General features: G+C 68.3%; 41 protein-coding genes and 1 riboswitch. Of the genes, 26 read left to right on the forward strand and 15 right to left on the reverse strand.

Annotated features, from left to right (window positions below):
- Positions 1-63: 63 nt before the first annotated feature.
- The 5 genes from corA to BLT03_RS09770 all read right to left on the reverse strand — a co-directional run bounded on the left by corA (position 64) and on the right by BLT03_RS09770 (position 3,748).
- The gene (corA, locus tag BLT03_RS09750; RefSeq protein ID WP_092742874.1) at positions 64-1,050 is read right to left on the reverse strand and encodes a magnesium/cobalt transporter CorA; all 987 of its coding nucleotides are present in this window, start codon (positions 1,048-1,050) and stop codon (positions 64-66) included.
- 221 nt (positions 1,051-1,271) lie between these two features.
- Positions 1,272-2,096 carry a uracil-DNA glycosylase family protein gene (locus tag BLT03_RS09755; RefSeq protein WP_092742877.1) on the reverse strand — a complete coding sequence of 275 codons (825 nt, stop codon included), beginning with the start codon at positions 2,094-2,096 and terminating at the stop codon, positions 1,272-1,274.
- On the reverse strand, positions 2,093-2,563 hold the full coding sequence (gene rimI, locus BLT03_RS09760) for a ribosomal protein S18-alanine N-acetyltransferase (protein WP_092742880.1): 471 nt from the start codon (positions 2,561-2,563) through the stop codon (positions 2,093-2,095). The genes BLT03_RS09755 and rimI overlap by 4 nt, the downstream gene beginning before the upstream one ends.
- Positions 2,560-3,288: a tRNA (adenosine(37)-N6)-threonylcarbamoyltransferase complex dimerization subunit type 1 TsaB gene (gene tsaB / locus BLT03_RS09765; protein ID WP_092742883.1), complete on the reverse strand. Its 729-nt coding sequence runs from the start codon at positions 3,286-3,288 to the stop codon at positions 2,560-2,562. Before tsaB ends, rimI begins: the two co-directional genes overlap by 4 nt.
- A gap of 151 nt (positions 3,289-3,439) precedes the next feature.
- Entirely contained in the window at positions 3,440-3,748 is a 309-nt protein-coding gene (locus BLT03_RS09770) for a hypothetical protein (RefSeq protein ID WP_092742886.1), read from the reverse strand.
- Positions 3,749-3,922: 174 nt separating this feature from the next.
- On the opposite strand from BLT03_RS09770, the gene dacB reads away from it, so the two are divergent.
- A complete protein-coding gene (gene dacB, locus BLT03_RS09775; protein ID WP_092742889.1) occupies positions 3,923-5,395 on the forward strand; it encodes a D-alanyl-D-alanine carboxypeptidase/D-alanyl-D-alanine endopeptidase in 1,473 nt (490 codons plus the stop codon).
- 44 nt (positions 5,396-5,439) lie between these two features.
- Here the strand turns inward: dacB and BLT03_RS24450 are convergent, their stop codons facing one another.
- Positions 5,440-5,673 (reverse strand): hypothetical protein, encoded by a 234-nt coding sequence (locus tag BLT03_RS24450; protein ID WP_175537715.1) that lies wholly within the window; start codon positions 5,671-5,673, stop codon positions 5,440-5,442.
- Here BLT03_RS24450 and BLT03_RS09780 point away from each other — a divergent pair.
- Together BLT03_RS09780 and BLT03_RS09785 are read left to right on the forward strand one after the other, a co-directional pair.
- Complete coding sequence (locus BLT03_RS09780; RefSeq protein WP_245711308.1) at positions 5,648-6,697, forward strand: SGNH/GDSL hydrolase family protein; 1,050 nt, start codon at positions 5,648-5,650, stop codon at positions 6,695-6,697. The two genes, BLT03_RS24450 and BLT03_RS09780, sit on opposite strands and share 26 nt — an antisense overlap.
- A 32-nt stretch (positions 6,698-6,729) precedes the next feature.
- Positions 6,730-7,401 carry an OmpW/AlkL family protein gene (locus BLT03_RS09785; protein ID WP_092742895.1) on the forward strand — a complete coding sequence of 224 codons (672 nt, stop codon included), beginning with the start codon at positions 6,730-6,732 and terminating at the stop codon, positions 7,399-7,401.
- A gap of 96 nt (positions 7,402-7,497) precedes the next feature.
- Here BLT03_RS09785 and BLT03_RS09790 read toward each other — a convergent pair whose 3' ends face one another.
- The 4 genes from BLT03_RS09790 to purE all read right to left on the reverse strand — a co-directional run bounded on the left by BLT03_RS09790 (position 7,498) and on the right by purE (position 11,243).
- A complete protein-coding gene (locus BLT03_RS09790; protein ID WP_092742898.1) occupies positions 7,498-8,451 on the reverse strand; it encodes an SGNH/GDSL hydrolase family protein in 954 nt (317 codons plus the stop codon).
- A gap of 89 nt (positions 8,452-8,540) precedes the next feature.
- Positions 8,541-9,551 carry an L-threonylcarbamoyladenylate synthase gene (locus tag BLT03_RS09795; protein ID WP_092742901.1) on the reverse strand — a complete coding sequence of 337 codons (1,011 nt, stop codon included), beginning with the start codon at positions 9,549-9,551 and terminating at the stop codon, positions 8,541-8,543.
- A 19-nt stretch (positions 9,552-9,570) separates the two neighbouring features.
- Positions 9,571-10,749: a 5-(carboxyamino)imidazole ribonucleotide synthase gene (locus BLT03_RS09800; protein ID WP_092742904.1), complete on the reverse strand. Its 1,179-nt coding sequence runs from the start codon at positions 10,747-10,749 to the stop codon at positions 9,571-9,573.
- Positions 10,746-11,243, reverse strand: coding sequence for a 5-(carboxyamino)imidazole ribonucleotide mutase (gene purE / locus BLT03_RS09805; RefSeq protein WP_092742907.1), 498 nt, complete (start codon positions 11,241-11,243; stop codon positions 10,746-10,748). The genes BLT03_RS09800 and purE overlap by 4 nt, the downstream gene beginning before the upstream one ends.
- 92 nt (positions 11,244-11,335) lie before the next feature.
- Between purE and trxA the strand changes: the two genes are divergently transcribed.
- Both trxA and BLT03_RS09815 read left to right on the forward strand, forming a co-directional pair.
- Entirely contained in the window at positions 11,336-12,244 is a 909-nt protein-coding gene (trxA, locus tag BLT03_RS09810; RefSeq protein ID WP_092742910.1) for a thioredoxin, read from the forward strand.
- A gap of 68 nt (positions 12,245-12,312) precedes the next feature.
- The gene (locus BLT03_RS09815) at positions 12,313-13,083 is read left to right on the forward strand and encodes an META domain-containing protein (RefSeq protein ID WP_092742913.1); all 771 of its coding nucleotides are present in this window, start codon (positions 12,313-12,315) and stop codon (positions 13,081-13,083) included.
- Between the two features lie 64 nt (positions 13,084-13,147).
- Here BLT03_RS09815 and BLT03_RS09820 read toward each other — a convergent pair whose 3' ends face one another.
- Positions 13,148-14,068 carry a phosphoribosylaminoimidazolesuccinocarboxamide synthase gene (locus BLT03_RS09820; protein WP_092742917.1) on the reverse strand — a complete coding sequence of 307 codons (921 nt, stop codon included), beginning with the start codon at positions 14,066-14,068 and terminating at the stop codon, positions 13,148-13,150.
- A gap of 421 nt (positions 14,069-14,489) precedes the next feature.
- Here BLT03_RS09820 and hpf point away from each other — a divergent pair, with 421 nt between their 5' ends.
- The 3 genes from hpf to hprK all read left to right on the forward strand — a co-directional run bounded on the left by hpf (position 14,490) and on the right by hprK (position 16,410).
- Positions 14,490-14,825, forward strand: a complete 336-nt coding sequence (gene hpf, locus BLT03_RS09825) for a ribosome hibernation-promoting factor, HPF/YfiA family (RefSeq protein ID WP_092742920.1) — start codon at positions 14,490-14,492, stop codon at positions 14,823-14,825.
- A gap of 123 nt (positions 14,826-14,948) precedes the next feature.
- Positions 14,949-15,419, forward strand: coding sequence for a PTS sugar transporter subunit IIA (locus tag BLT03_RS09830; protein WP_092742923.1), 471 nt, complete (start codon positions 14,949-14,951; stop codon positions 15,417-15,419).
- A 37-nt stretch (positions 15,420-15,456) separates the two neighbouring features.
- Entirely contained in the window at positions 15,457-16,410 is a 954-nt protein-coding gene (hprK, locus tag BLT03_RS09835; RefSeq protein ID WP_092742926.1) for an HPr(Ser) kinase/phosphatase, read from the forward strand.
- Between the two features lie 51 nt (positions 16,411-16,461).
- On the opposite strand, the gene fur is transcribed toward hprK, so the two are convergent.
- Positions 16,462-16,899, reverse strand: a complete 438-nt coding sequence (fur, locus tag BLT03_RS09840; RefSeq protein WP_092742929.1) for a ferric iron uptake transcriptional regulator — start codon at positions 16,897-16,899, stop codon at positions 16,462-16,464.
- Positions 16,900-16,991: 92 nt separating this feature from the next.
- Here fur and BLT03_RS09845 point away from each other — a divergent pair, with 92 nt between their 5' ends.
- From BLT03_RS09845 to BLT03_RS09880, 8 genes are all read left to right on the forward strand, one after another.
- Complete coding sequence (locus BLT03_RS09845) at positions 16,992-17,540, forward strand: outer membrane protein assembly factor BamE (RefSeq protein ID WP_092742932.1); 549 nt, start codon at positions 16,992-16,994, stop codon at positions 17,538-17,540.
- Between the two features lie 56 nt (positions 17,541-17,596).
- A complete protein-coding gene (gene dapB / locus BLT03_RS09850; RefSeq protein ID WP_092742935.1) occupies positions 17,597-18,445 on the forward strand; it encodes a 4-hydroxy-tetrahydrodipicolinate reductase in 849 nt (282 codons plus the stop codon).
- A gap of 17 nt (positions 18,446-18,462) precedes the next feature.
- On the forward strand, positions 18,463-19,152 hold the full coding sequence (locus BLT03_RS09855; protein ID WP_092742938.1) for a MotA/TolQ/ExbB proton channel family protein: 690 nt from the start codon (positions 18,463-18,465) through the stop codon (positions 19,150-19,152).
- Positions 19,153-19,171: 19 nt separating this feature from the next.
- Positions 19,172-19,621, forward strand: a complete 450-nt coding sequence (locus BLT03_RS09860; RefSeq protein WP_092742941.1) for an ExbD/TolR family protein — start codon at positions 19,172-19,174, stop codon at positions 19,619-19,621.
- A gap of 162 nt (positions 19,622-19,783) precedes the next feature.
- On the forward strand, positions 19,784-22,465 hold the full coding sequence (gene leuS / locus BLT03_RS09865; RefSeq protein WP_092742944.1) for a leucine--tRNA ligase: 2,682 nt from the start codon (positions 19,784-19,786) through the stop codon (positions 22,463-22,465).
- A gap of 2 nt (positions 22,466-22,467) precedes the next feature.
- Positions 22,468-22,968, forward strand: coding sequence for an LPS-assembly lipoprotein LptE (locus BLT03_RS09870; protein ID WP_092742947.1), 501 nt, complete (start codon positions 22,468-22,470; stop codon positions 22,966-22,968).
- Between the two features lie 100 nt (positions 22,969-23,068).
- Positions 23,069-24,121 carry a DNA polymerase III subunit delta gene (holA, locus tag BLT03_RS09875; RefSeq protein ID WP_092742950.1) on the forward strand — a complete coding sequence of 351 codons (1,053 nt, stop codon included), beginning with the start codon at positions 23,069-23,071 and terminating at the stop codon, positions 24,119-24,121.
- Complete coding sequence (locus tag BLT03_RS09880) at positions 24,097-25,497, forward strand: NAD(P)/FAD-dependent oxidoreductase (RefSeq protein WP_245711309.1); 1,401 nt, start codon at positions 24,097-24,099, stop codon at positions 25,495-25,497. The genes holA and BLT03_RS09880 overlap by 25 nt, the downstream gene beginning before the upstream one ends.
- Here the strand turns inward: BLT03_RS09880 and BLT03_RS09885 are convergent, their stop codons facing one another.
- The 3 genes from BLT03_RS09885 to BLT03_RS09895 form a co-directional block, all read right to left on the reverse strand.
- Positions 25,498-25,809, reverse strand: a complete 312-nt coding sequence (locus tag BLT03_RS09885) for a hypothetical protein (protein ID WP_092742953.1) — start codon at positions 25,807-25,809, stop codon at positions 25,498-25,500.
- Between the two features lie 27 nt (positions 25,810-25,836).
- On the reverse strand, positions 25,837-26,406 hold the full coding sequence (gene mntP / locus BLT03_RS09890) for a manganese efflux pump MntP (RefSeq protein WP_092743112.1): 570 nt from the start codon (positions 26,404-26,406) through the stop codon (positions 25,837-25,839).
- Between the two features lie 15 nt (positions 26,407-26,421).
- A riboswitch (yybP-ykoY riboswitch) is annotated at positions 26,422-26,604 on the reverse strand.
- 248 nt (positions 26,605-26,852) lie between these two features.
- The gene (locus BLT03_RS09895; RefSeq protein ID WP_092742955.1) at positions 26,853-27,242 is read right to left on the reverse strand and encodes a nuclear transport factor 2 family protein; all 390 of its coding nucleotides are present in this window, start codon (positions 27,240-27,242) and stop codon (positions 26,853-26,855) included.
- Between the two features lie 263 nt (positions 27,243-27,505).
- Here BLT03_RS09895 and BLT03_RS09900 point away from each other — a divergent pair, with 263 nt between their 5' ends.
- The 10 genes from BLT03_RS09900 (at position 27,506) to BLT03_RS09945 (ending at position 40,834) form a co-directional block, all read left to right on the forward strand.
- Positions 27,506-28,735 carry an ABC transporter substrate-binding protein gene (locus BLT03_RS09900; RefSeq protein ID WP_092742958.1) on the forward strand — a complete coding sequence of 410 codons (1,230 nt, stop codon included), beginning with the start codon at positions 27,506-27,508 and terminating at the stop codon, positions 28,733-28,735.
- A gap of 12 nt (positions 28,736-28,747) precedes the next feature.
- Positions 28,748-30,682 (forward strand): ABC transporter permease, encoded by a 1,935-nt coding sequence (locus tag BLT03_RS09905; protein ID WP_092742961.1) that lies wholly within the window; start codon positions 28,748-28,750, stop codon positions 30,680-30,682.
- On the forward strand, positions 30,679-31,473 hold the full coding sequence (locus BLT03_RS09910) for an ABC transporter ATP-binding protein (RefSeq protein ID WP_092742965.1): 795 nt from the start codon (positions 30,679-30,681) through the stop codon (positions 31,471-31,473). The genes BLT03_RS09905 and BLT03_RS09910 overlap by 4 nt, the downstream gene beginning before the upstream one ends.
- Positions 31,470-32,222, forward strand: a complete 753-nt coding sequence (locus BLT03_RS09915; RefSeq protein WP_092742968.1) for an ABC transporter ATP-binding protein — start codon at positions 31,470-31,472, stop codon at positions 32,220-32,222. The genes BLT03_RS09910 and BLT03_RS09915 overlap by 4 nt, the downstream gene beginning before the upstream one ends.
- A 13-nt stretch (positions 32,223-32,235) precedes the next feature.
- Positions 32,236-32,847: an NTP transferase domain-containing protein gene (locus BLT03_RS09920; protein ID WP_175537716.1), complete on the forward strand. Its 612-nt coding sequence runs from the start codon at positions 32,236-32,238 to the stop codon at positions 32,845-32,847.
- 216 nt (positions 32,848-33,063) lie between these two features.
- Positions 33,064-34,344: a glutamate-5-semialdehyde dehydrogenase gene (locus BLT03_RS09925; RefSeq protein WP_092742974.1), complete on the forward strand. Its 1,281-nt coding sequence runs from the start codon at positions 33,064-33,066 to the stop codon at positions 34,342-34,344.
- Positions 34,345-34,389: 45 nt separating this feature from the next.
- The gene (gene trkA / locus BLT03_RS09930) at positions 34,390-35,862 is read left to right on the forward strand and encodes a Trk system potassium transporter TrkA (RefSeq protein WP_092742977.1); all 1,473 of its coding nucleotides are present in this window, start codon (positions 34,390-34,392) and stop codon (positions 35,860-35,862) included.
- Between the two features lie 98 nt (positions 35,863-35,960).
- Entirely contained in the window at positions 35,961-37,427 is a 1,467-nt protein-coding gene (locus tag BLT03_RS09935) for a TrkH family potassium uptake protein (protein WP_092742981.1), read from the forward strand.
- A gap of 101 nt (positions 37,428-37,528) precedes the next feature.
- The gene (gene gshA, locus BLT03_RS09940; protein ID WP_092742984.1) at positions 37,529-38,824 is read left to right on the forward strand and encodes a glutamate--cysteine ligase; all 1,296 of its coding nucleotides are present in this window, start codon (positions 37,529-37,531) and stop codon (positions 38,822-38,824) included.
- 141 nt (positions 38,825-38,965) lie between these two features.
- Positions 38,966-40,834 carry a potassium transporter Kup gene (locus BLT03_RS09945; protein ID WP_092742987.1) on the forward strand — a complete coding sequence of 623 codons (1,869 nt, stop codon included), beginning with the start codon at positions 38,966-38,968 and terminating at the stop codon, positions 40,832-40,834.
- Positions 40,835-40,943 lie beyond the last annotated feature (109 nt).

Consider the following 40,943-nt stretch of genomic DNA (forward strand, 5'->3'; position numbering starts at 1 on the left):
GCTCTGCCCGGCCACTGGCTTCGTCCCCCTGGGGGGGCGGCCGCGCAGCGGCTCAGGGAGGGGTTACTTCAACCAGCCGCGCTTGCGGAAGTACCACATGGGGCCGAGCGCGCTCGCCACCATGAGCGCCAGCGCATAGGGGTAGCCAAGCGACCAGTCCAGTTCGGGCATGAACTTGAAGTTCATGCCGTACACGCTGGCGATCAGCGTCGGCGGCAGAAGGGCGACGCTGGCCACCGAGAAAATCTTGATGATCTTGTTCTGGTTGATGTTGATGAAACCGACCGTGGCGTCCATCAGGAAGTTGATCTTGTCGAACAGGAACGCCGTGTGGTTATCCAGCGATTCGATGTCGCGCAGGATCTGGCGCGCTTCCTCGAACTGCTCGGCGTTGAGCATCTTGCTGCGCATCATGAAGCTCACGGCGCGGCGGGTGTCCATGACGTTGCGGCGGATGCGGCCGTTCAGGTCTTCCTGGCGGGCGATGGCGGCCAGCACTTCGCCGGCGCGGGCGTCGGTCACGTCGCCGGCCAGCACCTGCACGCTGACCTTCTTCAGGTCGTCGTAGATGCCTTCGAGCGTGTCGGCGGAGTATTCGGCGTCGGCGTCGAAGAGCTTGAGCAGCACTTCCTTGGCGTCTTCGATCAGGCCGGGCGCCCGGCGCGCGCGCATGCGCAGCAGGCGGAACACGGGCACGTCTTCGTCGTGGATGGAAAAGAGCACGCCCTTGCTCTTGAGCGTGTCGTTCACGAGGTTCAGGATGAAGGCCACGCGCACCGAGCGCGGGTCGTCTTCGTCGTCGATGAGAAAGTCGCTGCGGATGTGCAGCTCGCCGTTGTCTTCTTCATAGAAGCGGGCGGATTCCTCGATGTCCTCGTCCATGGCGTCTTCGGGGATGAAGAGGCCGTAATGCTGCTTGACCCAGCGTTTTTCTTCGAGGGTGGGCGACTCCAGGTCGACCCAGATGGGCTGGAACTGCGCCAGCTCTTCCAGGGATTCGATTTCTTCCTGGACCAGCCGGCCGTTGGCGAGCGTGAAAATGTTGAGCATGTGGGCTCACTCCCGGTGTGTGATGGGCGTCTGCGAGGGGGGCGGGGGCCGCTTTCAGCCCTCGGCAGGCCGGGAGCTGAAAGCTACCAACTGGGGTAGGTTTCCACGGAGGAATCTCCAAAATTGCAAGCCGCGGATTATGGCATTGCGCTGCGTCAAATCAGTGACACAGACAGGGTTTACGGGCCTTGCCAGCCCATGCGGAGCGAGCCGCGAGGGGCTCAGTTGACGCCGGAGGCCGGCCCGCCCGCGCCGGGTGCCGAAGCGCCCGCAGCGCGCACCACGGCCAGCGCGCGGCACAGGTCCGCCCAGGCGGCGGCCTTGGCTTCCGGGGCGCGCAGCAGGTAGGCCGGGTCGTAGGTGACGATGGCCGGCGTGCCGTCGGCCAGCGCGTGCGCATTGGCACGCAGCCGTCCCAGGGGCTCGCGGCTTTCCAGCACGGCGCGGGCCGCGCCCAGGCCGAGCACCAGCACCATGGCCGGGCGCAGGGTGGACAGCGCCTCCTGCAGGGCCGGCGCGATGCCCGCCTCGCCGGGGGCGCCCGCGCCGGTGCGCTGTACCGCCGCAAAGAAAACCCGCGGATGGCGGTGCAGGCGCATGGCGCGCAGCATGTTGTCCAGCAGCTTGCCGGCGTCGCCGGTCAGCGGGGCGTCGGGCGTGGCGCTCTCGGCCAGCACCAGCCAGCCGGAGCCTAGGTCCGCCGGCGCCATGGCCGGGTCGGCCTGCGGGTAGAGCGGCTGGGGGGCCTGCAGGGCTGCCGTGGGGGCGGCGCTTTCGTCCCTGGCCATCGGCGCGGCCACCGGTGCGGCAGCCGCAGCCGGGCGGGCCGCGGCGGGCGGTGCGACGACGGAGCGCGGCTCTGCCGGCGCTGCTGTTGCGGGCTGGTGGGGTGGGTGAGTTGGTGGCCTGCTGTCCGCCTGTGGTGAGTCCGCCGGGCTGGGTGGTGCCGGTTCTGCAGCAGGGGCCGGCGTTGCCACCGGTGCCCACACCGTGATGCCCATCTCCGCCAGCATCGCGCGCTGGCGTGCGTCGAGGTCGAGGCTCATAGCGCCAGGCTCATCACGACGGCATCTTCGCGCTCGCCGTTGTGGGCAGGGTAGTAGCGTTTGCGTTCGCCCACGAAGCGAAAGCCCCGTGCTTCGTAGATTTCACGCGCCCGAACGTTGCTCACACGCACTTCCAGCCACAGCCATTGCGCGTTGCATCCGCGGGCCCACAGGGCCAGCGCGTCCAGCAGCAGGCGGGCCCAGCCCTGGCGCTGGTGTTCCGGGGCTACGGTGAGGTTGAGCAGGTGCACTTCGTCCACGCCTTTCATGGCCACGAAGTAGCCGATGAGTGTTTCGCCGGCCAGCAGCAATTGGGTTTCGTAGCCGGCCGCCATGGCATCGATGAAGTTGCCACGCGTCCAGGGGTGCGAGTACGCGGCCTGCTCGATCACCAGCAGAGCGTCCAGGCGCGCCAGCGTGAGCGGCTCGAAACGGGCCTCGTCGGGGGTGTGCGGAACAGCGCTCATGGGGCGGTGGAGGGTTGGGTCAGCGCAGCCGCTGCGGCCTGCTTGGCCGCCAGGCGCTCCGCCGTGGTCTGCGCCACTTTATCGCGCACGTACAGCGGCAGGGCTTCGCTCGCCGGCTGGGCACCGCCTGCTGCCAGGCGGGCAGGCGCCAGGCGCAGCAGCGCCGCAGCGGTGGGCAGGGCGGGGACGTGGGGGGCTTCGGGCGCCAGCCGCTCGCCATAGGCGGCGCGCGCGTTGCCGGCCACGGTGTAGCCGGATGGGGCCTGCACGGCCTCAGGCGCGCAAAGGCCGAAATCGCCTTCGCCCAGCCAGTGGCCGTCATCTTGAAATTCAAACCGCGCGGTGTAGACCTCGTCCATCCGGGCGTCCAGCACCGCCACCACGCGCGTGCAGCCATGGGCTTGGCGGGCGGCTTCGGCCAGGGCCAGCAAGGTATCGATGGGGAGCACTGGAACGCCGGCACCGCCGCGCGCCCCGAAGGCCAGTCCCTGGGCCACCGAGCAGGCGGTGCGCAGCCCGGTGAACGAGCCCGGCCCGCGCCCGAAAACCACGGCATCGAGCGCATCGAACGACAGGCCCGCGTCGGCGAGCAAGGCACGGATCGCCGGCAGCAATGTGGCGGAGGCTTGCGCACCGCCAGGCCCGCTGTGCTCCCAGGTCGCATCCCCGCGCTGGACGGCGATGGAGAGGGTGTCGGTACTGGTGTCGAAGGCGAGCAGGTTCATGGCGTGGGATGCGGCTGGCTCCCTGAAGCGCCGTGTCTGCGAAAACGCAGGGGGTGCGCCGCACCCGGTGCAAGGAGGCCGGTGCGCATTATCGGCGCCCCGGCCACGATGCTGCAGGCAGGTATCGGCGCAGACCCCGCGCGCCGGCCGGTCAGGCGGTTGCGGCTTCCAGCGTGGCTTGCTGCGCCAGGGCGTCGCCCTCGCCGGCCAGCAGGCCCAACGGGGCATCGGGGGCCGGCTTGTCGCAAGGCTGGGCGCCCACGCGGGTCGCGATATCGCGGGCCGCGGGTGAGAAATACAGCCAGAGGTTGTCGCTGGCAAGGTCGTAGCTGGAGAAAAGGGCGCGCCCGGAGCCCGGGGGCGTCATCAGGAACTTCGCCATGAAGATCTGCTGGATCTGGCGCGCGGGCTCGAACGCGTCCTGGTCGTTGCCGAGAGCCAATTTGTACCAAGTGCTCACAGTTGCCTTTCTCCCCGGTGGCCGGGACTTCATGATGGAGGCCATCCTAGGGTGAACCCCAACGCCTTCGGCCCTCCGCCCTGGCGCGTCGGTTTGTAGGACGAATGCCGGTTCTCGGCCATATGGCCGGCCGCAAACCAGCGCAGCGGAACCCCGTCGGTAGACTCGCCGCCCATGTTGCAAGTCTTTTCATCCCGCAGGCGGACGGTCCTGCGCGCTGCCACGTTCGTGGCGCTCGCCGGCATGGCGCTGCAGGCCCCGGCCCAGCCCCCTGTTTCATCTCCTGACCCCGCTGCCCTGGGAGCGTTGCCCCCGGCCGTGGAGGCCGCCCTGCAGCGCGCCAAGCTGCCGCGGGAGGCGCTTTCGATCCTGGTGGTCGATGCGGAGGGCCGGCAGGCGCCCCGGCTGGCCTATCGCGCCCAGGTGCCGGTCAATCCGGCGTCGGTCATGAAGCTGGTCACCACCTACGCCGCGCTGGACCAGCTGGGCCCGGCGTTCACCTGGGACACGCCGGTGTACCTGGATGCCCGGCCGCAGTCCGGCAGCCTGCAGGGCAACGTGTACATCAAGGGGCAGGGCGATCCCAAGCTGGTGGTCGAGCGGCTGTGGCTGCTGATGCGCCGGCTGCGGGCGCAGGGCATCCAGGTGATCGTGGGCGACATCGTGCTGGATCGCAGCGCGTTCGACGTGCCCGAACACGATGCCGCGCGTTTCGACGGCGAGCCGCTGCGCCCCTACAACGCCGCGCCGGACGCGCTGCTGGTCAACTACAAGTCGATTGCGATGAACTTCGTGCCCGACCCTGCGGCCGGCGTGGCGCGCGTGCAGTACGAGCCCCCGCTGGCGGGGGTGCAGTGGCCCGCCACCGTGCCGCTCGCCGCCCCGGGCGCGGACTGCGGCGACTGGCGCACCGCCCTGAAGGCCGAGCTTGCTGACCCCGCCCGCATCGCCTTTCAAGGGGTGTACCCCGCGGCCTGCGGCGAACGGGCATGGTCGGTGGCGCCGGCCGATCCGGCTGGCTACGCAGCGCGCGCCATCGAGGGCATGTGGCGCGAGCTGGGTGGCAAGCTCACCGGCAGCGTGCGCGACGGGCGGGTGCCTGCGGGCCTGGTGCCGGCTTTCAGCACACCATCGCCCTCGCTCGCCGAGGTGGTGCGCGACATCAACAAGTACAGCAACAACGTGATGACGCAGCAGGTGTTCCTCACGCTGGCGCTGCAGAAAAACGGCCGCGGCACGTTCGACGGCGCGCGTGCCGTGGTGGGGCAGTGGTGGCGCCAGCGCTTTCCCGGCACCGAAGCGCCGGTGCTGGACAACGGCGCGGGCCTGAGCCGCGAGGCGCGCATCAGCGCCCAGGCGCTCGCGCGCATGCTGCAGGCGGCGTGGGCTTCGTCCGTCATGCCCGAGCTGGTGGCGTCGCTGCCGATCACGGGCGTGGACGGCACGCTGCGCCGCAGCCAGGGGCGTTCGGTAGGTGCGGCCCACCTCAAGACGGGCAGCCTGCGCGATGTGTCGGCCATGGCCGGCTATGTGGACGGCGCCAGCGGCCGACGCTACGTGATGGTGGCCATCGCCAACCATCCGAACGCCGCTGCGGCGCGCCCCGCCATCGAAGCGCTGGTGGACTGGGTGGCGAGCGATCGCTGAAGGCCGCGGCATCGGGCGGTCCGTCCGCCCGATGCCGGAGGCAGCTATCGGTAGTTCCCCTGTGCTGCGCCAGGAAATGCGGGTTTACGATGGGTCGCGGTAAAACGCACGACCGTGCTATTTTTTAACCTGACGGAGTACACCTTGATCTCAAAAATCACAAATAACAGAGCTTCCTGGGCGGTAACGGCATTGGCGGCAGCTTCCCTGCTCGCTGCATGCGGAGGCGGCGGGTCGGACACGACCCCCGCCGTGAGCGTGAATTCGGTGAAGGTCATGGGCGACAGCCTGGCCGACAGCGGCACCTTCGGCTTCAAGTTCACCGTGCAGGGCACGGCAGCCACGGGCGCCGGCTCCAGCGCCATCTGGCCCGAGCGCGTTGCCACCAGCTACGGCCAGACCCTGTGCCCGCACTATGCGTCGAACGGCACCGCGTTCACCACGCGCGCCGAATGCACCAACTACGCCGTGGGCGGCGGGCGCATCAACAACTTCACCGCGCCCACGTCGCCGGTCTCCATCACCAAGCAGATCCAGGATGCCGGTGCGGCCGGCTTCACCGACCGCGACCTGGTGCTGATCGACGGCGGTGCCAATGACGCGGCCGACCTGATCGGCGCCTACCTGCGCGCTGCGAGCGATGGCGGCGTGGCCTACCGCACCGTGCTCGGCACGCTGCTGGACGCCAACACCGTCAACACCGCCATGGCGGGCGGCGCGACCGGCATGGCGCAGGTGGGCGGTCTGTACATGCAGACGCTGGCCACCCGATTTGCGGCCACGATCAAGACCAACACGCTGGACAAGGGCGCCAAGCGCGTGGCGGTGCTCAACGCCCCCGGCATCACGCTCACGCCGCGGTTCCGCCTCGTGGTGGCCTCCATCGCCGCCTCCAGCGGCGCTGCCGCTGCGGCCCAGGCCGAAGCCCTGTTCGACGGCTGGATCCAGGCCTACAACGCCCGGCTGGCGGCCAGCCTGGGCACCGACAGCCGTCTGGCCCTGGTGGACTTCTACACCTCGTTCAAGGACCAGGCCACCAACCCGGCCCAGTACCAGCTGACCAACGTCGCGAACGCGGCCTGCCCGGCCACCGGCGTTGGCAGCGATGGCCTGCCCACCTACTCCTTCCCGACCTGCACGTCGGCCGCGCTGTCGGCCCGCACGCCCCCTGCCGGCGCCACGGGCGGGGCCGACTGGTGGAAGTCGTACGGCTTTGCCGACAGCTTCCATCCCACGCCTTATGGCCACCAACTGGTGGGCCAACTGGTGTCGCGTTCCTTGTCCACCGCCGGCTGGCTCTGAGCGCCCGCGCGCGTACCCCTTTAGGAGTTTTCATGAAGCCATTTTCCTGGGCCTGCGTGGCGATCGCCGCAGCAGCCTTCTGCGGCGCTGCCAGCGCACAAGTCGCGGGCACGCTGAGCGTGCGCGCAAGCGTCACCCAAATCTCTCCGCAAACCAAAAGCGGCAACCTGAGCGCGCCGAGCTTTCCCGGCACTCGCGTGGACGTGCGGTCCGACACCACCCTGACCGGCGGGCTGAACTACATGCTGACCGACCACTGGGCCGTGGATGTGCCCGTCGGCCTGCCGTTCAAGCACTCGTTCTATGGCGACGGCGCCATCAGCGGCGTGGGCAAGGTGGGCGAGACCAAGGTAGTGCCCGCCACGGTGTTCGCGCAGTACCGCTTCCTGGAGGCCAACGCGGCCTTCCGGCCTTACGTGGGCGTGGGCGTGACCTACGCCAAGTTCTTCAAGGAGCGCACCACCGCCACGCTGAACGCGATGACGGGCGGCACGCCGGCCAATCCCACCACCGCGTCGATCGACGACAAGTGGGCGGCGACGGCGCAGGTCGGCTTCGTGTGGCAGTTCAACGAGCGCTGGTTCATGGATGCGGCCTATTACAAGACCGCCCTCAAGACCACCACGCACCTGTCCACCGGGCAGAGCATCGACATCAAGCTCAACCCGAACGTGTTCACGGTCGGCATCGGCTATCGGTTCTGACGCCAGCATCCCAAGCCCCTGCCCCGTGCACGCCACGGGGCAGGGCGTAAAAAAGCCGACCCTGGGGTCGGCTTTTTTGCGGGCGGGAGCCGGTGCTTACCAGCGGGCGCGCAGGCGGTCGTATGCGTAGGTGCCGAACTGGCGCTGGGCCGAGGGCGAGAAGTACACAGGGTCGGCGAACACGTACTTGTCCTGGGCGGCGCCCGGCAGCAGCGTGGAGGCGTTGCACAGCAGCGAATTGACCCGGCCCGTGCCGATGCCGATGCCGTTGTTCGGGTCCACCGAGGTGCAGACGGCGTTGTCCTTGTCGGTGAAGCCGTAGCCGGATGGCGAGCCCACGAACACGTTGCCGTAATAGGCCAGATCGACGTACAGCACCGTGGTGCCCAGGTCTTCGATGTTCACCAGCAGGGCCTGGTTGAACTGCGTGCTGGCGTTGCTCAGCAGCGTGGTCTGGTTGATCGACACGGCCCAGGGGCTCTTGCCCAGGTCGTACGTGCCGGTCACCACCACGTGCTTGGCACCGGCGTTGGACAGGCGGCGCACCTGCGCGGCCAGTTCCTTGCCGGCCGTGGCCGCGTTGGTCAGGAACTGCGCGCTGGTCTGCGTGCCCGCGTTCACCGCGGCCATGCCGGCGATCACGTCGCTGATGCCGCCGTTGATCATGACCAGGTCGTTTTCAGCGAAGCCGCCCTTGGACAGGAAGGTGTCGATCTGCTGGGTGACGGAGGGGGTGGTGGTGCGGCCGGCCGCGTCGGTCGTGGCCGTCACGCGAGCGTTGCCCTGGGCGTAGCCCGTGCCGCCAGCAGCGGCGGGCGTGAAGCTCTTGCCGTAGTTGTTGGCGATCTGCTGGGTCCAGTTGTTGATGCTGCCGTCGTTGACCGTGTAGCGGGCGCCGTTTTGGCCCATATCGCTGAAGCCGTCACCGAACGTGATGAACCGGTCGGGCGTGATGGCCGACTCGGTTGTGCTTGAACCGCAAGCCGCGAGCAACGTGGCCGTTGCACAAGCGGCGACCACGAGGGTGCGGCGCATCCAATTTGCTGCCATGGGTTTTTCTCCAGAAAATGTGGCGAGAGTTTAACGACTGGCGCGGTGTGGCCTGCAACAGGGCGTGCAATAGGCCTTATGCGCCCGTCCTATGCCGCCGCGGCGCGCTGCAGGCGGTCGCGCACGCCCTCCCATTCGGGGGCGGCGGGCGGGGTTTCGATCCAGATCAGCTTCACGCCTTCGTCGTCGAAGGCACGCAGCACGGCGAAAAGCTGCTGGGCGGTGGCCGCGGCATCGTCGGGCATGCGCCGCACCTGCACCTTGGCCGACCGCGGGCGCAGCGCGCTGCGCGCATAGACCGCCAGGTGTGCGGCATCGGCGCCCAGCAGGTCCAGCCCGGTCTGCAGGGCCTTGGCGTCCATCAGGCGCACCTTGGCGGCCGGGGCGTAGTGGGCCTCCAGCGTGCCCGATGCCCGGGGGGTGTGCGCGGGCAGCTCTTCTTTCGATAGCGGCGTCAGGCCGCAGGCTTCGGCGATCTGGGCGCGGGTGATGGCTCCGGGGCGCAGCAGTACCGGTACGCCGCGCGTGCAATCGACGATGGTCGACTCGATGCCCACGCCGCAGGCGCCTCCGTCCAGCACCAGCAGCGCTTCGCCCAGCTCGTCCTGCACATGCAGGGCGGTGGTGGGGCTCACGCGGCCGAAGCGGTTGGCGCTGGGCGCGGCCACGCCCCAGACGGGGCGGCCTTCCAGCGCGGGATCGTCCGAGGCGCAGGCGCGCAGCACGGCCTGGGCGACCGGGTGCGCGGGGCAGCGCAGGCCCACGCTGTCCTGCCCGCCCGTGGCCGCCACAGCCACGCCGGGCAGGCGCGGCAGGATGAGGGTCAGCGGTCCGGGCCAGAACGCGTCGACCAGCGCCTGCGCGAACAGCGGCACTTCGCTGGCGAAGTGGGCGATGCCCGATGCGTCGGCCACGTGAACGATCAGCGGGTGGTCGCTCGGCCGGCCCTTGGCCGCGAAGATTTGCGCCACGGCCGCATCGCTGGCGGCGTCGGCCGCGAGGCCATACACCGTTTCGGTGGGCAGGCCCAAGAGCGCGCCCGTGCGCAGGGCACGCGCCGCAGCGGCGATGGATTCGGGGCGTTGGCCGTCGAGGATCATTTCGCGTGTGGCCCCGGGTTCAGAACGCTTCGATGCCCAGAAGCGCTGCCGCCTGCAGCGCCGTGGCGCGCGCGGCCTCCACGGTGGGCGCCGTGACATTCAGGTGGCCCATCTTGCGGCCGGGCTTGGCCTCGGTCTTGCCGTACAGGTGCAGATGCGTGCCGGGCAGCGCCAGCACCGCTTCCCACGCCGGGGTGCGGGCGTGCAGGCCATCCGCGAACCACAGGTCGCCCAGCAGGTTGAGCATCACCGCCGGGCTGTGCTGGCGCGGTTGCGTCAGCGGCAATCCGGCCATGGCGCGCACCTGCAGCTCGAACTGCGACACATCGCAGGCGTTCTGGCTGTAGTGGCCGCTGTTGTGCGGGCGCGGGGCGATCTCGTTGACGACCAGTTCGCCGCCGTCGAGCACGAAGAACTCCACGCACAGCACGCCCACGTAGTCGAGGCCATTTGCTATCGATTTCGCAGCTGTAACTGCTTGCTGGGAAAGCGCTGGAGGCACATTTTGTTCATAGACCTCGGTGACCGCCAAAATGCCATCCCGGTGCAGGTTGCGCTGCACGGGCAGGTTCACGCAGGCGCCGTCGGCCCCGCGCGCCACGATCACCGAGCATTCGAGCGCCAGGGGCAGCATCTTCTCCAGCACGCACGGCACGCCGCCCATGGCCTGCCAGGCCGCGGCGAGTTCGGCCGGCGTCTTCACGCGGGACTGGCCCTTGCCGTCGTAGCCCATGCGGGCGGTTTTCAGGATGCCCGGCAGGAGATGGGGCTCCACGGCCGCCAGATCGTTGGCGCTGGCGATCACCGCGTAGGGCGCGCAAGGCACGCCGCAGCGCACGAAATGGGCTTTTTCCTGGGCGCGGTCTTGCGCGATGGCCACGGCACTCGCGGCCGGGGCGACGGGGCGTTCGGCGCCCAGCGTGCGCAGCGCCTGGGCCGGCACGTTCTCGAATTCGGTCGTGATGGCATCGCACAGGCCGGCCAGTTGGGCGAGGCCGTCCGGGTCTTCATAGGCGGTGCGGATGTGGTGGTGGCTCACCAGGCCGGCGGGGCTGTCGGCATCCGCGTCCAGCACGGCCGTGAAATAGCCCATCGCCTGTGCCGCATGCACGAACATGCGCCCGAGCTGGCCGCCTCCGACCACCCCGAGCGTGCTGCCGGGCAGCAGCGGGCGTGCCGGACTATCGGGCGCGCTCATGCGGACACCGGCGGCAGGGCCATCGCGCGCGCCGCAGCCGTCTGCTCGGCGCGGAAGGCCTCCAGCTTTGCGCGCAGGGCCGGGTCCTCGGTGGCCAGCAGGGCCACGGCGAAGAGCGCCGCATTGGCCGCGCCGGCCGTGCCGATCGCAAAGGTCGCCACGGGGATGCCCTTGGGCATCTGCACGATGCTGTGCAGCGAATCGACGCCCTGCAGGTGGCGACTGGCCACCGGCACGCCGAGCACCGGCACGGTGGTCTTGGCGGCGATCATTCCCGGCAGGTGGGCGGCACCGCCCGCACCGGCGATGATGGCCTTGAGCCCCGCGCCCGCCGCCGCTTCCGCGTAGGCGAACATGTCGTCGGGCATGCGGTGGGCCGAGACCACACGGGCTTCGTGGGGGATGCCGAATTGCTGGAGAATCTGCACTGCGTGCTGCATGGTCTCCCAGTCGCTGCTGGAGCCCATGACCACACCGATCTGGATGGGTTTCATGTGAGTGGGGCGCTGGAGAACCGGCCGCCCGCCGAAGTGGAACCCGCGATTTTACTTTTTGTGTGCCGAGCGCACCCACCAGGCCTGAACACATGATCGATGTCACCGTAGAGAATTTTGAAACCGAAGTCATCGCCGCCTCGATGGAAGTGCCCGTGCTGGTGGACTTCTGGGCCCCGTGGTGCGGCCCGTGCAAGTCGCTCGGCCCCATCCTGGAGAAGCTCGAAACGGAATACGAAGGCCGTTTCAAGCTCGTGAAGATCGACTCCGACCAGGAGCAGCAGATCGCCGGCATGTTCGGCATCCGCAGCATTCCCACCTGCGTGCTGCTCATGAACGGCCAGCCCGTCGATGGCTTCATGGGCGCCCAGCCCGAGGGCCAGGTGCGCGCCTTCCTCGACAAGCATGTGCCCACCGCCGAAGCGGCCCTGGCCGAGCAGGAAGAAGAACTGGCACTGGATGCCCTGGCCGACGGCGACACCGACACGGCGCTGGAAAAGCTGCAGCACGCCGTCGCCACCGATCCCGCGAACGACGACGCCCGGTTCGACTACGTCAAGCTGCTGCTGCAACTGGGCCGCGACGACGATGCCAAGGTCGCCTTCGCCCCGGTGATCGCCAAGGCCCCGGGATCGCGCAAGCTGGGCGCGCTCAAGGCCTGGATGGATGCTATTGATTTCGTAGCAATGGAGGCAGGCAATCCGGCGGCAATGGCCGATTTCGATGCCAAGATCGCCGCCAACCGCCGCGATTTCGATGCGCGCTTCGGCCGCGCCCGCTGGTTCATGGCGCACCAGCGCTGGACCGAGGCGATGGACGAGTTGCTCGAGATCCTCATGCGCGACAAGGCCTGGAACGACGAGGCCGCGCGCAAGACCTACGTTGCCGTGCTGGAGATCATCGAGCCGCCCCTGGTGAAGGTGGCCGAGGGCCAGATTCCGCCGCAAGACCCGGTCGTCGCGACGTACCGCCGCCGCCTGTCCAGCGTGGTGCTGAGCTGATCGGCGCCCAGGCCACGGAGACAGTCCGGTTCGCGGGCGCCGAGCGGGCGCGTGCGGCCGCCCTGGCCGTGGCCTCGGTGCTGGTGCTCGCGCTGGCGGGTTGCGCCACATCGCCCCCGCCCGATGCGATGGTCATCGGCACGGTGTTCTCGCGCGAGCGCCTTTATGTGCCGCCTGACGAACCAGCCGTGTTCGAGGCAGCGCTGCTCGACGTCTCGCGGCCCGACGCACCGCCCACCGTGCTGGGGCGCCAGCGCATCGAACTGCCGGGGCCGCCGCCGTATCAGCTGAAGATTCCTTTTCGGTCCGCACTCACGCAGCCGCTGCTGCCGGGGCGCTACCGGGTTCGTGCGTCGCTGTCCCTGCAGGGCTACGTGCGGTTCGCCTCCGATGGCACCCACCCGCTGCCGCCCGACCCGGCCTACCGGCGCGTGGATGTCGAGCTGCACCGCCTTCCTCTGGACCGAGCGACCGTGCTGGCCGAAGTGCCGCTGCGGCAGACCTATTGGCGGCTGGTGGAAATCGACGACACCGCCGTGCCGCCGGCCCCCGCGGGATCGCCCGAGCCGCATCTGGTGCTGGACAGCGAAGGAGGGCGGGCGCGCGGGGCAGGGGGCTGCAATCGCTTCCTGGCCAGCTACGCGGTGGAAGGGGTTCGTCTGCGCATCACCCAGATCAACACCACCCTGCAGCTGTGCCTGCAGACGGCCACCCTGGAAGGCAGCTTTCTGCAGGCGCTGGGCGAGGTCCGGACCTACCGCCAGGAAGGGCGGCAATTGCTGATGTTCGGCGACGAAGATCGCGTGCTGCTGCGGCTGGAGGCCACCGAGCTGGAATGAGGCGGCCGCAAAGGCCGCCGGGACGTCGCCGCCACGCGATGGCGGCGTGCGCGGCAGGGGAGGGTCAGCCGACCAGGCGTTCGAGCGCTTCGCGGTACTTGGCCGCGGTCTTCTCGACCACTTCGCGCGGCAGGCGCGGTGCGGGCGCGGTCTTGTTCCAGGGCTTGCCGTTGATCTGGGTCTGCTCCAGCCAGTCGCGCACGAACTGCTTGTCGTAGCTGGGTGGGTTCTCGCCAGCGGCCAGCGCGCTTTCGTAGCCTTCCACGGGCCAGTAGCGCGAGCTGTCGGGTGTCAGCACCTCGTCCATCAGCACCAGCGTGCCATCGGGAGCCAGGCCGAATTCGAACTTCGTGTCGGCAATGATCATGCCCTTTTCGAGGGCGATGGCCGCGGCCTCCTGGTAGATGGCGATGCTGATGTCGCGGATCTTCGTGGCCAGTTCGATGCCGATCATCTCCACCGTGCGCTCGAAGGTGATGTTCTCGTCGTGCTCGCCCATCGCGGCCTTGGCGGCCGGCGTGTAGATGGGCTGTGGCAGCTTGGCCGCGTTGGTCAGGCCCTCGGGCAATTGCACGCCGCACACGGCGCGAGATTCCTGGTATTCCTTCCAGCCGCTGCCGGCCAGGTAGCCCCGCACCACGGCTTCCACGGGGATCGGCTTCAAGCGCTGCACCAGCATCGAACGGCCTCGCACCTGGGACGCTTCGTCCGGCGTCACCACGCTCTCGGGGTCTTCGCCCGTCAGGTGGTTGGGGCACAGATGCCCCAGCTTGTCGAACCAGAACAGCGCCATCTGCGTGAGCAGTTCGCCCTTGCCGGGAATCGGCTCGCCCATGATCACGTCGAAGGCCGAAAGGCGGTCGCTGGCCACCATCAGGATGCGGTCGTCGCCCACGGCGTAGTTGTCGCGCACCTTGCCGCGCGCAAGCAGCGGCAGGGACGTGAGGGCGGAGGTGTGCAGTGCGGAGGAAAGGGGCAAGGTCATGGTGGGTGAAGCGATTGCGAACGGGAAAGCCGCGGCTTTCGGCGGCAGGGCCGGCCAGCCCGCGATTTTAGGGCGCGTGCCGAAGCCGCGAAATCAGGGGGAGTTTGCGGAAAAAAGGAGGGTGCAGCGCGGCACGTGGAGAGCGCTCCCGTGCTTGAGGAACCGGTGCGCTGCCGGCGCTGGCGATGGGCGCCAGGCGCCTCCAGCGGCAGCGGAGCAAAGCCGGCCCATTGTGCGCCGTTTTGCGGCCCTTGGCACCTTGGCCGCCAAGACCCGCCCGCCGACTTCGGTATGCGATTGCAATTCGCTGTGGCCGGGCGCATAGTCAATCCAACACATGCATGAGTTGCCCTTTCGCCGGGCCGTCCGACCAAGACCGTGAGGACGGCGTTTCTTCAACGAGAGCCCAGGAGGCTAGTTTATGAACCTGACGATCAGCGGTCACCACCTCGAAGTTACCCCCGCATTGCGTGCCCATGTGACGGAAAAGCTGGACATCATCAGCAAGCACTTCGACCAGGTAGTCGATGTCAAAGTGCTCCTCACGGTCGAGAAGCAAAAGGAAAAGGAAAAGCGACAACGCGCGGAATGCAATGTGCACGTGAAAGGCAGTGATCTGTTCGCCGAGAGTTCCCATTCCGACCTGTATGTGGCGGTCAACGAACTGGTGGAAAAACTGGACCGCCAGGTGGTACGCCACAAGGACCGCATCCAGAACCATCACCATGGCGCCATCAAGCGAGAACTCGCAGTCTGATTTTCCGCCAGGGGCCTGAGCAGCCAAACCCTTTGCAACGCCGCCCTGAGGGGCGGTTTTTTTGTGCCCCCCTCGAAGTGCTCAGGGTTTATGCTAGGGGGTGCATAATCGCAACCCTTCACCATGAACCGTCTTGCCTCCATCCTGCCTGCCGCTCAAGTGCTCGTGAGCGTCGATGCCACCAGCAAAAAGCGCGCTTTCGAAGAGGCAGGGTTGTTGTTCGAGAGCCAGCACGGCCTTTCGCGCGCCCTCATCACCGACAGCCTCTTCGCCCGCGAGCGGCTCGGCTCTACCGGATTGGGCCACGGCGTGGCCATTCCGCATGGCCGCATCAAGGGCCTGAAGGCGCCGATGGCCGCCGTGTTCCAGCTGGCCCACCCCATCGGTTTCGATGCGCCGGATGAGCAGCCGGTCGGTTTGCTGATCTTCCTGCTGGTGCCCGAGGCGGCCACGCAGAAACACCTGGAAATCCTGTCCGAGATCGCCGAGCTGCTGAGCGACGGCTCGCTGCGCGAGCGCATCAAGGGCAGCACCGATGCCTCCGAGCTGCACGGCCTGATCGCCGGTTGGCAGTCCGCCCAGGCCACGGCCTGATCCGCCGCCACCGCGACCGATCCCCGCTGAGATTCTTGTGAAACCCAATGTTGTCAGCGCCGATGTCCTCTTCGAGGAATTCCGCGCCGCGCTGAAGTGGGAATGGGTGGCCGGCCTCGGCGCCTCAGAGCGCCGCTTCGACGAAGTGGCGGTGCGCTCCGCGCGCTCCGGCGCCGACCTGGTGGGCTACCTCAATTACATCCATCCCTATCGGGTGCAGATCCTGGGCGAGCGCGAAACCGCCTACCTGACCAACGCCACGCCCGAAGATTGCAAGCGCCGCATCGCCCGCATCGTCACGCTGGAGCCCCCGGTGCTGGTGCTGGCCGACAGCCAGGTCGCGCCCGATGCGCTGCTGTCCATGTGCGAGCGCGCGCAGATTCCGATGTTCTCCACGCACGAGTCGTCGGCCTTCGTCATCGACGTGCTGCGTGCGTACCTGTCCAAGCACTTCGCCGACCGCACCACGATGCACGGCGTGTTCATGGACATCCTGGGCCTGGGCGTGCTGATCACCGGCGAATCCGGGCTGGGCAAGAGCGAACTGGGCCTGGAACTGATTTCGCGCGGCAACGGCCTGGTGGCGGACGACGCAGTGGACCTGTTTCGCATCAACCAGACCACCATCGAAGGCAAGTGCCCCGACCTGCTGCAGAACCTGCTGGAAGTGCGCGGCATCGGCCTGCTGGACATTCGCGCGATTTTTGGCGAAACCGCAGTGCGGCGCAAGATGCGGCTCAAGCTCATCGTGCACCTGGTGCGCAAGGAAACGCTGGAGCGCGACTACGAGCGCCTGCCGTACGAGCCCCTCACGCAGGATGTCCTGGGCGTGCCCGTGCTCAAGGTGGTGATCCAGGTGGTGGCCGGCCGCAACATCGCCGTGCTGGTCGAGGCCGCCGTGCGCAACACCATCCTGAACCTGCGCGGGATCGATACCTACCAGGAATTCGTGGAGCGGCACCGTCGCGCCATGGAGCGCGACGGCTCCTGATCCAGATCAGAGGCCGATGGCCCGGACTGCCGGGCGCGATCCCTTGGGTGATCAGCGGTGGTTGTGCGACGTGGCCAGCTTGGCGCACGTGGCGCATTGGCCGTACAGCGCCATCGAGTGGTCTTGCACTACCCAGCCCTTGGCCTTGGCGACCAGCTGCTGGCGCTTTTCGATCTCGGGGTCGTAGAACTCCTCGACCTTGCCGCACACCGTGCAGATGAAGTGGTCGTGGTGCTGGCCCTCGTTGAGCTCATACACCGCCTTGCCGCTTTCGAAGTTGCTGCGGTTCAAAATACCGGCCTGCTCGAACTGCGTGAGCACGCGGTACACGGTGGCCAGGCCGATGTCCGAGCGCTCTTCGAGCAGCACGCGGAACACGTCTTCCGCGGTCATGTGGCGCTGCGCGCCTTTCTGGAAGATCTCGAGGATCTTCAGGCGCGGCAGGGTCGCCTTCAGGCCGGTGCTCTTGAGTTCGTCGATGTTCGTCATGACAGGGGTTTCCGTGTACCAAACCAGCGTGCCAAAGCCCGGGAGAACCTGCCGCTACAATGGGTCGGATCATATCGCCTATGCCTACATCCATGTCCGTTTCCGCCCGCTGCAGCGCCCGTTGGGCCCTGACCCTGTTGTTCGGCGCCAGCTTGACGGCCTGCGGCAGCTTCGATAGCGCCAGCAACCGCGTCGCCAACCTGGTCACTCCCTACAAGGTGGATGTGGTGCAGGGCAATTTTGTCTCCCGTGAACAGGTCGAGGCGCTCAAGCCCGGCATGGGGCGCCAGCAGGTCAAGGAAATCCTGGGCACGCCCCTCGTGACCAGCCTGTTCCACGCCGACCGCTGGGAATACGTCTTCACGCTGAAACGCCCCGGCGTCGAAGTGCAGTCGCGCAAGCTCACCGTGTTCTTCAACGGCGACCTGTTCGACCGGGCCGAGGGCGACGAGATGCCCACCGAGGCAGAGTTCGTCGCCACGCTGGGCACCCGCACCCCGAAGAACAAGGTGCCGGTGCTGGAGGCGACCGAGGCCCAGCTGGCCAAGTTCCCCAAACCGGCCACGCTGCCCGAGCCCGCCGATTCCCCCGTGCCCACGCCGCCGTCCAGCTACCCGCCGCTGGAATCGTCGACTCGCTGATTCCCGCCGGCCAGGGCCTGGTGCACACCGGCCCTGCGGCTTAGCCGCTTTTTTGCATGACCGCCTCCAACACCCCGACCGCCTCTTCCTCCACCCCCTGCCGCGTGGCGGTTGCCGGGGCGTCCGGCCGCATGGGCCGCATGCTGATCGAGGCCATCCGCGCCACCGACGGCGAATGCGTGCTGGCAGGCGCGCTCGACGTGGCGGCCAGCCCGGCCATCGGTTCCGACGCCACGGCCTTCCTGGGCCATGCCAGCGGCGTGGCCATCACGGCCGATGTGCGCGAAGGCCTGCGCCATGCCGACGTGTTGATCGACTTCACCCGCCCGGAAGGCACCATGGCCCACCTGGCGGTGTGCGCCGAGACGGGCGTCAAGATGGTGATCGGTACCACGGGCCTGTCGGACGCGGACAAGGCCGAGATCGCCGCCGCCAGCGCGCGCACGGCCATCATGCTGTCCCCCAACATGAGCGTGGGCGTGAACGTCACGCTCAAACTGCTGGAATTGGCCGCCAAGGCCATGTCCACCGGCTACGACATCGAGATCATCGAGAGCCATCACCGCCACAAGGTGGACGCGCCCTCGGGCACCGCGCTCAAGATGGGCGAGGTCATCGCCCAGGCCCTGGGCCGCGATCTTAAAGACTGCGCCGTCTATGCCCGCGAAGGCATCACCGGCGAGCGCGATCCATCCAGCATCGGGTTTTCGGCGATCCGCGGCGGCGACATCGTGGGCGACCACACCGTGATGTTCGCCGGTACCGGCGAGCGCATCGAGATCACCCACAAATCCGCCAGCCGCACGACCTACGCGCAGGGCAGCCTGCGCGCCGTGCGATTCCTCGCCGCGCACAAGACCGGCCTGTTCGACATGTTCGACGTGCTGGGCCTGAACGCCGCCTGACGGCCGGCGCGCACGCGATGGACGGCCTGCACTGGTGGCGTCAGGGCGACGCGGTCACCCAGATCAGCGCGCTGCTGCTGCTGGCCATGTCGGTCGCCAGCTGGGTCGTGATTGTCTGGAAGGCACTGCTGATGCGCCGCGCGGGTGGCGACGTGGTGCGCGCCATCTCTGCTTTCTGGCAGGCCCCGTCGATCGCCTCGGCGGCGGAACGCCTCCCCACCTTTGACCGCGATGCCCTCGTGATGCCGCTGGTGCAGGCTGCAGGTGCGCTGGCCGGCGCCGGCGGCCAGGGCGCCGCCACCCTGGCCGTGCGCGGCAGCCTTTCGCAGCAGCTCACGCGCGGCCTGCGCGATGCGCTGCATGCCGTGCTGGGCCGGCTGCAGTTCGGGCAGGTGCTGCTGGCCACCGTGGGCTCCACGGCGCCTTTCGTGGGCCTGCTGGGCACGGTGTGGGGCATCTACCATGCGCTCACGGCCATGGCCGGCGCGGGCCAGATCACCATCGACCGCGTGGCCGGGCCCGTGGGCGAGGCGCTGGTGATGACCGCCGCCGGGCTGACGGTGGCCATTCCCGCCGTGCTGGCCTACAACGTGTTCGGCCGCTTCATCGGCCGCATCGAGGCCGACCTCGAAGGCTTCGCGCGCGACCTGCGCGAACTGGTGCTGGACGACGCCGGCATCGCCCCGCTCGCTGCGGCGAACGACTGACGCCGCACGCGACCGCGCCATGGCATTCGGCCGCCTCGAACGCACCGCCGGGCCGCAGCCCATGAGCGACATCAACATGACGCCGCTGGTCGACGTGATGCTGGTGCTGGTGGTCATCTTCATCCTCACCGCGCCACTGCTGGCGAGTTCGATCCGCCTGGACCTGCCGCGCGCCGAGGGCGCCACGCCGGGCGCGCCGCCGCAGTCGGTCACCCTCGTGCTCGACAAGGCGGGGCAGGCTTACCTGGACGACGTGCCGCTGGCCCCGGCCGCGCTGGCCGAGCGGCTGGCGCAACTGGCCGGCCAGCGCCCCGACACCGAAGTGCAACTGCGCGCCGATGCCGCCGTGCCCTATGGCCGGGTGGTCGAGCTGATGGGCGCGGCCAACGCGGCGGGCCTGCGGCGTATCGCCTTCGTGGCCGATCCGGCCCAGGCGGCGGCCCCGGCCGCCCCGGCCGCGCCGCGTTGATCCTTCAGTCCGGACTGCGAGAGGGTCACATTCGGGCCGCGATGGTCGGCGATGCACCGCTCGGCAGTTCGTAGAGTCCGCCAGCGGCATCGCGCCTAAAATCGCCGGCTGACATTCCGCTCACTTTCTTTCGTGGCCGCACCGTGGCGGCCCCGCCAACCCATGCAAGACAAATACAACCACACCGAGGTCGAGCGCGCCGCGCAGGGCCACTGGACGGCCACCGACGCCTACCGCGTGACCGAGGATGCGAGCCGGAAGAAGTTCTACGCCTGCTCCATGCTGCCTTACCCCAGCGGCAAGCTGCACATGGGCCACGTGCGCAACTACACCATCAACGACATGCTCGCGCGCCAGTTGCGCATGAAGGGCATGAACGTGCTGATGCCGATGGGCTGGGACGCCTTCGGCCTGCCGGCCGAGAACGCGGCGCTCAAGAACGGCGTGCCGCCCGCGCAGTGGACGTACGACAACATCGCGTACATGAAAAAGCAGATGCAGGCGATGGGCCTGGCCATCGACTGGTCGCGCGAAGTCGCCACCTGCGACCCGAGCTATTACCGCTGGAACCAGTGGCTGTTCCTCAAGATGCTGGAAAAGGGCATCGCCTACCGCAAGACGCAGGTCGTCAACTGGGACCCGGTGGACCAGACCGTGCTGGCCAACGAGCAGGTGATCGACGGCAAGGGCTGGCGCACGGGCGCCACGGTGGAAAAGCGCGAGATTCCGGGCTACTACCTCAAGATCACCGATTACGCCGAAGAGCTGCTCGGCTTCGTCACCGGCGACCAGCTGCCCGGCTGGCCCGAGCGCGTCAAGCTCATGCAGGAGAACTGGATCGGCAAGAGCGAAGGCGTGCGCTTCGCCTTCCCGCATGACATCCGCGCGGCCGACGGCACGCTGATCGGCGACGGGCGCATGTACGTCTTCACCACGCGCGCCGACACCATCATGGGCGTGACCTTCTGCGCCGTGGCGCCCGAGCACCCGCTCGCGGCCCGTGCGGCGCAGGGCAATTCGGCCATTGCCGCCTTCATCGAAGAGTGCAAGAGCGGCGGCACGACCGAGGCGGAACTGGCCACGCAGGAAAAGAAGGGCGTGCCTACGGGCCTCGTGGTGACGCACCCGCTCACCGGCGAAGAGGTGCCGGTGTGGGTCGGCAACTACGTGCTCATGGGCTACGGCGACGGCGCCGTGATGGGCGTGCCCGCGCACGACGAGCGCGACTTCGCGTTCGCGCTCAAGTACGGCATCGACATCAAGCAGGTCGTGCTGGTCGATGGCGAAACCTTCGACTACCACCACTGGCAGGACTGGTACGGCGACAAGCAGCGCGGCGTCACCGTCAACTCCGACAGCTTCAGCGGCCTGTCCTACGCCGAGGCCGTGCAGGCCGTGGCGCATGCGCTCGCGCAAAAGGGCCTGGGCGAGACCAAGACCACCTGGCGCCTGCGCGACTGGGGCGTTTCGCGCCAGCGCTACTGGGGCACGCCGATCCCGATCATCCATTGCGACGAGCACGGCGCCGTGCCCGTGCCCGAAAAAGACCTGCCGGTGGTCCTGCCCACCGACTGCGTGCCGGACGGCTCGGGCAACCCGCTGCACCACCACGAGGGCTTTCATGCCGGCGTGACCTGCCCGGTCTGCGGCAAGGCCGCGCGCCGCGAGACCGACACCATGGACACGTTCGTGGACAGCTCGTGGTACTTCATGCGGTATTGCGACCCGAAGAACAGCGAAGCCATGGTGGCCGAAGGTGCCGACTACTGGATGCCGATGGACCAATACATCGGCGGCATCGAACACGCGATTCTTCACCTGCTGTACGCACGCTTCTGGACCAAGGTGATGCGCGACCTGGGCCTGGTGAAGATCGACGAGCCCTTCACCAAGCTGCTCACCCAGGGCATGGTGCTCAACCACATCTACTCGCGCCGCACCGAGCAGGGTGGCAAGGAGTATTTCTGGCCGCACGACGTCGAGCACGTGCTCGACGAGGCCGGCAAGATCGTGGGCGCGAAGCTCAAGAACGCCGTCGGCAGCCTGCCCGCGGGCACGGCCATCGACTACGAGGGCGTGGGCACCATGTCCAAGTCCAAGAACAACGGCGTCGATCCGCAGGACCTGATCGAGCGCTACGGCGCCGACACCGCCCGCCTGTACACCATGTTCACCGCGCCGCCCGAAGCCACGCTGGAGTGGAACGACGCGGCCGTGGAAGGCAGCTACCGCTTCCTGCGCCGGGTGTGGAACTTCGGCCTCAAGCTCGCGGCCATCGACAAGGACGCGGCGCTGGCCAGCGTGGCGGGCGCCTCCGCCCTGAAGGAAGTGCCGTTCGGCAAAGAGGCCAAGGCCCTGCGGCTGGAGATCCACACCGTGCTCAAGCAGGTGGATTACGACTACCAGCGCATGCAGTACAACACCGTCGTGTCCGGCGCGATGAAGATGATCAACGCGCTGGAAGACTTCAAGGCCAAAGGCAGCGCCGGCGCGCCGGTCGCGCTGATCGAAGGCTTCGGCATCCTGCTGCGCGTGCTGTACCCGGCCACGCCCCACATCGCGCACAGCCTGTGGAGCGGCCTGGGCTATGCCGGCGCGCTCGGCGACTTGCTCGATGCGCCGTGGCCCCAGGCCGATGCCGATGCGCTGGTGCAGGACGAGCTGGAGCTGATGCTGCAGGTCAACGGCAAGCTGCGCGGCTCCATCCGCGTGCCCGCCTCGGCCGACAAGGCCGAGATCGAGCGCGCCGCCCTCGCGAGCGAGGCTTTCGTCAAGCAGGCGGACGGCGCCACGCCCAAGAAGATCGTGGTCGTGCCGGGCCGCCTGGTCAACGTGGTCATCTGACAATGCAAAAACGCACCCTTTTGTCGCTGCTGGCCGTGGCGCCCCTGGCCGCCTGCGGCTTTCACCTGCGCCGCGCGCCCGAGTTCCAGTTCCGCTCGCTCTATGTGGAGGCCGGCGGGGGCTCGCCCCTGGCGCGCGAGCTGCAGCGCACGCTGCAGGGCGCGGGCGGCAACCTCACGGTGCTGCGCGATCCGGCGCAAAAGCCCAACGCCGAAGCCATCTTCGAGCTGCTGTCCGAGCAGCGCGAGCGCGTGGTGGTGGGCTACAACGCCTCCGGCCAGGTGCGCGAACTGCAACTGCGCCTGCGCATTCACTTTCGGCTTCGCAACCAGCAGGGCGCGGAGCTGGTGCCCGACACCGAACTGCTGCAGCAGCGCGACGTGAGCTACAACGAAAGCATCGCGCTGGCCAAGGAGGCCGAAGAGGCGCTGCTGTACCGCAACATGCAGACCGACCTCGTGCAGCAGCTGCTGCGCCGGCTGGCAGCAGCGCGCCCGCTTTGATGGCCGATGCTTCGTTTGCTATTGATTTAATAGCTGCCAGCGCAATCATTACTAGGGCGCACGGCCTGTTTCATTCAAAACCCCTGCTCCGGCCGCTCCCATGCAAGTCGCCCTGAACCAGCTGTCCGCGCACCTGCAAAAGGGCGTGCGCCCGCTCTACACGCTGCATGGCGACGAGCCGCTGCTGCAGCAAGAGGCGGCCGACGCCATCCGGGCGGCGGCGCGCAGCCAGGGCTACACCGAGCGCAGCAGCCACACGGTGGCCGGCGCGCACTTCGACTGGAGCGCCGTGCTGGCGGCGGGTGGTTCGCTCTCGCTCTTCGCCGACAAGCAGATCGTGGAGATCCGCATTCCCTCCGGCAAGCCCGGCAAGGACGGCGGCGCGGCACTGCAGCAGATCGCCGAGGCCGCGCAGGGCAACGACAGCACGCTCACCCTGGTGCTGCTGCCGCGCCTGGACAAGGCCACTCGCACCGGCGCGTGGTTCAGCGCGCTGGATGCCCGGGGCATCTCGGTGCAGATCGACCCCGTGGAGCGCGCCGCGCTGCCGCAGTGGATCGCCCAGCGCCTGTCGCTGCAGGGCCAGCGCGTGGCCGGCGGCGAAGAGGGGCAGCGCACGCTGCAGTTCTTTGCCGACCGCGTGGAAGGCAACCTGCTGGCCGCGCACCAGGAGATCGCCAAGCTCGCGCTGCTGCATCCGCCCGGCGAACTGTCGTGGGCGCAGGTCGAGGCGGCGGTGCTCAACGTGGCGCGCTACGACGTGTTCAAGCTCTCCGAAGCCGTGCTGTCGGGCCAGGTGGCGCGCGTGCAGCGCATGCTCGACGGCCTGCAGGCCGAGGGCGAGGCCGAGGTGCTGGTGCACTGGGCACTGGCCGAAGACATTCGCGGCCTGAAGCGCGTGAAAGACGCGCTCAACGCCGGCAAGCCCCTGCCGATCGCCCTGCGCGAAAACCGCATCTGGGGACCGAAGGAGCGCCTGTTCGAGCGCGTCGCCCCGCGCCTGTCCGACGCGGCCGCTGCCCGGCTGCTGCAGTCGGCGCACACGGTGGACGGCATCGTCAAGGGCCTCAAGGTGCCCGACTGGCCCACCGACGGCTGGCAGGCGCTGCAGCGGCTCGCGCTGCAGCTTTGCAAAGCCTGCGGGGCGCGGTGACCGGCGCTCCGGCGGCGCTGCGAAAGCCCTCGCGGCCTTCTTCGCCTTCGCTGCCCTCGCTGACTTTGGGGCGGCTGCCGGCCGACGACGCCACCAATGGCTGGTCGGCCATTCTTGCGCCCCGCAGGCCTCGCCCCGCGCTGCAGGGCACCGTGCGGGCCGACTGGCTGGTGCTGGGTGCGGGCTATGCCGGCCTGGCCGCGGCGCGGCGCCTGGCCGAACTGCGGCCGCACGCCCGCGTGGTGCTGGTCGACGCCGGCACGGTGGGCGACAACGCCTCGGGCCGCAACTCGGGCTTTGCCATCGACGTGCCGCACAACGTGGGCAGCTCGCTCGAAGAACTGCGGCAGGCGGCGCACTACCAGCGCCTGCTGGCGGCCGGCATGGCCGACCTGCAGCAGCAGATCGCCCGGCACGCCATCGATTGCCAATGGCGCCGTGCCGGCAAATACCACTGCGCGGTGTCGCCTGCGGCCGAGCGCACGCTGGCCCACCATGTCGCGGAGCTGAGCGCCCTGAACGAGCCGCACGAGCTGCTGGGCCGCGATGCGCTCGCTGCGCGGCTGGGCACGCGCTACTTCGCCGCCGGCCTGCATACGCCCGGCACCGTGCTGTTGAACCCGGCAGCGCTCTGCCAGGGTCTGGCGGTGGCACTGCCGGGCCAGGTAGCCCTGTACGAGAACACCCCGGTGCACACGCTCGACATCGCGCCGCACGCCGTCGTGGCGCACACGGCGCAGGGCCGCATCGAGGCGCCGCAGCTCATCGTGGCCAGCAACGGCTTCGCGCAGCAACTCGGGTTTTTTCAAAGCGAAACCTTTCCGCTGGCCACCTTCGGCTCGCTGAGCGCACCGCTCACGAGCGAACAGCAGGAGCGCCTGGGCGTCCCGGAAGGCTGGGGCGTGACGCCCGTGAACGCCGTGGCCGGTGCCACGCTGCGCTACACCGACGACCACCGCCTGCTGGTGCGCCAGGGCTTTGAATATGCGCCGCGCTTTCGCGTGGCCCCCGCCGTGCGCGAGCGCGTTCGGCGCACGCACCGCGCCGTGTTCGATGCGCGGTTTCCGCAGCTGGCCGATGTGCCCCTGGCGCACTTCTGGGAAGGCGCCATCGCCATCACGCGCAACGGCGCCCCGCGCTGGGGCCGCTTCGCTGCCAACGTGCACGGCGTGGCGGGCTGCAACGGCGTTGGCATCGTCAAGCACACGGTGCTCGGGGCGCTCGCGGCCGATCTGGCGCTGGGGCAAGACCACCCGCTGATCGCCGACGCGCTGGCCCTGGGCGCCCCCCGCCGCATGCCGCCCGAGCCGTTCATGGGCCTGGGCGTGCGGGCCTACATCGCCAAGGAAAAGTGGGCAGGGCGCGCGGAACGCTGATCAGCCAGCGGCGCGCAGCGTGGCGCCGGCCTTGTCCGCCCACTGCTGCAGGCTGTCCAGCAGGTCTTTCTGGCTGAACGAGCAGCTTTCTTCGGAAAACAGCGCGCTCGATTCAAGGCGGTCGAGCAGCCCGTGCAGCACTTCGGCGTAGCGCGGGGGCAGCGCGGCCAGCAGCGCCGTCTGCGCACGGGCGGTGTCGCTCAAGGCGGTGGCCGGGCCGCTCTGCGTGCGGCATTCCGCCAGGGCGGATTCCAGCAGGGCGAGCTGGGCCAGGGCCGGGCTTGGTGCGATGGGGTCGGGTGAGGTCGTCATGCGGCAAGGGTAGCGGCAGCGGCGGGCTCAGAGCGCCGTCAGGTGTTCGTACAGGATGACCGAGCCGATGCCGATCAGCAGCAGCCCCCCGACGGCCTCGGCCCAGCGGCCCGCGATGCTGCCCAGCACACGGCCCACCATCACGCCGATCGTGACCATGGCGAAGGTCGCCAGGCCAATGGCGGCGGCCACGGGCAGGATGCCCACATCCACGAACGCCAGCCCCACACCCACCGCCATCGCGTCGATGCTGGTGGCGAAACCCGTGACGGCCAGCAGCCAGAAGCCGTGGCGGGCGGGCTTTTCGGCCGCTTCGGCATCGGGCGCCTGGAAGGCGGCGAACACCATGCGCAGGCCCAGCACGGACAGCAGCGCGAAGGCGATCCAGTGGTCCCATTCCTTCACATAGCCCGAGGCGGCGTAGCCCAAGGCCCAGCCGGCGATGGGTGTGAGGGCTTCGATCACGCCGAAGATGGCGCCGGTGCGCAGCGCTTCGGACCAGCGGGGTTTCTGCAGGGCGCTGCCCTTGCCGACGGCGGCCGCGAACGCGTCGGTGGACATGGCCAGCGCGAGCAGGGCGGTGGAGGCGAAATTCATGGTGGGGGAGTCGTTGTGCGGCCGGGCGAGCGCAAAGGCACGCCCCCGCTGCCCGACCTGTCGTCGCGGTGGCATGCCGATGGTCTCGCCAACCGCAACGGTTGCCGGCGCCACGGCATGCAGCATGCCGAGTGTGTTGACGCAGGCGCCTTCGTACAACGCTCGAAATACATTGCACGAAAGCCGGCTACTCCCCAAGGGAGCGCGGATTATAAAAGCCCGCCGTGAACCCTCGGCGCCGAATGGGCCGCGCGGAGGCCGGCCCCGCTCCGCCGCGCCGACCCTGCCGGCACGGCGACGCCGGTCTCGGACTGCCGGCTGCCGGGTGGGAATGTCCCCGGGTTTTCGGGTGTCTGATCAAATCGGGCTCCAGCGCAATAATCACTAGGGTGCATAGCTATTAATTTAATAGCAAACGGTGGACTGTATTGCTCCCGCGCCCGGAATCAGGCCATCGCGCGATCGACCAGCAGGGTGTCGGTGAACTGCTCGAAGCGCACGATCTGCTCGCCCTGCACCTGCCACACGTGCGCGGCCCGCACCTGCAGGGCCTTGCCCGTGCGGCCATGGGTGCCCGAGTAGCTGCCGACGCCCACGATGCGGTCGCCGCCGTCGATCAGCGTCTCCAGATCGAAGCGGTAGCCGATCCAGTCGGCGCCCAGCACCTTGAACACGTTGTCGATCACCTGCTGCGGACCCACCCAGGTGCCGGCACACGGAAAGCCCGCCATTTCGGTCCACTGCACGTCGGGGGCCATGTCGGCCATCATGGCGGCGATGTCCTGGCGGGCGGAGGCGGCGTAGTGGGCGGTGACGAGTTCGAAAGGCGTGCGCATGAAAGTCCCGAAAACAGTGGTGGAGAAGGCCGCGCCATGCCGAATGGGGCAGGGCGGCGTCGAGATGGCCCGGCGTGTTTAACACGGCCGGCGCCCTGCGCGGTCGCCCGGGCCGGCCGCGCACCCGGGACAATGCGGTCCGCAAGGCCCTGCGATCGCTGCGATTTCGGGGCTCGGCCCGCGGCGAATGTGCCAGCATCGGGGGTTTGCGCTGGCGGACCCGCAAAAAAGGCAGTCCGCCCTCTATTTCGCTAGGAGTTGTCATGAGCTTTCCCCACCGTTTCGTTGCGGGCGCCGGCGCGCGCTGGCTGGCCGCGGCCTGTGTCGCCGTGCTGGGCGCGGCCCCCGCCTGGGCGCAGGGCACGATCAAGATCGGCGAGATCAACAGCTACAAGGCCCAGCCGGTGTTCCTGGAGGCCTACAAGAAGGGCATGAACCTGGCAGTGGACGAGGTCAACGCCGCGGGCGGCGTCGGCGGCAAGAAGCTCGTGCTCGTCACGCGCGACGACAACGCCAACCCCGGCGAGGCGGTGCGCCTGGCCGACGAACTGGTCTCGCGCGAGCGCGTGGACCTGCTGGTGGGCACCTTCCTGTCGCACATCGGGCTGGCGCTGGCCGACTACGCCCAGCAAAAGAAAAAGTTCTTCCTCGCCAGCGAAGCGCTCACCGACAAGATCACCTGGCAAAACGGCAACGCCTATGCCTACCGCCTGCGCTCGTCCACCTACATGCTGTCGGCCGCGCTGGTGCCCGATGCGCTCAAGCTCAAGAAAAAGCGCTGGGCCATCGTGTACCCCAACTACGAATACGGGCAGTCCGCGGTCGATACCTTCAAAAAGCGCATGAAGGAGCAGCAGCCCGACATCGAGTTCGTGATCGAGCAGGCCGCGCCGCTGGGCAAGCTGGACGCCGGCAGCGTGGCCCAGGCCATCGCCGACGCCAAGCCCGATGCGATCTTCAACGTGCTCTTCGGCCCCGACCTCGCCAAGTTCGTGCGCGAAGGCACGACGCGCGGCCTGTTCAAGAACACGCCCGTGGTCAGCGTGCTGACCGGCGAGCCCGAATACCTGGAGCCGCTGCGCGACGAAGCGCCCGTGGGCTGGATCGTGACGGGCTACCCCTGGTACAGCATCGACACGCCGGCCCACAAGGCGTTCGTCGCGGCCTACCAAGCCAAATACGGCAAGGAAGACCTGCGGCTCGGCTCGGTGATCGGCTACAGCACGATCAAGTCGCTGGCCGAAGGCGTGAAGCGCGCCGGCGGCAAGACCGATGCCGAATCGATGGTCAAGGCGTTCAGCGGCCTCAAGGTGCCCACGCCCGACGGCGCGATCGAATACCGCGCGCTCGACCACCAGTCCACCCTGGGCGTGTACGTGGGCAAGATCGCGCTCAAGGACGGCAAGGGCGTGATGGTGGATTACCGCTACGTGCCCGGCGAGACGCTGCTGCCGCCCGACGCCGAAGTCCGCAAGCTGCGCCCCGTGCCCTGACCGGGCACCGCCATGGACCTGTCCGGCTTCCTGATCCAGCTGCTCAACGGGCTGGCCGAGGCGTCGTCGCTGTTCCTGGTGGCGGCGGGCCTGTCGCTCATCTTCGGGGTGACGCGCATCGTCAACTTCGCGCACGGCTCGTTCTACATGCTGGGCATCTACCTGGCGTATTCGCTCGTCGAGCGGCTGGGCGGCCTGCTGGGCGGGCCCGTCGGCTACTGGTTCAGCCTGATGCTGGCCGCGCTGCTGGTGGGCGCCATCGGCGCGCTGGTGGAGGTGGTGCTGCTGCGGCGCATCTACAAGGCGCCTGAGCTGTTCCAGCTGCTGGCCACGTTCGCGCTGGTGCTGGTGGTGAACGACGCGGTGCTGTGGCTATGGGGACCGGAGGAGCTGCTGGGCCGGCGCGCGCCGGGCCTGGCCGGATCGATCGAACTGATGGGCCGGCAGTACCCGACCTACAACCTGCTTTTGATCGCCATCGGGCCGGCGGTGCTCGGCCTGCTGTGGCTGCTGCTCACGCGCACCCGCTGGGGCACGCTGGTGCGCGCCGCCACGCAGGACCGCGAAATGCTCGGCGCGCTGGGCGTGAACCAGGCGTGGCTTTTCACGGGCGTGTTCGCGCTGGGCGCCATGCTCGCGGGCCTGGGCGGGGCGGTGCAGTTGCCGCGTGAGCCGGCCAGCCTGGCGCTGGACCTGCGTGCGATCGGCGAGGCGTTCGTGATCGTGGTGGTGGGCGGCATGGGGTCGATCCCGGGCGCCTACGTGGCCGCGCTGCTGATCGCCGAGATCAAGGCGCTGTGCGTGGGGCTGGGCACGGTGCACTGGTTCGGCGTGGAGGTGTCGTTCTCCAAGCTCACGCTGGTGGTGGAGTTTCTGGTGATGGCGCTCGTGCTCGTGTTCCGGCCCTGGGGCCTGATGGGCCGGCCGCAGACGGTCAGCCGCAATTCGGCGCCGGTGGAGGCGCCGCTGCGCCCGGGCACGCCGCTGTTCAAGGCCGCGGTGCTGATCGTGCTGGCCGCCATGGCGGCGCTGCCGCTGCTGTCGGCGTGGCTGCCGTATGCCACCGTGCTGGCGCAGGACGTGCTCGTGGCGGTGCTTTTCGCCGTGAGCCTGCACTTCATCATGGGCCCGGGCGGCATGCATTCGTTCGGCCACGCGGCCTATTACGGGCTGGGTGCGTACGGCGCGGCGGTGCTGCTCAAGGCCTTCAGCATGCCCATGCCGCTGGCCATGGCGGCGGCGCCGCTGGTCGCAGGGGCCGGGGCGCTCGTCTTCGGGTGGTTCTGCGTGCGCCTGTCGGGCGTGTACCTGGCCATGCTGACGCTCGCGTTCTCGCAGATCGTGTGGTCGATCGTGTTCCAGTGGGACGACGTCACCGGCGGTTCCAACGGCATGATCGGCGTGTGGCCCGCGCCGTGGCTCGGCGGCACGGCTTACTACTACCTCACGCTGGCGCTGGTGGCGCTGTCGCTGTTCGCGCTGCGGCGCATGCTGTTCGCACCGTTCGGCCTGGCCCTGCGCGCGGGCCGCGATTCGGCGCTGCGCGCCGACGCCGTGGGCATCGACGTCAAGCGCGTGCAGTGGATGGCCTTCGTGATCGCGGGCGTGTTCGGCGGCCTTGCCGGCAGCCTGTTCGTTTTTTCCAAGGGCAGCATTTCGCCCGAGGCCATGGCGGTGGGCAAATCGGTGGACGGGCTGGTCATGGTGCTGCTGGGCGGTATCCAGACGCTGCTGGGCCCCATCGTCGGGGCGGCCGCGTTCAACGTGCTGCAAGACACCATCATGCGGGCCACGGACTACTGGCGCGCGCTGTTCGGCGGCGTCATCCTGCTGCTGGTGCTGGCGTTCCCGCAGGGCATCGCGGGCTTTGCGCAACAGGTCGCGCACGGCTGGGCCGCGCGGCGCCGGGCCCGGGTGCCCGCAACGGCTGGGGAGGCCGGGCCATGACCTTGCTGCAAGTGCGCAACCTCCGCAAATCCTACGGCGGCGTGCAGGCCGTGGACGGCATCAGCTTCGACCTGGCGGAAGGCGAACTGCTGGCGCTCATCGGCCCCAACGGCGCGGGCAAGTCCACCACCTTCAACATGGTCGGCGGGCAGACGCCGGCGTCTGCCGGCTCGGTGCGGCTGCAGGGCCGCGAGCTGGTGGGCTTGCAGCCGCGTGCCATCTGGCGCCTGGGCGTGGGCCGCACGTTCCAGATCGCGGCCACCTTCGCCGCGCTCACGGTGGTCGAGAACGTGCAGATGGCGCTGCTGTCGCACCACCGCCGCGTGTTCGCGCTGTGGCGGCCCGCGGCGCCGCAGTACCGGGGCGAGGCGCTCGCGCTGCTGGCGCAGGTCGGCATGGACGCGCAGGCCGACCGCCCTTGCAGCGAACTGGCCTACGGCGACATCAAGCGCGTGGAGCTGGCCATGGCGCTCGCCCACGGTCCCCGGCTGCTGCTGATGGACGAGCCCACGGCCGGCATGGCGCCGACCGAGCGCAACGACCTCATGGCGCTGACCAGGCGCCTCGTCGTCGAGCGCCGCATGGCCGTGCTGTTCACCGAGCACAGCATGGACGTCGTCTTCGCCCATGCCGACCGCGTGATCGTGCTGGCGCGGGGGCGGCTCATCGCCGAAGGCACCGGGCAGGCCATCCGCAACCATCCCGAGGTGCAGGCGGTGTATCTGGGTGCCGGCACCACCTTCGGCCAAGGCCGAGCCGGCAGCGGCGCAGCGCAGGCGGGGGCGGCATGACGGCGGTGAATGCATTCGATGGGTCGGCGCCGCTGCTGGAGGTGTCCGGCCTGAATGCCTGGTACGGCGCGGCGCACATCCTGTTCGACGTGTCGCTGCAGGTGCGCCGCGGCGAGGTCGTGGCGCTGATGGGCCGCAACGGCGCGGGCAAATCCACCACCTTCAAGGCCATCATGGGGCTGCTGGCCAGGCGGCAGGGGCGGGTGGATTTCATGGGCCGCCCGATCGCCGGGCTGCAGCCCTACGAGATCGCGCGGCGGGGGCTGGGCTTCGTGCCAGAGGACCGGCGCGTGTTCGCCGACCTCACCGTCACCGAGAACCTCGCGGTCGGGCGCCAGCCGCCCCGCCGCTGGGCCGACGGCAGCGAGGCGCCGTCGTGGACGCCGGCCGCGCTGTACACGCTGTTTCCCAACCTGGGCGCTATGCAGGACCGGCCCGGCGGCCAGATGAGCGGCGGCGAGCAGCAGATGCTCACCGTGGCGCGCACGCTCATGGGCAACCCGTACCTGGTGCTGCTGGACGAGCCGTCCGAGGGCGTGGCGCCGGTGATCGTCGAGCAGATGGCAGAGACGATCCTGCAGCTCAAGGCCCGGGGCGCGAGCATTCTGCTGTCCGAGCAGAACGTGCGCTTCGCCGAGATGGTGTGCGACCGGGCCTATGTGCTGGAAAAGGGCCAGATCCGCTACGAGGGGTCGATCGACGCGCTGTCGCGCGACGAGGGCGTGCGCCGCGCGTACCTCACGGTCTAGGCACGGGCCGCGCATGGACCCGGTCCGCCACGCTGCCACGTCTGTGCCCGCGCCCGCGCCAGCCCACGGCGTGGTCGGCGTGCTGCTGGCCGCCGGCCACGCGCGACGCTTTGGCAGCGACAAGCGCCGCGTGCCCTGGCCCGGCCATGGTTCGTTGATGGAAGCCGCGCTCGCGCCGCTGCAGGCCGTGTGCCCGCGCGTCGTGGCCGTGCTGCCGCCGGGCGATGCCTGGGGGCTGATGCTGTGCCGGCGCCTGCAGGTGGAGGTGGCCTGGTCGTTCCGCCGCGGCGCGGGGCTGGCCGCGTCGCTGTCGGCCGCCCTGCCGCAGGTGCGCGGCGCGCCGGCCATCGTGGTCGCGCTGGCCGACATGGGCGATGTGCGGGCCGACACGCTGCGCGCTCTCATCGCCGCCTGGCAGCGCCGGCCGGAGCAGCCCGTGCTGCCGGTGTTCGCCGGCCAGCCTGGCAACCCCCGGCTGATTCCGGCGCCGCTGTACGCCCGGCTGGAGCGCCTGTCGGGCGACGACGGCGTGCGCCGGGCGCTGGACTGGAAGGCCGCCCAGGCGTGCGCCGTGGATGACCCGGGCGTGCTGCGCGATCTGGACACGCCCGCTGGGCTGGGCTGACAGCGGGCCTTTTGGCGCCACGGCGGTCGGGTGGAATTTGGTCAAATCGGCCTCCAGCGCAATATCCTCTAGGGGGCGTTGCTATTAATTTGATAGTGATGTGGTGGCGGGACCGATGGGTGCCGGACCGCGCACTCCTGGCACTGCAGCCCCTGGCTTTGCAGGCCACATCCTCACGCTCGCGCACGGGCAGCCAACTGCGTCAAAATCGCGCCCATGAATGCGCTCCACATCGCCGAATACACCCATGGCCTCGGCATCCAGGCAAAAGCGGCTTCCGCGCTGATGGCGCGTGCGCCGGCAGCTATCAAAAGCAAAGCACTTCTCGCCCTGGCACGGCTGCTGCGCGAGCAGACCGCCCCGCTGCAGGAGAGCAATGCCCGCGATCTGGAGCGGGCCCGCACCGCCGGCCTGGCCGAACCCATGGTGGATCGGCTCAAGCTCACCCCCAAGGTGCTCGAAACCTGCGCGCTGGGCTGTGAACAGCTCGCCGCGATGGGCGACGTGATCGGCGAGATCACCGGCATGCGCCAGCAGCCCAGCGGCATCCGCGTCGGCCAGATGCGCGTGCCGATCGGCGTGTTCGGCATGATCTACGAGAGCCGCCCGAACGTGACCATCGAGGCGGCCAGCCTCAGCATCAAGAGCGGCAATGCCTGCATCCTGCGCGGCGGCTCCGAGGCGATCGATTCCAACAAGGCGCTGGCTTCCCTGGTGCAGCAGGCCCTGGCCGAAGCCGGCCTGCCCGAAGACGCGGTGCAGCTCGTGCAGACCACCGACCGCGAGGCCGTGGGCCACCTGATCGCCATGCCCGACTACGTGGACGTGATCATTCCGCGCGGCGGCAAGGGCCTGATCGAGCGCATCAGCCGCGATGCCAAGGTGCCCGTCATCAAGCACCTGGACGGCAACTGCCATACCTATGTGGACGACCCCTGCGACATCGCCATGGCGGTGAAGGTGGCCGACAACGCCAAGACGAACAAATACAGCCCCTGCAACGCCAGCGAGAGCCTGCTGGTGGCGCGCGGCGCGGCGGCCGAATTTCTGCCGCAGATCGGCGCGGTGTACGCCGCCAAGGGCGTGGAGATGCGCGGCTGCCCCGAATCCCTGGCCCTGCTGGCCGCGGTGCCGAATGCCAAGCTGGTGCCTGCCACCGAGCAGGACTGGAGCGAGGAATACCTCGCCCCGATCATCAGCGTGAAGGTGGTGGACGGCCTGGACGAGGCCATCGCGCACATCAACCGCTACTCCAGCCACCACACCGATGCCATCCTCACCACGCACCACGGCCACGCCCAGCGTTTCCTGCGCGAGGTGGACTCGGCCAGCGTGATGGTGAACGCCAGCACCCGTTTCGCCGACGGCTTCGAGTACGGGCTGGGCGCCGAAATCGGCATCAGCACCGACAAGTTCCATGCCCGCGGCCCGGTGGGCATCGAGGGCCTCACCTCGCTCAAGTACGTGGTGCTGGGCGAAGGCGAAGTGCGCCAGTGATGGCCTCCTGCGCAGGCCATCGGCCCGGCGGAGCGGAACACTGACATGAAAATCATCATCCTCGGCGCAGGCCGCGTCGGGTGCAGCGTGGCCGACAGCCTGGTGTCCGAGCAGAACGACATCACGGTCATCGACACGGACGCGCAGCGCCTGCGAGATCTCGAATCCCGCTTCGACCTGCGTGGCGTGGTGGGCAACGGCATCGATCCCGAAGTGCTGGCCGAAGCCGGCGCCCGCGACACCGACCTGCTCATCGCCTGCGCGGCGCAGGACGAGACGAATCTCGTGTGCTGCAAGGTCGCGCAAATGCTGTTCAACGTGCCCACGCGCATCGCGCGGGTGCGCTCCTCCGGCTTCGACCACGACCGCGAAGACGCGGCGCTGCTGCTGGGCAAGGAGGGCTTCGCGGTGGACCGCGTCATCTGCCCGGAAGAGTCGCTCACCCGCTACATCGGCAAGCTGGTGGAGTACCCCGAGGCCCTGCAGGTGCGCGAGTTCGCGGGCGGCCGCGCCTGCCTGGTGTCGGTGCGGGTGCGCACCGGCGCGCCGGTGGCGGGTATGCGCATCGGCGAAATGCGCGCCAGCGCGCCCGAGGTGGCCATGCGCGTGGTGGCCATCTACCGCCGCTTTCCCGAAGAGCCTGACCGGTTCATCGCCTGTGACGGCACGACGCGCATCGAGTCGGGCGACGAGGTCTTCGTGCTCTCGGCGCGCGAGCACATTCCGCAGGTGCTGGCGGCGCTGCACCAGCGCGGCGGCCTGCCCGCGCCGCCGGTGCGCCGCATCATGATCGCCGGCGGCGGGCGCGTGGGCCTGCGGCTGGCGCGGCAGCTCGCGCAGCAGGGGCGCTTTCACCTGAAAGTGATCGAAGGCAATCCGGACCGCTGCATCGAACTGGCGTCCACGCTGCCGTCCGAGGTGCTGGTGCTCCAGGGCGACGCCACCGACGAAGACTTGCTCGGCGACGAAAACGTGGAAGAGGTGGACCTGTTCCTCGCGCTCACCGACGACGACGAGGACAACATCATGGCGTGCCTGCTGGCCAAGCGCATGGGCGCGAGCCGGGTGCTGGCCCTGATCAACCGGCGCTCGTACGCCGACCTGATGCACGGCACGCAGATCGACATCGCGCTGTCGCCCGCGCAGGCCATGCTGGGCGAATTGCTCGCCTACGTGCGGCGCGGCGACGTGCAGGCCGTGCACAGCCTGCGCCGGGGCGTGGCCGAGGCGCTGGAGATCGTGGCGCGCGGCGACCGCAAAAGCTCGCGCGTGGTGGGCCGCAAGGTCAGCGACCTGCACCTGCCGCCCGAGGTGCACATGGGGCTGATCGTGCGCGGCCTGCCGAGTTCGGAGCCGGCCGATGCCGATGCCCCGGCCTTCACGGCCGAGCCCGAGGTCATCATCCCGCGCAGCCACACGGTGATCGAAAGCGGGGACCACGTGGTGTTCTTCCTGCCCCACAAGCGCCTGGTGCGCGAGGTGGAGAAGGCCTTCCGCCTGGGCGCCACGTTCTTCTGAACCGGCGATCCTGGTTCTTCTCTTCTCTTTCCATTTCCTTCCGTCCTTTCTTCCGCACCGCTGTACCGGCGTCCTCCTCACGTTTTCACACCGACACCATGGCGGACATCCTTCCCGTTCTGCGCGTGCTGGGCGCGCTGCTCTGCATGTTCTCGCTGGCCTTCGGCGTGCCACTGGCCGCCTCGTGGTGGGCGGGCGACGGGCTGTGGACGCAATACGCGTGGGCGCTGGGCGCCACGCTGCTGTGCGGCGCCGGGCTTTGGGCCGGGTTGCGCCACCACGCCCGCGAACTGCAGCCGCGCCACGGCGTGATCCTGGTGTCTCTGGTGTGGGTGGTGCTGCCGCTTTTCGCGGCGTTGCCGCTGATGCTGGCCATGCACCAGATCGGCCAGCCCATGTCGTTCACGCACGCGTATTTCGAGGCGGTCTCAGGGCTGACCACCACGGGTGCCACGGTGCTCACCGGGCTGGATGCGCTGCCGCTGTCGGTCAACGTGTGGCGCACTTTCATGCAGTGGCTGGGCGGCATGGGCATTTTGATTCTGGCGGTGGCCGTGCTGCCGCTGCTGGGCGTGGGCGCCAGCCAGCTCTTCAAGGCCGAGGCCGCCGGCCCCGTCAAGGACACCAAGCTCACTCCCCGCATGACCGAAACGGCCAAGGGCCTGTGGGGCGTGTACGTGCTCTTTTCGCTGGTGTGCGCACTGGCTTACTGGCTGGGCGGCATGGCGCCGGCCGATGCCGTCATGCACATGTTCACCACGGTGAGCCTGGGCGGCCTGTCGTCGCACGACAGCAGCTTCGGCTACTTTCAATCGCCACTGCTGGAATCGATCGCGGTGGTGTTCATGGTGGTAGCGAGCTGCAACTTCGCGCTGTATTTCGTCGCGCTGCGCAAAGGCCATTGGGGCAGCCTGTGGTGCGACCCCGAGATGCGCGCCACCGTGCTCACGCTGCTGGGCGGCGGGCTGTTCGTCGCGCTGCTGCTGTGGGCGAAGGACGTGTATGCGCCGCTGGTTGCCCTGCGCCACGGGCTGTTCCATGTGGTGTCCGTGGCCACCACCACCGGTTTTGCCACCACCGATTACCTGGCCTGGCCGGTGTTCGCGCCGATTTTCATGCTGCTGCTGTCGGGCGTGGCGACCAGTGCGGGATCGACCGGCGGCGGCATCAAGATGGTGCGCATGCTGATTTTGCTCAAGCAGGCCCGCCGCGAGATGACGCGCCTGGCCCATCCCCGCGCCGTGCAGCCCGTGCGCCTGGGCCGCGCGGTGGTGGACAACCGCATGATCTTCTCGGTGCTGGCGTTCATGCTCGTGTATGGCGCGACGGTGACCGTGCTGAGCATGGTGCTGCTGCTCACCGACCTGGACCTGGTCACCGCGTTTTCCGCCGTGCTGGCCAGCGTGAACTGCACGGGGCCGGGGCTGGGGCTGCTCGGGCCGTCGGCCACGTATGCGGTGCTGACGGAGTTCCAGCTCTGGGTCTGCACCCTGGCCATGCTGCTGGGGCGGCTGGAAATCCTGAGCTTCATGGTGCTGCTGACCCCGGCTTTCTGGCGCCGTTGACCGCCTGCCGGGTGGCGAAACCCGGCGGCTGGGGTTGCGAAGCCGGCACGCATCCCCATATCCCTACAATTCACCGCGTCTTTCGTCTTCCGAGGGCTTCCATGGTTCCGCATCTCATCACAGCCCTGACGGGGCCGATCAACGAGCTTGAACAGCGCATTCTCGATTCCATGCCAGCGATCGAGCGTTGGTTCCGCCTGGAATGGATGGAGCACACGCCGCCGTTCTATACCTCGGTGGACATTCGCAACGCCGGCTTCAAGCTCGCCCCCGTCGATACCAACCTGTTTCCTGGTGGCTGGAACAACCTGACCACCGACATGCTGCCGCTGGCCGTGCAGGCGGCCATGGCGGCCATCGAGAAGATCTGCCCCGAAGCGCGCAACCTGCTGATCGTGCCGGAGAACCACAGCCGCAACACGTTCTACCTGGCGAACGTGATCCAGCTGCAGCGCATCTTCAACATGGCCGGGCTCAACGTGCGCGTGGGCTCCATCAGCCCCGAGATCAAGAAGCCGACCACCGTGACCCTGCCCAACGGCGACTCCGTCACGCTCGAGCCGGTGGTCCGCACCAAGGGCCGTCTGGGGCTCAAGAACTTCGATCCCTGCACCATCCTGCTCAACAACGATCTGTCGGCCGGCCCGCCGGGCATCCTGGAAGACATCCACGAGCAATATCTGCTGCCGCCGCTGCACGCCGGCTGGAGCGTGCGCCGAAAGAGCCGGCATTTTCAGAGCTACGAAGAAGTGTCCAAGCGCTTCGGCAAGCTGCTGGGCATCGACCCGTGGCTCATCAACCCGCTGTTCAGCCGCTGCGAAGGTGTCGATTTCAATGAAGGCACGGGCATGGAAGGGCTGCGTGCCGCCGTCGATGCGCAGCTGGGCAAAGTGCGCCGCAAATACAAGGAATACGGCATCAACGAAAAGCCTTTCGTCATCGTGAAGGCCGACAACGGCACCTACGGCATGGGCATCATGACCGTGCGCGACGTCAAAGACCTGGATGCGCTCAACCGCAAAACCAAGAACAAGATGGCCGTCATCAAGGACGGGCAGACGGTGAACGACGTCATCATTCAGGAGGGTGTCTTGACGCAAGAGCGTGTTCACGAAGCCGTGGCCGAGCCCGTGGTCTACATGATGGACCGCTATGTGGTCGGCGGCTTTTACCGCATGCACGCCGAGCGCGGGGTGGACGAAAACCTCAACGCGCCCGGTGCCAGCTTCGTGCCCCTGGCCTTCGAGCACAGCACGCACCTGCCCCAGCCCGGCGCCCGCCCCGGCGCCAGCGCGCCCAACCGCTTCTATATGTATGGCGTAGTGGCGCGCCTGGCCATGCTGGCGGCGAGCTACGAACTGGAAGCCACCAACCCCGAGGCCGAAATCTACGACTGACGGGTGAGCAGGCCGCCGCCGGCCTCAGTTGCTGCGTTGCAACATTCGGCCCGCCCCCGTGCCATCGGGCGCGGGCCGCGCCACAATAGCGGTCCCCCAATATCGGAATCCCGGTTGGCCCCGGTGCCAGCGGGCCAGTCAGTGCAAAGTTCCAAGTCATCGCTCGCGGCGCTCACCCTGGGCGCCATCGGCGTCGTGTATGGCGATATCGGCACCAGCGTGCTGTATGCGGTCAAGGAGGTGTTCGGCTCGGGCCACGTGGCCTTCACGCCCCAGAACGTCTACGGCATCCTGTCCATCTTCTTCTGGACGCTGACCACCATCGTCTCGCTCAAGTACGTGGTGCTGGTCCTTCGGGCCGACAACAACGGCGAAGGCGGACTCATCGCCATGCTGGCGCTGGCGTCGCAGGCGGTGAAGGACAAGCCCCGGCTGCGCAGCGTGCTGCTGTGCATCGGCATCTTCGGAACCTCGCTCTTCTATGGCGACGGGGTCATCACCCCTGCGATTTCGGTGCTTTCGGCCGTCGAAGGGCTCGAAGTGGTGTCGCCGCATTTCGGCAAGGCCGTCATCCCTCTCACGCTGGTCGTGCTGTTTTGCCTGTTCGCCGTGCAAAAGCGCGGCACCGGCGGCATCGGGCGGTACTTCGGACCCATCACGCTGGTGTGGTTCTTCTGCCTGGCCGCTCTGGGCATTCCGCACATCATCGGCCACCCCGAAATCCTCGGCGCCCTGAGTCCGCACCACGCGTTGCTCTTCATCTGGAACAACCCGGGCACCAGCTTCATCGTGCTGGGTGCCGTGGTGCTGTGCGTGACCGGCGCCGAAGCGCTGTACGCCGACCTGGGGCATTTCGGCAAGAAGCCCATCCGCCTGGCCTGGTTCAGCGTGGCGATGCCGGCGCTCACCATCAACTATTTCGGACAAGGCGCCTTGCTGCTGGCCGAACCCGAAGCGGTTAAAAATCCGTTCTACATGATGGCCCCCGACTGGGCGTTGATTCCGCTGGTCATCATGGCCACCATGGCCACGGTCATTGCCTCGCAGGCGCTCATCACCGGCGCCTTCAGCGTGACCAAGCAAGTCATTCAGCTCGGCTACCTGCCGCGCCTGAACATCCAGCACACCAGCGTTCGCGACACGGGCCAGATCTACATCCCGTTCGTGAACTGGATGCTGTTCGTCGCCATCGTGCTGGCCGTGGTCATGTTCCGCTCCAGCAGCAATCTGGCAGCGGCTTATGGCATCGCGGTCACGCTGGACATGCTCATCACCACGGTGCTGACGTTCTTCGTGATCTGCTATGGCTGGAAGTACCCGCTGGCGCTGTGCGTGGCCGCTACGGGGTCTTTCTTCGTAGTGGATCTGGCGTTTTTCAGCTCCAACCTGCTCAAGCTGTTTCAGGGCGGCTGGTTCCCGTTGCTGATCGGCGGGATCGTCTTCACTTTGATGATGACGTGGAAGCGCGGGCGCGAGCTGCTCAATGAAAAGCTCCGCGACGATTCTCTGGACCTGCGCGACTTTCTCACCGCAGTGTTCGTGAGCCCTCCGACACGGGTGGATGGCACCGCTGTTTTCCTGACCGCCGAGACGGGCTCGGTGCCGAACGCTCTGCTGCACAACCTCAAGCACAACAAGGTCTTGCATGAGCAGAACCTGTTCGTCACGGTGCGCAGCCATGAGGTTCCCTGGATCGGCCTGGACCGGCGCCTGCAGGTCGAACCGCTGGGTGGCGATTGCTGGCAGGTGATCGTGCACTATGGCTTCAAGAACGATCCAGACCTGCCCAGCGCTCTCGCACTCATGCGCGGGCGGGGCTGCGAACTGGAGGCAATGACCACCAGCTATTTCCTCTCGCGCGATGTCGTCATTCCCACCATTGGGAGCGGAATGGCTCCATGGCGCGAAAAGCTCTTCGCGCAGATGCACCACAACGCAAGCGGCGCCGCCGGTTTCCTGAACCTGCCGGGCAATGCGGTCGTGGAACTGGGATCGAAGATCGAAATTTGATAGATGTTGGCCTTTTTAGTCCGCCCTGAACAATCTGCAAGCCCTTGATCTGACACGTAGTTCTGCTGATGGATGGGCGCAGGATTTGCAAGGTATGGTTGTTCCAGTA

It is taken from the genome of Paracidovorax valerianellae (assembly GCF_900102625.1).
GTDB lineage: Bacteria > Pseudomonadota > Gammaproteobacteria > Burkholderiales > Burkholderiaceae_C > Paracidovorax > Paracidovorax valerianellae.

Bases quoted from the DNA above. Each gene is read 5' to 3' on its own strand.
- mntP (WP_092743112.1), bottom strand. From the start codon at position 26,406: ATGAATTTCGCCTCCACCGCCCTGCTCGCGCTGGCCATGTCCACCGAC.
- BLT03_RS09855 (WP_092742938.1), top strand. From the start codon at position 18,463: ATGGACGGCCTGCACTGGTGGCGTCAGGGCGACGCGGTCACCCAGATC.
- purE (WP_092742907.1), bottom strand. From the start codon at position 11,243: ATGAAACCCATCCAGATCGGTGTGGTCATGGGCTCCAGCAGCGACTGG.
- dacB (WP_092742889.1), top strand. From the start codon at position 3,923: ATGTTGCAAGTCTTTTCATCCCGCAGGCGGACGGTCCTGCGCGCTGCC.
- BLT03_RS09935 (WP_092742981.1), top strand. From the start codon at position 35,961: ATGGCGGACATCCTTCCCGTTCTGCGCGTGCTGGGCGCGCTGCTCTGC.
- BLT03_RS09885 (WP_092742953.1), bottom strand. From the start codon at position 25,809: ATGACGACCTCACCCGACCCCATCGCACCAAGCCCGGCCCTGGCCCAG.
- BLT03_RS09795 (WP_092742901.1), bottom strand. From the start codon at position 9,551: ATGATCCTCGACGGCCAACGCCCCGAATCCATCGCCGCTGCGGCGCGT.
- BLT03_RS09925 (WP_092742974.1), top strand. From the start codon at position 33,064: ATGAATGCGCTCCACATCGCCGAATACACCCATGGCCTCGGCATCCAG.
- BLT03_RS09820 (WP_092742917.1), bottom strand. From the start codon at position 14,068: ATGACCTTGCCCCTTTCCTCCGCACTGCACACCTCCGCCCTCACGTCC.
- tsaB (WP_092742883.1), bottom strand. From the start codon at position 3,288: ATGAACCTGCTCGCCTTCGACACCAGTACCGACACCCTCTCCATCGCC.
- fur (WP_092742929.1), bottom strand. From the start codon at position 16,899: ATGACGAACATCGACGAACTCAAGAGCACCGGCCTGAAGGCGACCCTG.
- BLT03_RS09830 (WP_092742923.1), top strand. From the start codon at position 14,949: ATGAACCGTCTTGCCTCCATCCTGCCTGCCGCTCAAGTGCTCGTGAGC.
- holA (WP_092742950.1), top strand. From the start codon at position 23,069: ATGCAAGTCGCCCTGAACCAGCTGTCCGCGCACCTGCAAAAGGGCGTG.
- BLT03_RS24450 (WP_175537715.1), bottom strand. From the start codon at position 5,673: ATGACCTTCACCGAATTCACGCTCACGGCGGGGGTCGTGTCCGACCCG.
- BLT03_RS09910 (WP_092742965.1), top strand. From the start codon at position 30,679: ATGACCTTGCTGCAAGTGCGCAACCTCCGCAAATCCTACGGCGGCGTG.
- gshA (WP_092742984.1), top strand. From the start codon at position 37,529: ATGGTTCCGCATCTCATCACAGCCCTGACGGGGCCGATCAACGAGCTT.
- BLT03_RS09915 (WP_092742968.1), top strand. From the start codon at position 31,470: ATGACGGCGGTGAATGCATTCGATGGGTCGGCGCCGCTGCTGGAGGTG.
- trxA (WP_092742910.1), top strand. From the start codon at position 11,336: ATGATCGATGTCACCGTAGAGAATTTTGAAACCGAAGTCATCGCCGCC.
- corA (WP_092742874.1), bottom strand. From the start codon at position 1,050: ATGCTCAACATTTTCACGCTCGCCAACGGCCGGCTGGTCCAGGAAGAA.
- BLT03_RS09845 (WP_092742932.1), top strand. From the start codon at position 16,992: ATGTCCGTTTCCGCCCGCTGCAGCGCCCGTTGGGCCCTGACCCTGTTG.
- BLT03_RS09800 (WP_092742904.1), bottom strand. From the start codon at position 10,749: ATGAGCGCGCCCGATAGTCCGGCACGCCCGCTGCTGCCCGGCAGCACG.
- trkA (WP_092742977.1), top strand. From the start codon at position 34,390: ATGAAAATCATCATCCTCGGCGCAGGCCGCGTCGGGTGCAGCGTGGCC.
- BLT03_RS09860 (WP_092742941.1), top strand. From the start codon at position 19,172: ATGGCATTCGGCCGCCTCGAACGCACCGCCGGGCCGCAGCCCATGAGC.
- BLT03_RS09755 (WP_092742877.1), bottom strand. From the start codon at position 2,096: ATGAGCCTCGACCTCGACGCACGCCAGCGCGCGATGCTGGCGGAGATG.
- hpf (WP_092742920.1), top strand. From the start codon at position 14,490: ATGAACCTGACGATCAGCGGTCACCACCTCGAAGTTACCCCCGCATTG.
- BLT03_RS09900 (WP_092742958.1), top strand. From the start codon at position 27,506: ATGAGCTTTCCCCACCGTTTCGTTGCGGGCGCCGGCGCGCGCTGGCTG.
- BLT03_RS09870 (WP_092742947.1), top strand. From the start codon at position 22,468: ATGCAAAAACGCACCCTTTTGTCGCTGCTGGCCGTGGCGCCCCTGGCC.
- BLT03_RS09895 (WP_092742955.1), bottom strand. From the start codon at position 27,242: ATGCGCACGCCTTTCGAACTCGTCACCGCCCACTACGCCGCCTCCGCC.
- BLT03_RS09790 (WP_092742898.1), bottom strand. From the start codon at position 8,451: ATGGCAGCAAATTGGATGCGCCGCACCCTCGTGGTCGCCGCTTGTGCA.
- BLT03_RS09920 (WP_175537716.1), top strand. From the start codon at position 32,236: ATGGACCCGGTCCGCCACGCTGCCACGTCTGTGCCCGCGCCCGCGCCA.
- leuS (WP_092742944.1), top strand. From the start codon at position 19,784: ATGCAAGACAAATACAACCACACCGAGGTCGAGCGCGCCGCGCAGGGC.
- rimI (WP_092742880.1), bottom strand. From the start codon at position 2,563: ATGAGCGCTGTTCCGCACACCCCCGACGAGGCCCGTTTCGAGCCGCTC.
- dapB (WP_092742935.1), top strand. From the start codon at position 17,597: ATGACCGCCTCCAACACCCCGACCGCCTCTTCCTCCACCCCCTGCCGC.
- BLT03_RS09905 (WP_092742961.1), top strand. From the start codon at position 28,748: ATGGACCTGTCCGGCTTCCTGATCCAGCTGCTCAACGGGCTGGCCGAG.
- BLT03_RS09785 (WP_092742895.1), top strand. From the start codon at position 6,730: ATGAAGCCATTTTCCTGGGCCTGCGTGGCGATCGCCGCAGCAGCCTTC.